Here is a 56,741-nt window from a genome sequence, read left to right as displayed (position 1 = left end):
AATACAGTTATCCTGCGACGATAGGGAGAGCTTTCTCGCATCCGGCCCGCTTGAGGCTGATGCTCTTTTCGCGACTATTGAGAGGTGGGATTTTTCATGCGCAAGATAGTTTTCGCCGCCATATTCCTGGCATCCGCTGTCGGAGCTGCTTCGGCCGCCGACGGCAAGCTCGTGCTCTACACCAGCCAGCCCAACACAGACGCCCAGCAGACCGTCGACGCCTTCATGGCGAAGAATCCCGGCATAAAGGTCGAGTGGGTCCGCGACGGTACGCCGAAGATCCTGGCCAAGCTGCGCGCCGAGATCGAAGCCGGCCAGCAGCAGGCGGACGTGCTCCTGATCGCCGATGTCGTCACCATGGAAGGGCTGAAGAAGGAAGGGCGCCTGCTCGCCTATCCACAGGCCGATGTCTCCGGCATCGACGCCGCCCTTTACGACAAGGACAAGACCTATTTCTCGACCAAGCTGATCACCACCGGCATCGTCTACAACACCAAGGCGCCCTTCGTCCCGGCGAGTTGGGAAGACCTGACGAAGCCGGAGGCGAAGGGCCTGGTGGCGATGCCGAGCCCGCTGACCTCGGGCGCGGCGATGATCCATACCGTGACCCTGACCGGCAATCTGCCCGAGGGCTGGGACTATTACGGTGCGCTGGCCAAGAACGGCGCCCAGGCAAGCGGCGGCAATGGCGACGTACTGAAGGCTGTCAGCGGCGGCGACAAGCTGTTCGGCATGATCGTCGATTACATGCCCATTCGCGAGAAGGCCAAGGGCGCTCCGGTCGAGTTCGTGTTCCCGAAGGAAGGCGTTTCGGCGGTCACCGAGCCGGTTGCCATTCTGTCGACCGCCAAGGACACCGCAGCCGCGAAGGCCTTCGTCGATTTCCTCCTGTCCAAGGACGGGCAGGAAGTGGCCGCCAGGATGGGCTATATTCCGGCGCGCGCCGACATTGCCTTGCCCGCCGGCTATCCCGATCGTTCGTCGATCAAGGTGCTCGGCTATGATGCCGCCGCCGCACTCGCCAACGACGTCGCGAACAAGGAAAAATTCAGCGCCGTGATGGCTCAGTAATCACCGGTGTCCGCACACGATAGCCTCCCAAGGCAGCGTATGTCCGTGCCCCCATGGCACGGACATACGACGGGGATGCGGGCCACGCCGGGAATGCGTGCGTCTGCCCTTGCCGTCTTGCTGGTCATCGCGCTGCTCAGCCTGCTGCCGATGGCTCGCCTCGTCGTCGCGGCCATCGCGCCCGGCGGCGAACTCGACTTCGGCGCATTCGCCGAGCGCCTCGCCAAGCCTGCGGCCTTGCGTGCGATGTGGCACACGCTGGACACGGCCTTCTTCGGCGCCGTTCTGGCGGTCTGCCTCGGCGGTCCGTTCGCCATCGCGGTCACCATGACCGACCTGCCGGGGCGAAAAACCCTGGGCTTCCTGCTGTTGCTGCCGCTGATGATCGCGCCGCAGGTCACCGCCCTGTCATGGCTGCATCTGTTCGGACCGTCGTCAACGCTTCTCGGCATGATCGGCATGGCGCCGCCGCCTGGTACGCCCAATCCGATGCTTGGCCGCAACGGCATCATCCTGCTCTACGCGGTTCAGCACGCGCCGATCGTGTTCATCACGCTGCGGGCCGGGCTTGCCCGGGTGCCGCGCGATCTCGTCGAGGCCGCAAGGGCGTCCGGGGCGAGGCCGCTTGCGGTGCTGTGGACCATCGTGCTGCCGGTCATCCGGCCCTACATCGTGGCGGCGGCCGCCCTCGCCTTCGTTTCCGGCGTCGGCAATTTCGGCATCCCCGCTCTGCTCGGAATGCCCGTCAATTACCTGACCCTGCCGACGCTGATCTATCAGGACCTGTCGAGCTTCGGGCCCGGCGTCCTGCCGCAGATCGCGGCACTGTCGGTGCTGGTCGGCGTGCTCGCACTGGCCGGCGTCGCCTGCCAGTCGCTGGCCCTGCGTGGTGCTGCCCATCGTTTCACCGTCGGTACGCCGGCGCGGTTTGAGCTCGGCCGCTCCCGCCTGCCGCTCGCTGTCCTCGGCTGGCTGGTGATCGGGCTCATCCTCGTGCTTCCGGCTTGCGCGCTGCTGGCGACCTCGCTGGTGCCGTCCTTCGGGGTGCCGCTTGGCTGGGCGACGCTGACCGCGTCCAACTATGCCGAGGTGCTGGTCCAGCAGGCGTCGACCGTGCGCGCCTTCCGCAACTCCATTCTGTTTGCCGGCGGCGCGGCGCTGATCCTTGCCATCGGCGTCATCCCGGTCACCGTGGTGCTCGAACGGTTCGGCCAGCGCTGGCGCCATGTCATCAACGGTATTGTCGACCTGCCCTATGCGGTTCCAGGCGTCGTCCTGGCCATCTCCTGCATTCTCCTGTTCCTGCGCCCGCTGCCGCTGATCGGCAGCCTCTATGCGACTGCATCTATCATCCTGGTCGCTTATACGATGCGATTCTTCACCCTCGCCCTGAAGCCGGTGACGACGGCGGTCGGACAGATTTCGCGCGACCTTGACGAGGCGGCGGCGGTGTCGGGTGCCCGCCCGCTTCGCCGGCTTGCCACGATCACCGCGCCGCTTGCCGCGCCGGCGGCGGTGGCGGGCGGACTGCTGGTCTTCATGAGCGCCTTCAATGAACTCACCGTCTCGGCCCTGCTCTGGTCGAGCGGCAACGAGACGCTGGGCGTGGTGCTGTTCAGCCTCGAGGAGGCCGGGCTGGGAACGCAGGCAGCGGCGATCGCCGTCTCAACGATTGTCGTCGTTGTTGTCCTGCTGCTTGTGCTCGACCGTTTCGGGCGGCGGCTACCGGCGGGCGTGCTGCCCTGGAGGTAGGGCTCTCAGCTTCCAGGGATGATCCAGCCATCAGACACGGCCACCCGCACCTTCTGCCCCACCGCCAACGCCTCGGCGCTGTCGATCAGTAATTCCTGTCCCGCCTCCGGCAAGGCCAGCCGCGCCTCATAGACCGGGCCGCGATAGATGCTGTCGAGCACCGTTGCCGGCAGCCCCTCGGATGAAAGCCGCAAGGCTTCCGGCCGCAGCAGGACCTTGACCGGTCCCTCCTGCCCCTCGGCGCTTCGCGCCGTGACACGATGCCCGGCGATCTCGACTGTCGTGACGCCATTGCCATGGCCGATCGCTCTGCCCGAAACGATGGAGCCTCTGCCGATGAAGCCCGCGACAGTCGCATCGGCCGGCGCGCGATAGACCTCCCGCGGCGGCGCCGCCTGCAGCAACCGGCCCTGGCTCAGCACCGCGACACGGTCGGCCAGCGCCAGCGCCTCGGCCTGGTCGTGGGTGACATAGACGATGGTGGCGCCGGTGCGGCGGTGGACATCGCGGAATGCATCGACCATCGACGCACGTAAATGCATGTCGAGATTGGCAAGCGGTTCGTCGAACAGGATGATCCCAGCGTCGGCGACCAGACAGCGCGCCAGCGCTACACGCTGGCGCTGGCCGCCCGACAGTTCCTCGATGCGACGCTTTTCGAAGCCGTCGAGGCCGACGATCTCGAGGACAGCGCCGACACGGGCAGCGATCTCGCCCTGCTTCACATGCCGGGCCTTCAGCGGATAGGCGACGTTCCCGGCCACATCCATATGCGGCCAGAGCGCGTAGGACTGGAAGACGACGCCGACGCCGCGCGCTTCCGGCGGCACCTGCCGCTGGGGATCGGCCATCAACCGGTCGCCGAACAGCACGCGGCCCTCGCTCGGCGCCTCGAAGCCGGCAATCAGCCGCAGCATCGTGGTCTTGCCGCAACCGGACGGCCCGAGCAGCGCGGTAAAGGACCCCTTGGGGAAATCGAGCGAAACGGCGTTGAGCGCCGCCGTCTCGTTGAACCGCTTGCTAAGGCGTTCCACCTTGATGTCGCTCATGCCTTGTTCATCCGCACAGTCCTGCCTGAAATGGTTGCTTGCACAGCCGCTGGATGTGGCCGGCAATACGTTGGAAATCCTGTCGTGACAACGGCGGCGCCGTATCCGATGAAGTGGCCGCGGACGACCCGGCGGGATGCAGCCGCACCGTCACCGGAACGACGAAAGCGGTCGGTGGCTATGGAGCCACCGACCGGAGCGAAAACGACAGGCTATCCGGAGAATGAAATTCCCTGGTGGCGTTACTGCGCCGTCCAGCCGCCATCCATCGGCAAGGTCGTGCCGGTGATCTGCTTGGCAGCGTCCGAGCACAGGAACAGCGCCAGCGCGGCGAGTTCATCAACGGTGACGAACTCCTTGGTCGGTTGCGCCGCCAGCAGCACATCGTGCTTGACCTGCTCCTCGGTCATGCCGCGCGCTTTCATCGTGTCGGGAATCTGCTTTTCGACCAGAGGCGTCCAGACATAGCCGGGCGCGATCGCATTGACGGTGACGCCGTCAAGTGCCGCCTCCAGCGCCACCGTTTTGGTCAGGCCGGAAATGCCGTGCTTGGCCGACACATAGGCCGACTTGAAGGGCGAGGCGACCAGCGCGTGCGCGGAAGCCGTGTTGATGATGCGGCCCCATTTGCGCGCTTTCATGCCGGGCAGCGCCGCCTTGATCGCATAGAACGCCGCCAGCAGGTTGATGCGGATGATGGCTTCCCATTTGTCGTCGGGAAAATCCTCGATCGGTGCGACATGCTGGATGCCGGCATTGTTGACCAGGATGTCGAGGCTGCCGAAGGCCGCCTCCGCCTCGTGGACCATGGCTGTTACCGCGGCGCCATCCATCATGTTGGCGTCCGAATAGCGGCACTTGACGCCGAAGTCCTTCTCGATGCCGGCGCGTTCCTGCTCGATGGCCGCCGCATCGCCGAGCCCATTGATGGTGATGTTGGCCCCCGCGGCTGCAAAGGCGCGGGCGATGGCCAGGCCGATGCCGCTGGTCGAACCGGTAACGAGGGCACTCTTCGAAGAAAGGGAAGCCATGATGATCTCGCAAGAGGTGGGAGGAACTTGAAGGGCACACCTTTGTGCGCCGCAGCATGACAATGCCACAGCCATATGTCGGCTCGATTACAGGAGAACGACGGTCATCCAATGGGCGCTCGGGGCTGACACGGCACTGTCATGGTGCCGTGCAACATAGAACCGTGCGCACTCGCGCAGTCGTTCCTCAAGCGATGGGGCTACAGCCTTGAAGATCGCCGATGTCGTGAAGCGCGCTTATGCGATGCCGCTGACCAACCCTTCCTTTCCGCCCGGGCCATATCGTTTCTTCAACCGCGAATACGTCATCATCACCTACCGCACGACGCGCGAAGCCCTCGAGGCCGTGGTGCCGGAGCCGCTGGAAATAGACGAGCCGCTGGTCAAGTACGAGTTCATCCGCATGCCGGACTCGACCGGCTTCGGCGACTACACCGAAACCGGCCAGGTGATCCCCGTGCGCTACAAGGGCCAGCACGGCGGCTACGTTCATTCGATGTATCTCGATGACGATGCGCCGATCGCCGGCGGCCGCGAACTCTGGGGTTTTCCCAAGAAGCTCGCCAGCCCCAAGATCGTCCACGAAGGCGAGGTGATCGTCGGAACGCTGCACTATGGCAGCCTGCTCTGCGCCACCGGCACGATGGGTTACAAACACCGCGAAGCAGACCATGACAGCGTGCTTGCCTCGCTGGCAGCCCCCAATTTCCTGATCAAGATCATCCCGCATGTCGACGGCAGCCCACGCATTTGCGAGCTGGTGCGCTATTACCTGACAGACGTCACGCTGAAGGAAGCCTGGACAGCGCCCGCCGCGCTCGACCTGCGGCCCCATGTCATGGCCGACGTGGCAAAACTGCCGGTGCTCGACATCGTGTCCGCCGTCCACTTCACCGCCGATCTGACGCTCGGGCTGGGCGAGGTGATGCACGACTATCTTGCCGATCACGGCCGGTCCTCGGCCAGCACGAACCAGCTGGAGAAAGCCCGTGCTTGAACGCAACCGAAACAAGCAGGCCGCCACCATCGAGGAAATCTCGGCGCAGTATGACCGTGTCGCGCTGGTGTTCCAGGGCGGTGGCGCGCTCGGCGCCTATCAGGCCGGCGTCTATCAGGCGCTCGCCGACGCCGGCTGCGAACCGACCTGGCTGTCCGGCGTGTCGATCGGCGCCATCAATGCCTCGATCATCGCCGGCAATGAGCCCAGCCGCCGCCTGCAGCGGCTCGAGCAGTTCTGGCAGACGATTTCGGGGCGCAAGATCTGGGCTTATACGCCGGAAGGCGACTTTTACCGCGACATCCGCAACCGCGCCAGTTCGTGGATGACGATGACCATGGGGCAGCCCGGCTTCTTCAAGCCGCGCAATCCCAATCCCTGGTTCGAGCCACAAGGTGCCGAAGGCGCCACCAGCTTCTACGACACGGCCGAGTTGAAGGACACGCTGCAAAGCCTGATCGACTTCGACATTCTCAATGACGGCAAGAAGCGGCTGAGCGTCGGCGCGGTCAACGTCAGGACCGGCAACTTCGTTTACTTCGACACCGACAAGGTGCGCATCGAGCCGGAGCACATCATGGCCAGCGGCGCGTTGCCGCCCGCTTTCCCCTCGATCCGCATCGAAGGCGAATATTACTGGGACGGCGGCATCGTCTCCAACACGCCACTGCAATATCTGCTCGACCAGGAAGAAGATCGCTCGTCGCTGGTGTTCCAGGTCGACCTGTTCAGCGCGCGCGGTGTCCTGCCGCGCAGCATGCCGGACGTCCTGTCGCGTCACAAGGACATCATGTATTCCAGCCGCACCAGGCAGAATACCGACAACTTCCAGCGCATTCACGGGCTGAAGATGAAGCTGCTCGATGCCTTGAAGCGCGTCCCCGCGGAATTGCTGGCGGAAGGCGAGAAGGAGCTGATCGAGGACTATTCGAATGCCGGCGTCGTCAACATCGTCCACCTCATCTACCAGCACAAAGGTTATGAGGGCCACGCCAAGGATTACGAGTTCTCGGGCACCTCGATGCGCGAGCATTGGGACACCGGGCTGGAAGACACGCAACGCACCTTGCGTCATCGCCAGTGGCTGACATTGCCGACCACCGTCGACGGCGTCGCCATCCACGACCTGCATCGCGAAGACCCGACATAGTGTCCCGACGTCGTCATCCTTGGGCGTAGCGACGCGAAGCGGAGCGAAGACCCAAGTATCCATGCCGCGACCTCAGCCGAAGGTGCAGCCAAGCAGAATTCTGTTCCGCAGCAACGCTCAGGAGTCGCGGCATGGATCCCATGGTCTGCGCCGCGTCGCTTCACTCCTTGCTCCGCCATAGGATGACGAAGCGATAGGCGTTTCGGCCAATAGGCATGTTCCACGTCAACAGAAACCAGTACGTCCTCGCCTAATTGCACGCGGTGCTCGGTCAAAGAAAAAGGCAGCGCCGGCGACCGGCGCTGCCTTTTGTTTGAGAGCCCTTGTTCCGCTCAGAAAACCTGGCGGAAGATGATGAACAGCACGAAGGCGAGCGCGATCGAGCAGGGCAGCGTCAGCACCCAGGCAAGCGCCAGGTTGCGCACCGTTGCCCATTGCAGCCCCGAGCCGTTCGCCGCCATCGTTCCGGCGACCCCCGATGACAGCACATGGGTCGTCGACACCGGCAGGCCCAGCCGATCGGCCATGCCGATGGTGACCATGGCGACGAGCTCGGCGGCGGCACCCTGGCCATAGGTCAGATGGCTCTTGCCGATCTTCTCGCCGACCGTGACGACGATGCGCTTCCAGCCAACCATCGTGCCTAGCCCAAGCGCCAGCGCGACCGCAACCTTCACCCAGATCGGGATGAACTTCGTCGCGTTGTCGACGGCCTTGTGGTAGTCGGTCACCGCTTTCAGATCGGCCGGCTGCATCGGCAGCAACTGCTTCTTGTCGATCAGCTTGAGCGCCTCGCCAATCAGATAGATGTCGTTGCGGGCATTGCTCACCAGATCGGTCGGCACCTTTTCGACCGTGGCGTAGGGCTGCAGCTCAGCGGTCGTGTTGTGGATGTATGTCTGCAACGCGAGCGTCGTCTGGTCGCTCCAGGTCCTGGTGCGCACGGCATCCTGGACGGCCGCCTTGGCATCAGTGACGGTGACGCCCGGCTTGACATATTTGCCCAGCGCCTGCTCGACGCTGGCGGAAGCCGATTTGTAGGCTTCGAGATAATTGATGTCCGGGGTGCGGTTGAGCGCGTAGGCGGTCGGCACCACGCCGATCAGGATCAGCATGATCAGGCCCATGCCCTTCTGTCCGTCATTAGAGCCATGCGCGAAGCTGACACCGGTGCAGGTGAAGATCAGCAGCGCACGGATCCACAGGGGCGGCGGCGCGTTGCCCTTGGGGGACTCGTAGAGCGCCGGATTGCGAATGAGGAACTTCATCGCATAGAGCAGGGCCGCTGCGGCGAAGAAGCCGACGATCGGCGAAACCAGCAAGGTCACCCCGACATTGGTCGCTTGTGACCAGTCGACACCGCTGGTCGCGCTGCCGACGGGCGCCATGAACTGGTTGGCGAGACCGACGCCGATGATCGAGCCGACCATGGTGTGCGAACTGGACGCCGGCAGGCCAAGGAACCAAGTGCCGAGATTCCAAAGGATGGCGGCGATGAGCAGAGCGAAAACCATGGCGAAGCCGGAAGATGACCCGACCTGCAGGATCAGCTCGACCGGCAGCAGCGACAGGATGCCGAACGCCACGGCGCCGCTCGATGTGAGAACCCCGAGGAAGTTGAAGGCGCCCGACCACATGACCGCGAATTCCGCCGGCAGCGAACGCGTATAGATAACCGTCGCCACCGCATTGGCCGTGTCGTGGAAGCCGTTGACGAATTCGAAGCCAAGCGCAATGAGCAAGGCGATTCCAAGCAGGATCCATGGCACCGTCTTGGCCACGGCAAGGTCCTGGCTAAGCGCGTAGCCGACATAGACGATGCCAACCAGCACGAGCACGCCGAAGGCCGGCAAGAACCACTTTGCGCTGCCCGACCGCTCCAGCGGATGCTCCGGTCTCGGAATACCCGCTTCACTAGAAACTATATCCACCATGTCCCACTCCTTTTGCATCGCAGCAAAGAACCGGGGGAACGCTATGTCCGTACAATGAACCTTGTGTGACGCCGCGTAACTTCGCGCGAACGCATGGCCGCGCTTGATCGATGGCGCCCTCAGAAACCGTCGGATCTCGTTTTCAGGATCGCCGAGAACAGCGGGTCGAAAGCCCGGCTGATCGGCGCCGCCGCCGCGCCGATCGCGATCGACCAGGGATCCGTGGTGCCAAGCTGCAGGCGCGGCAGGTTTCGCCCGGGCCGGTCGGCGATCGACGGCAGCAGCGGATGCATGCCTTCGACGAGGCGTCGGGCCAGCGCCTCCGGCGCGCCACTGGTCAGGATGACGGTCTGCGGATCGAAGATTGTCTCGATGAGATGCACGCTCCAGCGCAAATCATGCGCCGCGCCCTCTATCCAGGCCATGATCCTGGGATCTTCGGCCGCGGTCATCATGCCGATCCGGTTGTAGAGCCCGTCATCGGCGGGATCGAGGCCAAGGTGCTGATAGAGCGACGCGAGTGACGCCCGATGTTCGAGCGGCGTCGAACCCGGGCCGGCCGGTGACAGCAGCGCCATGCCGATCTCGCCCGCATTGCCATGGCCGCCGCTGTAGAGCTCACCGTTCAGGATCAGCCCGGCGCCGATACCGTAGCCGACATAAAGACAGACCGCGTGATCGACCCCATGCGCGGCGCCGACCATGCGTTCCGCCGTCGCGCAGGCGGCGGAGTCGTTCTGCAAGCCGACATTCAAGCCTGTGCCGGCGGCAAGCGTCTCCAGCAGTGGAAATTTCTGCCAGGCAGGCATCATCCATTTGTCGTCCGAGTTCTTCAGCCCGAAGGGGCCTGGCATGGCGACGCCGAGACCGACGAGGCGTCCTTCCGATTGGGCGGAAATGCCAGCCAGTTGACGCCGGACACCATCGACGAGGCCGAGGATGACCTCGACGCCTTTCGACGGCTCGTCAAACGGCAGGTTCGCTTCCGCCCGCGCCAGCACGCTGCCGACCAGGTCGACGGCGACGGCCCGCGTCAGGTGGCGGTCGATTTGCAGGCCGATCGCAAAGGCCCCTTCGGGAACCAGCCTGTAGGGGGTCGAGGGCTGGCCCCTGCCCTTTCGAACCGTATCGAGCCCGACGACGAGGCCATCTCGTTCGAGATCCTCGATGATGTTGGAAACGGCCTGCTTGGTCAGCTGCGTCGCCCGCGCCAGATCGGCTCGCGAAAGCGCGCCATTGAGGCGCAGCGCCTCGATCATGACACGGCGGTTGTGCGCGCTCGTGCCTTCCTGGTTGGTGCCGCTTTTGGCGCGGATCGGACTGACATCGTTCACCGGTGTTTCCCCTCTTGACTCCATTAGAATATTGATCGACTAATTAAGTCAAGCGGGTTGACTTAATGGCGAAACCAACCGCGGAAACAATACGGCGAGGGGCATTTCCCGTCACCGCCAACCGGTTGGGAAACATAGGTCACGCGACATCAACCCGGGAAGGCAACATGGACAGCCGACCCGTCAACATCGGAAATGGGAGAAGAAGATGCTGAAATCGATCGGTAAGACCCTGTTGGGTGCAGTCTTTGTCGGGGGGCTGTTGGTTCCCCACGCTTTCGCCGAAACGTCGCTCAACGCGCTTTTCATGGCCCAGGCCGCCTATAGCGAGGCCGACGTTCGCGCCATGACGGATGCCTTCACCAAGGCCAATCCGGACATCAAGGTCAATCTCGAATTCGTCCCCTATGAAGGCCTGCACGACAAGACCGTGCTCGCGCAGGGCTCGGGCGGCGGCTATGACGTCGTGCTGTTCGACGTCATCTGGCCAGCCGAATACGCGACCAACAAGGTGCTGGTCGACGTCTCCTCGCGCATCACCGACGACATGAAGAAGGGCGTCCTGCCCGGCGCATGGACCACCGTCCAGTATGACGGCAAATCCTATGGCATGCCCTGGATCCTCGATACCAAATACCTCTTCTACAACAAGGAAATGTTGGAAAAGGCCGGCATCAAGACGCCGCCGAAGACCTGGGAAGAGCTGACCGAACAGGCCAAGATCATCAAGGACAAGGGCATCGTCGCCACGCCCATCGCCTGGAGCTGGTCGCAGGCCGAAGCCGCGGTGTGCGACTACACCACGCTGGTCAGCGCCTATGGCGGCGACTTCCTCAAGGGCGGCAAGCCCGACTTCCAGAACGGCGGCGGTCTCGACGCCCTGAAATACATGGTGGCAAGCTACAAGTCGGGCCTCACCAACCCGAATTCCAAGGAATTCCTGGAAGAGGATGTGCGCAAGGTGTTCGAGAACGGCGACGCCGCCTTCGCGCTGAACTGGACCTACATGTACAACATGGCCAACGATCCCAAGGACAGCAAGGTCGCGGGCAAGGTTGGCGTCGTGCCGGCGCCCGGCGTTGCCGGCAAGAGCGAGGTTTCCGCGGTCAACGGCTCGATGGGCCTTGGCGTCACTGCGGTCAGCAAGCACCAGGACGAAGCCTGGAAATACATCACCTTCATGACCTCGCAGGCGACGCAGAACCAGTACGCCAAGCTCTCGCTGCCGATCTGGGCGTCTTCGTATGACGATCCGGCAGTCACCAAGGGTCAGGAAGAGCTGATCGCCGCGGCCAAGCTTGGACTGGCCGCGATGTATCCGCGCCCGACCACGCCAAAGTATCAGGAACTGTCGACCGCCCTACAGCAGGCGATCCAGGAATCGCTTCTCGGCCAGTCCTCACCCGAGGACGCCTTGAACACCGCCGCCAAGAACAGCGGCCTCTGAGCTGATATCCTCGATGCGGGCGGCGCTATGGTGCCGCCCGTGCTATGTCCAGATCCAGACGAATGAGAAGAGGCGCCTCCCATGTCGGGCACATGGATGACAACCCGTGCGTGGCTGCTGATGCTGCCGCTTCTCGTGGTCATGGTCGCCGTCATCGGCTGGCCGCTGATCGACATGGTCGGCCTTTCCTTTACCGATGCCAAGCTCATCGGCACGGGCGGCAATTTCGTCGGCTTCGGCAATTATACCAACATGCTGTCCAGCTCGAACTTCCAGCGCACGCTGGTCACCACCACCCTGTTCGCCGTCATCTCGGTGGCAGCGGAAATGGTGATCGGCGTTCTCGCCGCACTTCTGCTCAATCAGCAGTTTTACGGCCGCGCCGTGTTGCGGGCACTGATGATCCTGCCCTGGGCGCTGCCGACGGTGGTCAACGCCACGCTGTGGCGGCTCATCTACAATCCTGAATATGGCGCGCTGAACGCGGCACTCACGCAACTGCATCTCATCGATGCCTATCGCTCCTGGCTGGGTGAACCGGGAACCGCGCTGGCGGCGCTGATCGTCGCCGATTGCTGGAAGAATTTTCCGTTGGTGGCGCTGATTGCGCTGGCGGCCCTGCAGGCGGTTCCGCGTGATATCACGGCTGCCTCGCTGGTCGACGGCGCCGGGGCTTTCAACCGCTTCCGCTTTGTCATCCTGCCCTATCTCGCGGGGCCGCTGATGGTGGCGCTGGTGCTGCGCACCATCGAGGCCTTCAAGGTCTTCGACATCATCTGGGTGATGACCCGTGGTGGCCCGGCCAACAGCACGCGCACCCTGTCGATCCTCGTCTACCAGGAGGCCTTTTCCTTCCAGCGTGCCGGCTCCGGTGCGTCACTGGCGCTGATCGTCACATTGCTCGTGACCGTTCTGGCTGTCGCCTACGCCGCGTTGGTCCGCAAGAGCGCCGGGAGTGCCACCTGATGGAACGCAAAAGCCCCGCCTTCAGCATCTTCATCCATGCCTGCGCGCTGCTGCTCGCCGTCATCATCCTGGCGCCCATTGCCTGGCTGTTCATCATGAGCATATCGCCAGCCGCCGACCTCGCCGCCAAGCCGCTGCGCTGGTGGCCGCAGAGCGTCGACTTCTCCCGCTACCAGCAGCTGCTGTCGACGGCGGAAAACAGCGCTGGCGCCGCCTTCACCTCGTCACTGCGCAACAGCCTCGAAATCGCCGGCATGGCGACGCTTGCCGGCCTGCTCCTGGCCATTCCCGCCGGATGGGCGGTCTCGCGCACGCCGTCGATCGGCTGGTCGCTGTCGATGGTCATCGCCACCTACATGCTGCCGCCGGTAGCGTTGGCCGTGCCGCTCTATATGGGGCTGTCGCATCTCGGCTTGCTCAACAACGTCTTCGGTCTGGCGCTGGTCTATCTGACGATCCTGGCGCCCTTCACCACGTGGCTGATGAAGTCAGGCTTCGATTCGATCCCGCGCGAAATCGAGGCCGCCGCGATGATCGACGGCGCCGGCCTGTTCCAGACGCTGCGCATCATCACGCTGCCGCTGGCCGCCCCGGTGATGGCGACCTCCGCATTGTTCGCCCTGCTGCTCGCCTGGGACGAATTCTTCTACGCGTTGCTGTTCACTTCGGACCAGCGCGCCAAGACCCTGACCGTCGCCATCGCCGATCTGGCTGGGGGACGTGTCTCCGACTACGGATTGATCGCGACAGCCGGCGTGCTGGCCGCCTTGCCGCCGGTTCTGATCGGCCTCGTCATGCAGCGTGCGCTGATCTCCGGCCTGACCAGTGGTGGCGTGAAAGGATAGTGATGACTGCAGCAAAAAACCGACCGGCCGGGCTCGTCGCGATTGATCGTGAAATGGCGCGCCAGCATGCGGACGCGACTGCCTCGTTCCGACAGAACGTTGACATGGCCGCAAGGGTCGCCACCTCGATCCGGCAGACCGGGCGTCTGCTCCTGCTTGGCATGGGCGGCTCGCATGCCGTGGCGCGCGCCGTCGAACCGCTTTACCGCGCGGCCGGCATCGACGCCATTGCCCTGCCGCTTTCCGAGCAGCTCGGCCAGCCGCTGCCGCTGGCGGGCAGGACCGTGCTGGTGACGTCACAATCCGGCGAAAGCGCCGAAGTCGTCAGGTGGTTCTCGGAGGCCAGCGTCGCTTCCGACACATTCGGCCTGACGCTTGAGGAGGCCTCGTTCCTGGCTCGCACGGTTCCCTGCCTCGTCGGCGCCGGCGGCACCGAACTGGCCTTCGCCGCCACCCGCAGCCTGACCGTCACTTTCGCGCTGCATCTCGCAATCCTGTCGGCGCTCGGCCAGGACCCGGCTGCCGCACTCGCTGTACTTGAAGGCCCCGACGCCGGCGACATCGAGGGGGCGCTTGCCGCGCTGAGCGACGTGACCAGTATCGTCACGTCGGGCCGCCAATTGCAGGGCCTCGCCGAAGCCATCGCGCTTGGCCTCACCGAACTGTCGCGGCTGCCCTGCTTTTCGCTGGAAGGCGGCCAGCTCCGCCATGGCCCGATGGAAATGCTCGGCGCCAAGGTCGGCGTCATTCTGTTTCGTGGCAACGACCAGACCTCGGACCTCGTCGCCGGCATGGCCGCCTCCGTGGTCGAGGCCGGCTCGCCGCTGGTCATCTTCGATTCATCCGGGCAAGCGCCGGCCGCCGGCGCCGTCACGCTTGCATTCAAGCCTCAATCCGGCATGGCCGCGATCCTGGCCATGCTGCCGGTGGCGCAACGCCTGATGGTCGCCTTTGCCGACGCCCGCGTCGACAATGCCGGCAAGCCGGTTCGTTCCAGCAAGATCACCAGGAGCGAATGATGCGACCGCTCGCAGTGATCGGCAACGTCAATGTTGACCTGATCGTCGGCCCGGTCGCACCGTGGCCGAAGGCCGGAACGGAAATCATCGTCGACCACGACGAATTGCGCGTCGGCGGCCAGGCGGGAAACAGCGCGCTCGCTTGGGAGGCGCTGGGCATCGACTTCGAGATCGCCGCCAATGTCGGTGACGACCAGTTCGGCCGCTGGCTTCGCGAAGCCTTTGGCCGCCGTGCCGACAGATGGCCGGTGCGTCCCGAAGGCACGACGCTTTCCGTCGGCATGACCCATCCGGACGGCGAACGGACCTTCTTCACCACGCGCGGACACTTGCCACGCTTCAGCCTGGCCGATGTGTTTTCGGTCCTCGACGGCAAGCGCTTGTCCGGCGGCCACGCATTGTTGTGCGGGTCCTTCCTGACCGACGACCTCACCGCCGACTATGATGCGTTCTTCGACTGGGCCGACAGCCACGGCATCGCCGTCGCGCTCGACACCGGCTGGCCGATCGACGGCTGGACGCCAGCCAATTGCGACGCCGCGCGCGCCTGGCTGTCGCGCTGCGAACTGGCGCTTTTCAACGAGGTCGAGACCGTCACCCTGGCACGGCTGGAAAGCCCGATGGACGCCGCGCAAGCAATCAGGTCCGGAATGAAGAAGGGCGCCACTGTCATCGTCAAGCGCGGACCTGAGGGCGCGATCGCCATCGGTCCCGACGGCATTCCGGTGGAGGCCACGGCGCCCGGCGTGAAGGTCGTCGACACGATCGGCGCCGGCGATGTCTTCAACGCGGCATTCCTCGCGGCCCTTGCACAGGACCAGACGCTGACCGCTTGCCTGTCCGCCGCCACCCGCGTGGCGTCGCGTGCGATCTCCACCTTGCCCCGCAACTATGGCGGGCCGATGCATTTCGAGGAAGCCATGCATGAGCGCGCTTGAAATCCGCAACATCCGCAAGAGCTACGGCAGTGTCGAAACACTGAAAGGCATCGACATCGCGCTGGAGAGCGGCGAGTTCCTGGTGCTGCTCGGCTCGTCGGGCTGCGGGAAGTCCACGCTTCTCAACATCATTGCCGGCCTCGCCGAGGCGACCAGCGGCGACGTGCTGATCGGCGGCCGTTCGATCCTTGGCGTTCATCCCAAGAACCGCGACATCGCCATGGTGTTCCAGTCCTATGCGCTCTATCCGAACCTGACGGTCCATCGCAACATCGGCTTTGGCCTGGAGATGCGCGGGGTTGCGGCCGCCGAGCGCGACAAGGCCGTGCGCGAAGCGGCAAAACTGCTGCAGATCGAGAACCTGCTCGACCGCAAGCCGAGCCAGCTTTCCGGCGGCCAGCGCCAGCGCGTCGCCATTGGCCGGGCGCTTGTGCGCAAGCCGCAAGTGTTCCTGTTCGATGAGCCGCTGTCCAACCTCGATGCAAAGCTGCGCCTGGAAATGCGCACCGAACTCAAGCGCCTGCACCAGCTGCTGCAGACCACCGTCGTCTATGTCACCCACGACCAGATCGAGGCGATGACGCTGGCGACGCGGATCGCCGTGATGCGCGACGGCAGGATCGAGCAACTCGGCACGCCCGAGGAGATCTACAACCATCCGGCAACGCTCTACGTCGCTGGTTTTGTCGGCGCGCCGTCGATGAACATGCTGCAGGCCGTTCTCGAAGGCGGAAAACTGGCTATTGCCGATTCCAGTGTGAAACTGTCCCTGCCCGCGCGCTATCGGAACGCGGCCAGCGACGGCTCTCCGGTCGTCGTCGGTATCAGGCCCGAGGCACTCCGGGTGGCGACCGGAGCCGCGACGGACTTCTCCTTGCCGGTTGGGATCGAAGTCGTCGAACTGACCGGCCCTGAACTTGTCACCACCGCCAGGATCGGCACACAGCGGCTGACGGCATGCCTGCCGCCACGCACCGGCATCGCCAAGGGCCAGAACTGCGTGTTCACTTTCGAGGAGGATGCGCTGCGTCTCTTCGATCCATCGACAGGCAAGGCGTTCAGGCCGGGCTGAGACAACGGCCTGCGCAGGTGTAAGACGCGCGCAGGCCGCTATGGCCCCGCCAATATTCGACCCTCAGCGAGCCGGCGGTGCGTACATGATGCCGCCGGCGTTCCACAGTGCGTTGAGCCCCCGCGCGATCTTCAGCTCGCTGGACTTGCCGAGATTGCGCTCGAAAACCTCGCCATAGTTACCGACCTTCGCTACGATGTTGTAGGCAAAGGCGGCATCGAGCCCGAGCTGCTTGCCATTGTCGCCTTCGACGCCGAGGAACCGGCGCACCACCGGATTCTGCGTTTTCAGCGAGGCTTCGGCATTGGCCTGGGTGATGCCTTCCTCCTCGGCCTCGACCAGCGAGAACAACGTCCAGCGCACGATGTTGAACCATTTGTCGTCGCCCTGGCGCACGGCAGGCCCGAGCGGCTCCTTCGAAATGATCTCGGGCAGTACAGTGTAGGCGCCGGGATCGGTGAGTTTCAGGCGTTGCGCATAGAGCGCAGAAGCGTCCGTGGTGTAGACATCGCAGCGGCCGGTATCGAACGCCTTGATGATGCCGTCAGCGGAATCGATGACGACGGGCTCGTATTTCAGCTTGTTGGCGGTGAAATAGTCGGCGACGTTCTGCTCCGTCGTCGTGCCCTGTTCGGCGCAGATCGTGGCGCCGGAGAGTTTAAGCGCGCTGTCGACGCCGAGGTTCTTGCGCACCATGAAACCCTGGCCGTCATAATAGGTGGTACCGACGAAATGGATGCCGAGGCCGCTGTCGCGCGACAGCGTCCAGGTCGACTGGCGTGACAGCAGGTCGACGGCTCCCGACTGCAGGGCGGTGAAACGCTCCTTGGTAGAAAGCGGAACGTAGTTGACCTTATCGGCGTCGCCAAACACGGCCGCCGACACCGCGCGGCAGAAATCGATGTCGAAGCCGGTCCATTTCCCCTGGTTGTCCGGAGACGAGAAGCCCGCGACGCCCTGGCTGACGCCACAATTTATAGCACCCCGCTGTTTGATGATGTCGAGCGTATCCGCTTTCGCCGGCGCGGCCATGGCCGCCGAGCCGAGCAGGAATGCAGTGATCAATGCTTTCATGGTTTCCTCCCTCTATGAGTCAAAGCCTCTCCTCCCGCCGGCGCGCAGGCGCCGGAAGTTCACAAACTTGCTGTCTTCATGTTCTGTCCGCATGCCCGGGGCATGCGGGCTTGTGCTACGCCCTTTCCGCCAGGACCGAGGCGAAGGTTTCATCGAGAACGTCGACCAGATGATCCGCATTGGTCCGGCTGAAGATCATCGGCGGCCGCATCTTCAGCACATTGTCATGCGGACCTTCGGTGCCGATCAGCACGCCGCGCGCCCTGACCCCGTCATTGATGCGGCGCGCAAGCGCGGTCGCCGGCGCCTTGCCCTTGCGGTCCTCGACCAGTTCGATGCCGAGGAAGAGCCCCTGGCCCCGCACATCGCCGATGATCTCGTAGCACGCCTTCAACTGCCTGAACCGCGCGAGCAGATAGTCGCCGATCTCGGCCGCGTTCCGCCGCAGGCCGTCGCGTTCGATGACATCGAGCACGGCAAGCCCCGCCGCGCAGGACACCGGATTGCCGCCGAACGTGTTGAAGTACTCCATGCCGTTGTTGAACGAGGCGGCGATCTCCGAGGTCGTCACCAGCGCCGCCATCGGGTGGCCGTTGCCGATCGGCTTGCCCATGGTGACGATGTCGGGCGTGACGCCCTGCGTCTCGAAGGCCCACCAATGGCTGCCGACCCGCCCGAAGCCAACCTGTACTTCGTCGGCGACGCAGATGCCGCCGGCGGCGCGCACCATCTCGTAGACTTGCTTCAGATAGCCGTCGGGAAGGAACACCTGGCCGGCGACGCTCGGGATCGATTCGGCGAGGAAAAGACCAGGTGCCCTGCCCTGCTTCGCCATATCGGCGATCTGTTCGGCGACGCTTTCGGCGAAACGTTCCGCGTGCTCCGCCAGCGGCCAGTCGTCCGGGGCGCGATAGCTGTCGGGAATGACCGCCTCGAACACATGCGGCGGGCGGCCCTTGCCGCCCTTGCGCTTGTACTTGTAGGGGCTGAGGTCGATCAGCTCCTGCGTGGTGCCGTGATAGGCCCAGTCGAGCACGATCGCCTCGTTGCGGCCGGTGTGGTTGCGCGCCATGCGCAGCATCAGGCTGTTGGCCTCGCTGCCGGAGCAGGCGAAGGAGGCAACCGACAGGCCGGCCGGCAATGTCGCCGTCAGCCGTTCCGCGTAGGTGACGATGGCGTCGTGCAGATAGCGCGTGTTGGTGTTGAGCTTCGCCGCCTGTCTGGCGATCGCCTCGACCACGTCGGGATGGGCATGGCCGAGGTGGCAGACATTGTTGAAGCAGTCGAGGTAGGCGCGGCCGCGATCGTCGATCAGCCACGCGCCTTCGCCGCGCACGAACTTGATCGGCTCTGAATAGGAGATGGAGAGATTGGACAGCAGCGACGCCTTGCGCGCGGCGACAATCTCCGGGCGGGTCCGGCCGGTTTGGTGGAAGGTTTCCGGCGGTATGCCGGCGAGTTCCGCGGCATCCGGAAACAGCTCCTTCCACACGTCGAGATAACGCGCCTCGCCAACGCCGAGGATGTCGCGCGCCGGGAGGCTTGCGTCGGTCGATATCTGGAAATGCAGATGCGGCGCCCAGCCGCCATTTTCCGCCGCCACGCCCATTTCGCCGACAACAGCGCCCGCTTCGAGACGGTCGCCGGCCTTCAGCCGCCTGGCCACCTCATGCGCGAGATGCCCCCAAAGGGTGATGAAGGCCGGACAGCCCTCGGGCTCGTGGAGCAGCGCAACGAGGCAGCCATAGCCGAGCGGGTCTTCCTCGATCTCGACGCTTTTCACCGTCGCCGCGAGCGGCGTATAAAGCCTCGTGCCCGCCGGCATGAACAGGTCGAGGCCAAGATGGTGGGCGCGGCGGCCGCCTTCGACGAAACGGGACCGGAAGATGTCGCTGGTGTAGACCGTGCGCTCCTCGCCCCACGGGCCGATGCCCAATGCGATGCGATTCTCGGCGCAATAATTGTCCCACCACGCGGTCGCCTTGTCCGGCTGCCTTGCGGCCGATGTCACCGTCATCGGATGATGGGGATCGCCGTAAGGCACGATCGCCTTGGCAAGCGTCGCTGGATGCCGGTCGAGTATACCAGCCAGGTGCTTGCGGTTGGCGCCGATCCAGCTTGTCACGGCGGCGGCTCCCGCAGTGGCCTCGAAGCCGCAGGCGTGGCGCAGGATCGCCGTGGCGAAACGCCGGTTCATCAGCCCCATGCGCCGCAGCAGCCGCCAGGCCGGCGCCTCGCTGATGGCGAGGTATGGATTGTCGGCGGTCCGATCCTTGCGGGCGGCCGAGAGCGTCACCGAGGTCACGAGCCGCATGGCGATAAGATCGAAGAGAAGCTCCACCTCCTCCTCGCGCAACGGATATTCGGCGTGGAACCCGGCAACCAGCCGGGCCGCGTCACCGATCGGATCCTCGGCTTCGAGGATGGCATAGGCGCAGGCGACGGCGACCTCGGCGATCAGCACACTGTACAGGGCGTCGCCGAAGTCGATCAATCCGGCGACGCGCTCCGGCTCTGCCGGATCGACAAGCACGTTCCAGTCATTGGCGTCGTTGTGGATCACCTGTGCCCGCAAAGCCGGCAACCGTGGCGCCACCTTGGCATCGAAGTGATCGATGAACCCGGTCAGCAGGGCGCGATCCCTGTCGTCGGCGATATGGTGCAGGCGCGCGCGCGCGGCACCTGCCCGGCGGATGTCCCAGTCGAACGACCGCAGCGCGCCGGGGTGGATGAACCCTTGCAAGGCACGGTCGAGCCGGCCAAGCGCGCCGCCGAGGCTGGCAAGGAGGCCCGGCGTGGACCGGCATTGGGCAAGCGGCTGGCCGGGAAGCCATGACACCAGGCGCACGGCGTGTCTTTCGCGACCAGCGCCGGCGACATGGGCAAGCGGTGTGCCAAGCACCGTCTTCCTGAGGCGTGGCGCGGCCAGGCCAGGCGCGTTGCGTTCGAGATGGTCGAGCAGTGCTGTCTGGAATTCGCTCTCGCCATCCGGCTCGCTGGCGTTGACGATCTTCAGGATCCAGAACGATCCGTCCGGGGCAGTCAGCTTGAAATTCTGGTCGCGCTCGCTTTCGAGCGGCGCGACGACGCCTGCAACGCCGAAATGCCCCCCGACAAATTCGACGGCTTCGTTGGGTGAGAATTGCGGGGCTGGGTGGGAGACGTCGGTCATGCGGAATCCGGATTTGCTTTCGCCGAAGCTTGGCATGGGTCAAAAAATCGGGCATCCGGCAAAGCGTCGGTTGTGCCGTCACAATGACTGCATCGACCGGCAGTTTAACGGAACCACTGGGAGCGGGGGCGATGAGGGAACTGGACGCCAAGGACCGGGACATTCTCGGCATCCTGTCGAAGGAAGCCCGTATCCCGCTGAAGACGCTTGCCGGGCGCATAGGCCTGTCGCGCAGCGCAACCAGCGAGCGGGTCGCCGCGCTTGAGAAGAGCGGCGTCATTCGCGGCTACCGGGCCGATATCGGCCAGATGGACAAGGGAATGGTCGTCGCCTTTCTGTTCGTCACGCTGGTGCGCACGCCATCGATCGGCATCCTCGACCAATTGGCGCGCTATCCGGAGGTGCGGCGGGTGTCATCGGTCAGCGGCCAGCTCGACCTGATCGTCGAAGTCGAAGTGCCGTCGATCGATCGGCTGAACACGCTGCGCGATGCCGTCGCCAGCCATGGCGGTGTCGAGGATCTCACAACCGCGATCGTTCTGCGCCGGGATATCGAGCGGACCGCCGGATGAATGTCTCCCGGCGCATCGCGCGCCGGGCAACGACGTCTATTTGGCAATCTCCAGCAGCGACGAAACGAGCAACTCGCGTTCGTTCTGCGACAGGATATCTGAATCGAAGAGGTTCATGCTGCGCAACCCCTCGATGGCGAGAAAGCAGATCAGCAACGCCTTGAGGCTCGGCGTCTCGCCCTTCAGCCTTTGGAAAAGCTGCTGCTTGAACGATTTTATCGGCGCCAGGAAGTCGGGATCCTCGGCGATCGCGGAAAATATCCAGGATGCCGAGGGCTGCGTATCCTCGCAATCATTGGCCGAGAGACGGATATACGCGGCAAGCGGGCTCTCGCCGCTGACGTCGCTTGTCCGGGCGGCGGATTCCAGTGCCTGTTCGAACTCGTGCAGATAGTCCTCGACGAGACCTTGCATCAATTTCGCCTTGGTGGGGAAATTATACAACAGTCCGCCCTTCGACACTCCTGCGCGGCTGGCGACCGCGTCCAGCGACAGGCTTCCGGGCCCGGTTTCCCGCGCGACATCGGCTGCCGCCGCGAGAATTTTTTCGCGCGAATTCGGTCTCTGAGCTTTCATGGCGCCTCTCATCGCAAGCTTAGGCCCAATTGACAAGACCGTCCAGACGGTACAGTAAGGCCGCCACCATTTGAAATCGGGACCATTCACGAATATGTGTCCCGCCACCCGTGCTTTTTGCCGGGATCGACTGAGGGGTCTTTCTTGTTCAAATATGTAATCCGCACACTCGTCATCGGCTTGGTTTTGCTCGTGCTCGTTGTGGTGGTCGGCGGCATCGTCGGCTTTAACTTCTTCCGCGACGGAGCCATCAAGCAGTACTTCGCGACGATGAAGCCGCCGGCGGCGACCGTGTCGACCACCATCGTCAAGCCATCGACCTGGACGCCAGGCGTTGAGGCGATCGGCACGGCCAATGCCGTGCGCGGCGTCGAGCTCACCGTCGAGACCACCGGCATCGTCAAGGAAATCCTTTTCCACGCCAACCAGAAAGTTGCCGCGGACGCCGTGCTGCTCCAGCTCGATGACGCCGTCGAGCGCGCCGATCTCAACGCCACGAAGGCGCAGGCCGCTCTCGACCAGACCTCCCTTGCCCGCGCCTTCGAATTGCAGAAGCGCGGTGTGGGCTCTGATGTGACGCTCGACACGGCGCGGGCGACGGCCTCGGCTTCCGCCTCGCAGGTAAACAAGCTGCAGGCAGTGCTCGATCAGAAGCAGCTGACAGCGCCTTTCGCGGGCACGGTCGGTATTCCGAAGATCGATCTCGGCCAGTATCTCGCGCCCGGCACCTCGGTCGTGACGCTGCAGGATCTCGACACGATGCGGGTCGATTTCTCCGTTCCCGAACAGGACCTTCCGCTGCTCAAGATCGGGCAGACGGTCAAACTGGGCATCGGTGGCTCCGACATGCCCTATGCCGGCACCATCCGCGGCATCAACCCGAAGATCGATCCGTCAAGCCGCCTGGTGACGGTCAGGGCGGAAGTGGCCAACACCGAAGGCAAGCTGACGCCCGGCCAGTTCGTGCAGGTGCGCGTGATACTGCCGGAGGAAAACAACGTGCTGGCACTGCCGCAGACGGCGCTGACGTCAAGCCTCTATGGCGACTACATATTCGTGGTGCATCCGGCCAAGGCGGCGGAAGCCGCGCCCGCGGCCAAGCCTGACGAAAAGGCTGCGGCCTCGTCGACGGACAAGCCTGCCGATACCGCCAAGCCGGCGGACACAGCGTCTGCCGACCCGGCCAAGCCCGCCGATGCCACCAAGCCGTCAGGCGACGCATCAGCGGCCAAGCCGGCCGCCGATGCCGCGAAGCCCGCGCTGGTTCTGTCACAGGTGTTCGTGAAGCCCGGCCGTCGCAACGAGGGCATGGTGGAAATCCTGCAAGGTCTTTCGGCCGGCGACGAAGTCGTCACCGCCGGTCAGAACCGCCTCTTCAACGGCATGTCCGTTGCCGTCGACAACACGATCGATCCGACCAAGTCGGCGAATAAGCAGGCTACCGACCAATGAGTTTTTCCGACATCTTCATCCGCCGCCCGGTCTTGTCGACCGTGCTTGCCTGCATGATTCTGCTGCTCGGTTTCCAGGGCATCTTCAACCTGTCGATCCGGCAGTATCCCAAGGTCGACGAAACCGCGATCACCATCACCACGGCCTATCCCGGCGCCAGCGCCGACCTGATCCAGGGCTTCATCTCCGCCCCGATCGCGCGCGCCGTCGCCTCGACCGAGAACATCGACTACGTCACATCGTCCAGCCGTCCGTCCTCCAGCACCGTGACGGTGCAGATGAAGCTCGGCTCCAATCCGGACGTCGCGTTGACCGAAGTGCTGTCCAAGGTCCAGGGCGTGCGCGGCACCTTGCCGGATGCGGCCAAGGACCCGGTCATCGTCAAGGGCACCGGTCAGCAGTTCGCGATGATGTACATCTCGATGCAGAATCCGAACATGACGAAGGAGCAGCTGACCGAATATATCGAGCGCGTCATCCGGCCACGCATGTCGACCGTCGAAGGTGTCGCCGACGTGCAGATCTTCGGCGCCCAGGAATATTCGATGCGGGTCTGGATCGATCCGATCAAGCTTGCCGCGCGCGGCGTAACGGCGTCGGAAGTGCTGGTCGCGATCAACAACTCGAACTTCCTCTCGGCGCCCGGCAACACCCAGAACGAGTATGTCGTGTCGTCGATCACGGTGCGCTCGACGCTGCAGACGCCGGAAGCCTTCGCGGCACTTCCGCTGCGTTCGGCGGACGGCAATGTGGTGCGCCTGCGCGATGTGGCGCGGGTGGAGCTTGCCGCCGCGAACACCGACACAAGGGTGAGCTTCAACGGCAAGCCCGGCACCTTCCTCGCTATCTTCCCGACACCGGCCGCCAACCCGCTGACGACGGCGGCGGCGCTCACCAAGCTCGTGCCGCAGATTCAGGAGACGCTGCCCAAGGGCATGACGATCGAGGTCGTCTACGACGCGACCGGCCAGATCAGCGCCTCGATCGACGAGGTGTTCAAGACCATCGCCGAGGCCGTTGCCATCGTCGTCGTCGTCATCCTTCTCTTCCTCGGCTCTTTCCGTTCGGTGATGATGCCGATCGTGACCATCCCATTGTCGCTGATCGGCGTCTGTTTCCTTTTGTTCGCGGTGGGCTATTCGATCAACCTGTTGTCATTGCTGGCCATGGTGCTGGCGATCGGCCTGGTTGTCGACGACGCCATCGTGGTGGTGGAGAACATCCACCGCCACATGGAGGAAGACCACATGTCGCCGATGCAGGCGGCCTTCAGCGGCATGCGTGAGATCGCCTCGGCCATCGTCGCAATGACCATGACGCTGGCCGCCGTGTTCGCGCCGCTCGCCTTTACCGGCGGCCTGACCGGCGCACTGTTCCGTGAATTCGCGGTCACGCTCGCCGGTTCGGTGGTGCTGTCGGGCATCATCGCCATCACCATCACCCCGATGATGGCGGCCCGCCTGCTCAAGGCAGGGCAACCCGGCAGGTTCCAGCGCATCGTCGACGGCGTGTTCTCGCGGGTCGAACATGTCTATGAGAGGGCGGTCACCGGCTCCCTGAACTATCGCCCGGTGACGCTGATCATCGTACTGGCGCTTGTCGGCGTGACCGGCTTCATGTTCACCAAGACATCGAGCGAACTGGCGCCGGAAGAGGATCAGGGCTTCCTGCTCTCGCTGGTGACGGCACCGACCTACGCAACGTCCGACTATACGGAAACCTATGTGAACCAGATGCTCGGCCTGGTGAAGGATATTCCAGAAACGCGGGCGCAATTCTCGGCGGTCGCCTTCGGCGGCACCACCAACAGTGCCTTCGTCGGCTTTGCCTTCAAGGACTGGGCGGAACGCAAGCGCAGTTCGAAGGAGTTGCAGGCCGACATCAGCGCTCGTATCGCCAAGGTGGCCGGTGTCCAGGCTTTCGTCTTCGCACCGCCGACGCTGCCGGGCTCCGGGGGCGGACTGCCAATCGCCATGGTTGTGCGCTCGACCGGCGATTCCGCCGAAGTCTACGAAGCTGCCGAGCGGATCAAGAACAAGGCACAGGCTTCCGGCCGCTTCATCGTCGTGCAGAACTCGATGTCGTATGACTCACCGCAAGTGACAGTGACCATCGACCGAGACCGCGCCGCGGCCCTCAACCTCCCGATCGCCGATATCGGCCGCACGCTGACGCTCCTGGTCGGCGGCGCGGAAGTGGCGCAATTCGATCGCGACTCCAACAGCTACGACATCATCCCACAGGTGCCGCAGGAGTTCCGCGACAATCCAGAGAAGCTCGGCCAATACTTCGTGCGCAGCGTGACCGGCGAAATGGTGCCGCTGTCGGCGGTGGTCAAGATCTCGAACAATGCGTCGCCAGCCGCCATCGAACAGTTCAACCAGCTGAACTCGTCGACAATATCGGCGCTGCCGCTGCCCGGTGTCACCACCGGCGACGGATTGAAAGTCCTCGAGGACATCGCCAGGGAAAGCCTGCCCGACACGTTCTTCATCGACTATTCCGGCCAGTCTCGCCAGGAGAAGGAACAGGGCAACACGATCCTGATCGCCTTCGCCGCGGCCGTCGTCGTCATCTACCTTGTTCTGGCGGCGCAGTTCGAAAGCTTCCGCGACCCGTTGATCATCATGATGTCGGTGCCGCTGTCGATCTTCGGCGCGATCGTGCCGCTGAACCTGGGCCTGGGGACGCTCAACATTTACACGCAGGTCGGACTGATCACGCTGATAGGCCTGATCACCAAGCACGGCATCCTGCTGGTGGAGTTCGCCAACCAGCAGCGTGAGGCGCACGGCATGCGCAGGCGCGACGCCATTATCGCATCGGCCAAGGTCCGCCTGCGGCCGATCCTGATGACGACGGCGGCCATGGCACTGGGCGTTGTACCGCTGATCGTCTCCAGTGGTGCGGGTGCCGCGGCGCGCTATTCGATGGGCCTGGTCATCTTCACCGGCATTCTGGTGGGAACCATGTTCACCCTGTTCGTGGTGCCGATGTTCTACACCTTCATCGCCAGCAAGGACCTGCCGCACCATGCGGAGAAGCCGGACCCGAAGCTCATGCCGGTGGCGGCAGACTGATAGTGACAACAAAAAGGCCGGAAATTCCGGTCTTTTTCTTGTCTGGAACCTGTTTGCCCCGGCGCGCTGGTGCCTGCACTTGACGATCAGGATACGCGTGTTGGCCGGTCCGAGCGTCTGGACGAGTTCGTGAAATCAGCGGCATTGTCCGGATGCAGCCGGACGCAACCATGCGAAGCCGGCCGGCCAAGATGCATGACCGCATAGGTCGCGTGCACCGCGTAGCCACCGTTGAAGAAGACGGAATGCGGCATGGGCGCATTGTCGTACTTCTTCGAGTACCACATTTCGTGCATGCTGGTTTGCTTGAACGAACCGGTCGGCGTGGCTTGCGCCCTGTCGCCCGTCGAGACCTTCCAGGCGAAGGTGGGCGCCCGTCGACCGAAACCTCCATCATCTGCCGTCAAAGCTAGACGACGGCTACAACCCTGTTGGCGGCGCGGGCGGCGCCACACCTGTGCCGATGAGAAGAGCAGCACCCGTCAGGCGGTTGCGATGCCGATCGGTTTGGCGACAAAGGTCTTCTGCAAGATGTCCCCTATCGCCGGAACGACCGGCTTCGTTTACCGCCGGTCTATCATAACCTGACGTTTCAAAATTATTTCGTATGACAAGTTTTTCTGTTTCGAATTTGTTTCATACAACTCAAAAAGAAAACAAGTGAAATAGGCCAAACACTCCAGCCATTGTCCGTCTTCTTTGCCACCGACCACAACCGCAAATATGCTTTTCTCTAAACGAAAGCGCGATTTTGCTTGATATGAAAGAAATTTGCCAACTCACGAAACCGACAGGCAACAAAGCGATGATCCGGCGGCATGATACGGATACACGCGCGCCGCAAATTTGGACCAACGAAACAAATGGCTCCAAACCCAATGAAATCGAACGAGATGTTTTGGCTTGCAGGGACAAGCATCATAGTCGCGGTCGTTGGCTGTGTCGGCATTGTCGGCGGCCACCCGGCGGAGCTGACGCAAAGCGAAGTTTCGACACTCCATGCCATTTTCTACATCGCCACGGTCTGGATCATATCCAGCCTGCGCATAGACCGGCTCAAGGCCCTCTGGCGGGTCGGCCTTGAGCTGACGGGAATGCGCGGCCCCTCCGGCAACTTGCTGCCGAGAGGACCGAAGGCCCGCGCCGCGGCGGGGGGCTCCCTCAGCGGCGCGGGCGCTTCGGGGGTTTGCCTGAAGCAGGCTTCGGCGGCGGCCGGAGGGTCGGAGTCGGTGTTCGACAAGCAGGATGTGTAGTCGCAACGGATGCCCGTGCATCCATGGGCGCCGCTCCTGGAGCATGATCCGTTTCGACATTTGAATTTGAGGAGCGAGCGTCATGAGAAGAAGATTTGCCGCGTCGGTGCTTTCAGCTCTGCTCTACGCACAGGGTCTGCTGGGCTTTGCCGGCCTCGCCACCTTGCTCCTCAGGGATCATGCCCATGCAGGTCAACTCACGATGGACAGCGACCCGCCAGCGGGCCCTTCGCTTCTCGTGGTGCGCTGAGGCACTCGGGTGCGTGCCCTGCCGTCAGTCGGTGAACTGTATCGGCGGATCGAACCGGTAACCGGCGCCGCGTATCGTCGTGATGGTTTCGGTGTCGAGCTTTCGGCGCAGCCTCACAATGCGGGAATCGATCGAGCGGTCGAAGGCGTCGGCATTCTCCGCCGGCGCGGCTGCGATGATGTCGTCGCGTGTCAACACCTTGCGCGGACTGGCGAGGAAGAGCCTGAGCAAGGCCACTTGCCCAGGCGAAAGCTGCTCTTCCGCGCCGGAACGATGCATGACCATGGCCGACCTGAGGTCGACGGTGGCATTCTCAAGCACGATCAGTTCCCCTGCGCCCCTGCCGCGTCGGCTGAGCAGGCCGCCAATGCGAGCGGCCAGTTCCCTGACATTGATCGGGCTCTCGACGACGTCGGCGGCACCGAGTTCGAGCGCCAGCACCTTGTCGACAAGATCGGCCGGACGGCAGATCAGGATGAAATCCGGTCCGCCCTCGCCGCCATGGCGCCTGAGCAGGTCTCGTCCCTCTGCCTGGCTGAGGCTGTCGCCGACAATCGCGATATCGATGGCCTTCCCCGAAAGCAGGGATTCCGCCTCCCAAGGCTGCCGCGCCTCGCGCACATCATGACCGCGCCGTTCAAGATGATCGGCAAGGTCGGCCGCGACCACATCGGCAACGCAGACAAGGGCGATGACGGAACGAGCAGCCATTTTCCTATCGTCTCCTTCGGCAACCGGATATGAGCGCTGGACATAATGTTTATACCCAATCTACTTTCTGCTGACAGCAGGGGCGAGAACATAGTGCGGGCGAGAATTATCATCGTCGAGGACGAGCCCGATCTGCGGGATGCGGTTGCTGAATACCTTGAAGCAAACGGCTACGAGGTTGCCACGGCGGAGAGCGCATCCGCCGCGCGGGCCATGTTTGAGAAGCAATCCTTTCACCTTGCCGTCCTCGACATCGCGATGCCCGGTGAGGACGGCCTGTCGCTCGGCCGCTGGCTGCGCTCGAAACTGCCTATAGGCATCATCTATGCGACTGCCGCTGGCACGGCGCTTGACCGCATTGTCGGGCTGGAACTCGGCGCAGACGACTACATCGTCAAACCCTATGAATTGCGTGAAGTGCTGGCGAGGGTGCGTAGCGTGCTGCGGCGCGTTCCCCAGCCGGCCGCGCCGCGAGCCGACAAGATCGAAGCTGCCGCCAGCCGTCGTTTCGTGACGTTCGGGTCCTTTCAGGCCGATCTCGACGGCAGGCTGGTCACTGGCACCAACGGCGCTGTCGTCGACATGGCCAAGAGCGAGTTCGACGTGTTGGAGGTTTTCCTGACGCGGGCCAACCGGCTGTTGACGCGCGCGGCCATTTCCGAGGCGATCGGCTTCATGGAGGATCCGGAATCCTCCCGCGCCGTGGACATCCGCATCATGCGGCTCAGGAAAAAGATCGAGACTGATCCGGCCAATCCGAAATTCCTGCGTACGGTGCGCGGCGAAGGCTACATCTTCTCCCTGCCGACCGCCGAAGGCAATTAGACGACGATCCCGCTATGGGGCCGCTTCCAAGAGGATTATGTTCGCACAAGGGTAGATCGGCACGAGACAACCAGGGCGGCAATGACGGCAGACCATGACCGCTGAATTTACACGCACGGACACGCACGGCCCACGGCAGGGCGCGGCGATGGCCGCTGTTCGCGTCGTCCGCCGGCTTCGCGAGGCCGGTGATTGGCAGCGCGAGATTGACTCGATACTTGCCACGCTTTGCACCACCCTGGATTGCCAACGCGGCATCCTTTTCCGCCTGCGCGAACTGCCCGGACAGGGATTCGCCCAGTCAGTCGCAGCCTATTGGGTCGATTCCCGCTTTGATGGCGAACTGGCGTCGCCAACAGTGATCATGCAGTCGATCATCAACTCGGACCCTCTGCTCGAACGGTTGGCGGAGGATGAGCGCCAAGGCAAGATCTTCGCCGGCCATACGCGCAATCTCGACGGCTTCCTCCGACGCGACTTCGAGAAGCAGAGCATCAAATCGTTCCTATCGGTATCGGTCTTTTCCCACGGTCATCTGTGGGGCACACTCGCGGTCAACGACTGTGTCAACGAGCGCGAATGGACCGACGAGGAAGAGGCCACGCTGCATATCATCGCGTTGGCCATCGGCGACGCCATCGAACGATCGCCCTCGGATGCCCATGCCAGCGAAGTCATCCGCCGCACCATGCTGCAGGCCTCGCTGGACGCCATCATCGTCATCGACGAGACGGGCTCGATCATCGAATTCAATCCGGCCGCAGAGAAGATGTTCGGCTACCAGCGCAGCGACATACTGGGCAAGGACCTGCTCGACACCGTCGTTCCCGTTTACTATCGCAAGGGTTACGTGTCGGGCGCCGAATACATGTCCGGCCGCGGTGCGCCCATGGTCGGCCAGCGGCTGGAGACCGTCACCCAGAATGCGGCCGGCGAGGTCTTCCCGATCGAGCTGACGGCGACCGAGATGCGTGTCGCCGACCGCCGCCTGATCTTTGGCTCCATCCGCGACCTGCGCGACAAGCTGCGCGCCGAGGAAGAGATCAATCGCCAGCGCGAGAAGCTGCATCAGAACGAAAAGATGGCGGCGATGGGCTCGCTGCTCGCCGGCGTGTCGCACGAACTGAACAACCCGCTGGCGGTCGTGGTCGCCCAATCGACATTGCTGCACGAATTCGCCGCCGATCCGCAGACCAAGGTACGCGCCGAGAAGGTGCGCGCCGCCGCCGAGCGTTGCGGCCGTATCGTCAAGAGCTTCCTGTCGATGGTCCGCCTTCATCCCACCGCGCAAGCCGAGACCGATCTGAACCAGGTGATCCGCGCTGCTCTCGAAGTCACCGCTTATGGCGCGCGATCAACCGGTATCGTCATCGACACCGATTTCGCGCCCGGTCCGCTGCTGGCCATGGCCGATGCCGACCACGTCACCCAGGTGGCCGCGAACTTCCTGATCAACAGCCAGCACGCCCTGGCAGGCATTGCCGGTGACCGGTTGATCAAGGTCCGAACATTCCGCGGCGACAAGGGCGACCCTGGTTTCTCGGTCGAGGACAATGGTCCTGGCGTGCCCGAAGCCATACGCCCCCGTATCTTCGAATCCTATTTCACCACGAAGCCGGTTGGCGTCGGCACCGGCATCGGCCTGTCGATCTCGAAATCCATCATCGAACGCCACAATGGCAATGTCTGGTTCGAGGAGGTGCTGCCGAGAGGCGCGCGTTTCGTCGTGCAGTTGCCGGCGATTTCCGCCGGCACCGTCATTATCGGCGACAGCCCGGCCCGATCCAGCGGATTGCGTCATGCGCTGATCATCGATGACGAACCGGATGTCGCCGGCTCGCTGTCCGACATACTGGAACTGATGGGCATCAAATCGCGGATCGTCCCTCTCTGGGCCTCGATCGCGGCGACCCTGAACGGCAACATGCCGCCGGACATCGTCTTTTCCGACCTGCGCATGCCCGGCACCAGCGGCATCGCCATCTATCGCGAGCTGATGACGGAAAGACCCTTGCTGGCACGCCGTTTCGTCCTGGTCACGGGCGATCTGATCGGTGCCAAGGCGGAGATCGAGGCATTGCCGGCGAGCCAGCGGCCACAGATCCTGGAAAAGCCTTTCAGCACACTGGATGTGCGCAGCGTGCTATCGGCCATTGCCGAGCAGGCGGCCCAAGGCTGACAGCCCTTCAAAAAAAGGGCTCCCAACCGACGATGCGGTGGGAGCCGAATGGAGCGCCGGAGGGTAGCGCTCGGGGGAGTTCAGGGCGCGATCGCTAGCCAGGTTAGCGTATCACGTCGATCAGTCAGAAAATGTTGGGCGTATTGGCAAGCGGCGCGGCGTTGGCGATCATGCGAACGGCGCTTGCCCTATGCTTGCCGGACTGCTCGGCAATGACGCGCAGGCAGTCGGCCGTCTCGGCGCCCCAGGCCTGTCCTCTGCAAGCGAACTCGATTTCCGGCATCGGCAGACGCGCGGTCTTGGTCGTCGTCATCTCGCCCTCGACGACGTTCGCGGGCGGATTCCATGAGGCGAAGGTAGGCCCCACCGTCGGCACGAACACCATGCCGGCGAAGGTGGATCCGGCCAGTACCATGAACATCGCCATCGGATGGTCGCTGGCGCGCTGGCGAAGCGCCAGCTTCGGACGCCGGTCGTTGCGCTCTGGGGCCTGAAAGCGGATATCGCTGCTGCCCGTGGTGTTGATCTTCATCCGCATCGCCGTACCTTCGTATTCTTTCTTATCTTCTACGAAACGAACTTAATCGCACTTGGTAACGGGCAAATGATACGCGATGCTTGCCCGTGTAACAGCACCGAAACAACGAACATAGGCATATTCGGGCAAAACCGGTCAGTACCCGGCACATTGGTTTGTTGGCGAAACTGTTTCATGGGCGCGACCGGCCTATTGCTTGGATACCGATGGCGCACAGCAAAGCCCGAACTCTCGGAGCCGGACTATGAGCAACCTCACATTGCGGACAGGCGAGGCAGTCTTTTCCGCGGGAAAGCCGCGATTTTTTCTGGCGTCGAGCGTCGTGCCTCACGCGAGACGCTCGTCCGGAAGCCATGTTAAGGCTCGGAATTTCCGGGATTTTCTTCGGCCTAGCGGATTGAAAAACGGCTTCCGCGCGGGGCGCGAAAAGTTTGATTTTTCTACAAGCCATTGCATTTCAATGAAAAATATGATTTTATTGAACAAGCATTCAATAAAAGAAGAGCCGCTTATGAACCCGCACCTCCGCGACGTGGCGATCCCCAACGATTGGGACAGGCGGGGCCTGCCAGGTTGGAGCTATCACTCCGACGCCCTTCTCGAACTCGAGAAAGAGCATGTGTTCCGCAATCACTGGCAGATCGTGGGCCACGTCTCCGACCTGCCGAATGCCGGCGACTATCTGACCATGGATGTGGTCGGCGAGCGCGCGCTGATCGTGCGCGGCAAGGATGGCGTCGTGCGCGGTTTCAACAACATGTGCCGCCACCGCGGCAGCCGCGTCGTCGCCGACAGCCAGGGCAATTGCAAGAATGCCCTGGTCTGCCCGTTCCATGGCTGGGTCTACAATCTCGACGGCACGCTGCGAGGCGCGGCGCGCCCGCTCTCATTCCCCGATCTAGACAAGACCGAGTTCGGCCTGATGCAGCTCGATCTCGAAATCTGGATGGGCTTCATCTTCATCCGCTTCCGCAACGGCGGCCCGCAGCCATCGGTTGCCGAACTCCTTAAGCCGATCGAGGCCGAGCTTGCGCATTACAAGGTCGCCGACATGGTGCCATCCTGGGGCATCTGGACCCAGAAGACCCCGGTCAATTGGAAGTCGGTGCGCGACGTCGACAATGAGGGCTACCATGTCGCCATGGCACATCCCGCTTTGCAGGATCTCTACGGCGCCACCTATTTCGATGAACCCTTCATCAATGGCGTCTCGCGCTCCTTTGCCACCTACAACCCGCATGCCGGCCGCCGCTGGAGCGTCAGGAACTACGTCAAGATCGCGCCCGAACCGACCCATCTGCCCGATCATCTGAAAAAGGCTTGGGTCTACTACGGTATCTTTCCCAATGCGGTCATTTCGGTGATGCCGGAATCGGTGCAGTTCTATCAGGAGTTCCCGCTGTCGACCGGCGAGACGCTGCTGCGCGGCGCCATCTACCGTTACCGCGACGAGAGCCGCGAGCAGGCGGCCGCCCGCTATCTGTCGTTCCGCATCGACCGGGACACCATGTCGGAAGACGTGCAGCTTTCGGTATGGTCGAACGAATCCATGCTGTCCGAAGCCTTCGAGGGCTTCTACCTGTCCGACCTCGAATACGGCGTCCGCACCCACCACGATCACCTGCGCAAGATGCTGCCGGTGCTTGGCCTGGAAACGGCGCCCGAGGAAAAGGACATGGGGAACCTCAACGACGCGCTCAAGTCGCGATCGTAAAGACCCTTCCTTCTCCCCGTTTCACGGGGAGAAGGTGCCCGAAGAGCGGATGATGGGCGACGCCAACGCCTCGCGATGGGCTCGCCCGCAAACCGCGGAAGATGACCGCCCGACTTAATCTTGTGAGCCGGCGCCGCGCCTGCCGTTGAGATTATCGCCTCAGACGGATGATGTTCTCATACGCGGCCCATGGCCAACGTCGGGGCAGCCCCTCATCCGCCTGCCGGCACCTTCTCCCCGTAGGACGGGGAGAAGGAAGCTAAATTATCCCCGCCAAACACCTTCCTTGCGCAGATCATCCATCGTGCGTGAAATGCCTTCGCGCAGGATGCCGACCATGTCGTCGATCTGCTCGCGGGTGATGATCAGCGGCGGCGACATCACGCACATGTTGATCAGCGGCCGCACCAGCAGGCCGAGCTCATGGCAGTGCGCGTCGATGCGTTTTCCCACATCCTTGTCAAGCTGCAGCGGATCCTTGCTCTCGCGATCGGCGACGCATTCCACGCAGCCCATCAATCCCACCCCGCGCACCTCGCCGACCAGCGGCAGTTCTTCCAGTGTCTTCAGCCGCGCCTGGAAATAGGGCGCGACCTCCCGCGTATGCGCAAGCACGCTCTCTTCCAGGATGTCGAGGTTCCTGAGCGCCACCGCGCAGCCCACCGGATGGCTGGTATAGGTAAGGCCGTGACCGAACATCGCGTCCGGATGGTTCGACCGGCGCAATTCCTCCAGCAGCCTCTCGGAGATGATGACGCCGCCCAGCGGAAAGTAGCCTGACGTCACGCCCTTGGCGAAGGTGATCATGTCGGGATCGATGCCGAACACGTCACCCGACGCGAAGACATGGCCGAGCCGGCCGAAAGCGGTGACCACCTCGTCGGAGACGTAGAGGATGTCGTTCTCGCGGCAGATCTCGCGGATGCGCTTGAGATAGCCGTCCGGCGGCACGACGACACCGCCCGAGGCCTGCACCGGCTCGCCGACGAACGCGCCGATCTTGTCGGCGCCGACGCGCTCGACCATGTCGCGGAACTGGTCGACGAGGAAATCGGTGAAGGCGGAAAGGCTCATTCCCGCCAGGCGGCGGAACGGATCGGGCGAGGACAGCTTGACGACCAGATCGTCGGCGCCGTCCATCCAGTCGCGGTCGCGCGGCCTGCCGTTGAGCGAGGCCGACAGATAGGTCGAGCCGTGATAGGCGCCGCCCCGGCTCAGGATCAGCTTCTTCTCCGGCCGTCCCCGCACATTGTTGTAGAACTGCATGAAGCGCAGCGCGGTCTCGACGGCCGAGGAGCCGCCCGTGGTGTAGAAGACGTGGCTGAGGTCGCCAGGCGCATGGCCGGCGATGCGCATGGCCAGTTCCGCCGACGGCGCGTTCATCGTGTACCACGGCGTGTTGTAGGACAGCGTCATCGCCTGGTCGTACATCACCTTGGCGAGTTCCTCGCGGCGGTGGCCGATATTGACGCACCACATGCCGGCCGGCCCGTCGATGAGCCGCTTGCCCGTGTTGTCGGTGATGTAGATGCCGTCGCCTTCGCCAATCAGCGCCCGCGCCTCGGCGCCGACCGAGCCGGCGTAAGGCCAGGGCTGGATAAGATGTCGCTTGGCCAGTTCGATCGCATCGTCACCGCCATCGCCAGCCATCTCGGTCGCTCTCAGGTCTCTTGCAGCCGCCATCATCGCCTCACATGCGTTTGACAAATTCCCATCCATAAGAAGCTCAGTGCCAAGCTTGGAAATGTCGGCTTCATTCACTTCATTTTGAATGGTCGTTCAATCAATATCGCAGAATTAGCGCTTGATTTCAATCGGCGGATGCGCGCATGATGAAAGAAAGCCGGCAAGCAAGGGGAACAAGCTGCCGGCGCAGCCAATGGGATGCCGCATGGCGGGACAGACCGAGCCAGCAACCGAGATCACACCCGGAGCCCTGCAATGACGGTGGCCGCGGAAGGGTCGCCTGCATTGCTGAGATCGCGGGCCAGACGAAAAGCTCTTCTGCAATCCGAATCCGTCCAGGGCTTTGCCCTGATCAGCCCGACATTCCTCTACGCCCTGATCCTTCTGGTCCTGCCGATCCTGGTGGTCGTCGCCCATTCGTTCTGGACGCAACACTATCTGACGATCGACCGCACCTTCACCCTTGAGAATTACCGCATCGCTCTGACCGAGCCGATCTATCGCGACCTGCTCTGGCGCTCGCTTTACATCTCGCTGACGGTCAGCTTCTTGACCGTGATCCTCGCCTACCCGATCGCCTTCTTCATCTCGTTCCATGGCGGCCGCCACAAGGGCCTGTGGCTCTTCCTGATCACCATTCCGTTCTGGACCAGCTATCTGCTCAGGGTCATGTCGTGGAAGGTCATCCTCGGCTACAATGGCGTCCTGAATTCCGGACTGATGGGCCTTGGCATCATCGGCGAGCCGTCGACGGCCCTGCTCTACAACACCTCGGCCGTCATCATCACGCTGACCCACGCCTGGGCGGCCTTCGCCATCCTGCCGATCTTCGTGTCGCTGGAAAAGGTCGACCGTACCCTCATCGAGGCGGCCAAGGATCTCGGCGACGGGCCGCTGCGCTCCTTCCTGCGCGTCACCCTGCCGCTGTCGGCGCCGGGCGTCATATCGGCGATCCTGATCGTCATGATCCCGACGGTTGGAGACTACGTCACGCCGCGCCTTGTCGGCGGCAAGGACGGCGTCATGATCGCCAACGCCATCCAGGCGCAGTTCGGCAAGGCCGCCAACTGGCCTCTGGGCGCCGCCCTGTCGGTCACCACCATGTTCATCGTCACTTTGATGGCGGGCGCCACCGTCTTCATCATCCGTTCCGCGGCGAGGCTCGCCCGATGAAGGGATTGCGGCGTTTCCTGCCCGGCAACAGCTGGCTGGCGGTCTATGCCTTGCTCTATGTTGCCTTCCTCTACCTGCCGATCGTCTTCCTGCCGATCTTCTCGATCAACACCTCGGCGACGCCCAAATTTCCGCTCTCGGGCTACACGCTGCAATGGTACGAGGACCTGCCCAACACGCCGGCCCTGCTCGACGCCGCCTGGAACAGCCTGGTCGTCGGCATCTCGGCCGCCGTGCTCTCGACGACCCTCGGCATACTCGCCGCGCGCGCCATCACCCGCTACCGCTTCCCCGGCCGGCGCCCGATCAACGCGCTGATCATGGCGCCGCTGGTGCTGCCGGAAGTGATCGTTGCCATTTCCATGCTGCTGGTCATGCTGCAGCTGGGTCTCAGCCTGTCGCTGTTCACCGTCGTGCTCGGCCACATACTGGTCTGCATTCCCTATTCGATGACCGTACTCATCTCCGGCTTCGAGGGGTTCGACCGCAGCCTTGAGGAAGCATCGGCCGATCTCGGCGAAAGCGCCTTCGGCACCTTTCGGCGAGTGACTTTGCCCATGGTGGCGCCAGCGATCATTTCCAGCCTGCTGGTCTCCTTCACCATTTCGCTCGACGAGTTCATCATCGCCTTCTTCCTCACCGGAACCGAGGCGACGCTGCCCGTCTACATCTGGGGCCAGTTGCGGTTCGCCGCCAAGCTGCCCGGTGTGCTGGCCTTGGGAACGCTGCTGCTGATCGCCTCATTCCTGCTGATGACCATTGCCGAAGTCCTGCGCCGCCGTGCGGCCAGGCGCACCCAGAACGAGGGAGGCCTTTATGTCTGAGCGGTCCCAGGCCGAACGATCCCGGCAGACCGACCGGTCGATGATCGAGATCCGCAACGTCACCCGCAGCTACGGGGCGTTCAAGGCGCTGGATGACGCCTCGCTGACCATCCGGGAGGGCGAGTTCTTCTCGCTGCTCGGTCCGTCGGGCTGCGGCAAGACCACGCTCTTGCGCATGATCGCCGGCTTTGACAATCCCACCAGCGGCTCCATCGCCGTTGACGGACAGCCTATGGAAGGCATCCCGGCCAACCGGCGCCCCTCCAACATGGTGTTCCAGAGCTACGCTATCTTTCCGCATCTCAATGTCGAGCAGAATGTCGCCTATGGGCTGAAGCGGCTGCGCCTGGGCGACACGGAAGAAAAGCGGCGTGTCGCGGAAGCGCTCGCGCAGGTCTCGCTGGTCGGGCTCGGCAAGCGCCGCGCCACCGAGCTTTCCGGCGGCCAGCGGCAGCGCGTGGCGCTGGCGCGCGCGCTGGTCATGCGGCCGAAAGTGCTGCTGCTCGACGAGCCGCTGTCGGCGCTGGACAAGAAGCTGCGCGAGCAGATGCAGATCGAATTGCGCCGCCTGCAGCAGGCGGTAGGCATAACCTTCATCCTGGTCACCCATGATCAGTATGAGGCACTCGCCATGTCCGACCGCATCGCCGTCATGTTCGGCGGCAAGATCGCCCAGGTCGCCTCGCCCAAGGAGATCTACCAGCGGCCGGTCAACCGCCAGGTGGCTGACTTCCTCGGCGGTATGAATTTCGTCAAGGCCGAGATCGTCGAGGAGAACGGCGCATCGATCGTCGTCGACACGCTTGGCTTCGGCCGCGTGAAGACCGACAAGCCCAAGGCGTTCGTGCGCAACGGCAGCGCTGCCACACTCGGCATACGCCCCGAGCGGCTGCGCGTGCTGTGGGACAATGCGACAGCCAAATTCGAGGTTGCCGGCAAGGTGGTCGAGCGCCACTATTTCGGCGAGATCACCCACCTGATCGTCGAGATTCCCGGCCTGGAAAAGCCGCTGTCGGTGACCGAGACCAATGATTTCGGCGCCGACGACATTCCCGTCGGCACCTCGATCCGGCTTGCTTACGACCCGGAAGCACTGGTGGCGATGGCCGACTGAGGGCCCGGGATGATCTTTCGCGCCGCGATGCGCCCCGCCACGATCGCGCCCTCGATATAGCCGGGATAGGACGGCGACAGTTCGGACGCGGAGAAATAGACCGGCGGCGCGCCGTGCAGAATGTCCCGTTCGGCGTTGGTGGCCGTTACATCGGCGATGAGATCGCCATAGGCGCCGCCGCTCCAGCGATCATCCGTCCAGTCACGCCAGCTGATGTCGAGCACGGCGGCGGCCTCGGCGCCGAGTGCCGCCTCCAGCCTCGCCGTCAACTCGCCACGCAATGCCGCATCGCTAAACTCACGCCAGCGCAGGGCAAGTGGGCCGCCGATGAAAACGACCAGCGCCGCATGATCGTCATCCTTGCTGACGTCGCAGGCAAACAGCCCCGGCAGGTCGCGCCACATCACCATGCCGCTCAAGCCGCGATCGCGCCAGAAAGCCGTGGCGTAGCGCACCAGCACCTTGATCACCGTGCCGCTTTGCCAGGCGCCCAGCGCTCTCGCCAGTCCGACCGGCAGCGGCGGCGAGTGCTCGATCCGCGACGCCATCACCGGCGGCACGGCGACAAGCACCGCGCGCGCCTCGATCGAGCCCGTTGCGGTGACGACCCGTACCCCATCTTGCTGGCGTTCGATGCGCGTGACGGGCATGCCGAGTAGCAACCGGTCGCCGAGATCGTCGGCCAGATCCTGGGCCAGCGCATGCATGGTTTCGCGCACGAAGTACTGAAGCTCAGACACCTCATTGGTGATGCGGCGATCATTGTCGATGAGGTGCCAAAGCGGCATCTTTTCCAGCGCCTGGCACCAGAGGCCCTCGATCATGGACCGGAAGGCCGCCTTGACGTCCAGTGGATCGCTCTGGCGTTGAAGCCAGTCGGCGACTGTCAGGCCGGCGACGGCCGGATCGTCCGGGGAAATCCGGTTCATGCGCTCGCGCACGGCCATCGACGCGGCATAGGTTCGTTCGGCTTCCGCCTCACTCATTGGCGGCTGGGCGAGGAATTCCCCGTTGACATAGGTCTCGACCAGCGTTTTGCCCCGCGCACTCACGAGCGCCATCAATTCGGGCATATCCTGACAAAGAAATTGGCCGCCGCTGTCGACTCGTTCGCCGAGGCCATTGTGCTTGGCTTCGACCCGCCCGCCGACGCGGTCGCGCGCCTCGAGCAGGACAAAATCGATGCCGGCCTTCTTCAGTTCATGTGCGGCCGACAGCCCGGTGAAGCCCGCGCCGACGATGACGACTTCCGTTCGCTTGTTGCTCAATAGCCGGCCTTGATCTTCTCGAACTCGTCGACCATTCGCTTTTTCAGTTCCGGTGCCACCGGCTGCTGGAACAACGTCTTGTCGAGGAACTTGCCAAGGTCGTCATAGCCACGATCGGCCAGCACCTTTTGGTCGATGGCAGCCATGCCGGCGCCGTTGCCATGGCCGTAGCCGAATGTCGTGACCATGTATTTCGACACGTCGGGAGCATTGACGGCATTCAGGAAATCATAGGCCTGATCGAGATTGCCGGGCGCGTCCTTCAACAGAACGTAACCGCATACCCAGGTCGACATTCCCTCCTTGGTGTCGCGATTCATGGCGATGGGAACGCCTTGCTGGGTCATCGCGATCAGCGTTTGACCCCACCCCCAGGCGAGGTCGACCTCATTGCCGGAAAAGGCCTGGTCGATATCGGTCGAGTCGGTCCAGTAGAGGCGGATGTTCTTATGCACCTGGCGCAGGAAATCGGATGCATCCTTGAATTGCTGATCGGTCATTTTGGTCCAGTCCTTGAGACCGATGACCAGGCTTGCCAGCGCATAGGCGTCATCGACATTGTCGCCAATGGTGACGCGGCCCTTGAATTTCGGGTCCGCGAAGATGCGCAGCGACTGTGCTTCCTGCGGCGTCACATTGTCGGTCCTGTAGAGCAGCGCGGTGTTGCCCCAGTCGAAAGGCATGAACCACGCCTTGCCGTCCTGGGTCGTGGCGAGATTCTTCATCGCCATGATACCGGGATTGAGATCTTTCCACCCGGATATCCTCGACGTGTCCAGCGGTTGAAGCATGCCCGCGTCGCGCCACTTGCCCACGCTTTGCGAACAGGGGTGGGCGACATCCGCCTTGAACCCGGCCCGCATCTTCTCGAAGGCTTCGTCCTCGTCACCGAAGAAGGCGAAGGTGGGCTCGGCGCCGTTCTTGGCGGTGTAGGCGGCATGGAGAAGCGGATCCTCGTATCCCGACCAGTCGAAAACGACGAGATCGCCGCCACCTTTGGCGAATGCCAGGACGGCGCCGGCGCCGATCGTGCAGGCGGCGGCAAGGACAAGGCGGCGAAATATGGAATTCATGGCGCGAAACTCCCCCTTCGCGAGAACATCATGGCGAGGTTAGGAGAATTCCGCAACTTTGGCGAGCCTGCCCGCCGGCCGTTTCCGGCTGGCGGGCGAGACTTGCGGGAGGTTCAATAGCCGGCTTTGATCTTTTCGAACTCGGCGATCATCTTGAGCTTCAGGTCGGACGGCAGCGGCTGCTGGAACAGCGTCTTGTCGACGAACTTCTCCACGTCGTCATAGCCCTTGCCCTTCAGCACGGCCGGATCGACGCCAGCCATGCCCTTTGCATTGGCCTGGCCGTAGCCCCAGTCCTTGACCAGCACGTTGGCCACCGCCGGATCGTTGACCGCGTTCAGATAGTCATAGGCCTTGTCGGTGTTGCCCGGCGCGTTCTTGAACAGAACATAGCCGCAAACCCAGGTCGAAATGCCTTCATTGGTGTCGCGCTTGGCCTTGATCGGCGAGCCGGCGAGCGCCGACTGCACGGCGGCATCGTTCCAGGCCCAGGCAAGGTCGACCTCGCCGCCGGTGAAGGCCTGCACGATCTCCGTATTGTCGGTCCAGTAGAGCCGGACGTTCTTGTGCACCTGGCGCAGGAAATCCGACGCCTGCTTGAACTGGTCGTCCGTCATCTTGGTCCAGTCCTTCAGGCCGATGGCAAGGCTGGCCAGCGCATAGGCATCGTCGACATTGTCGCCGATGGACACCCTGCCCTTGAACTTCGGATCGGCAAACGCCTTCAGCGACTGGATGTCCTTTTCATCGACCTTTTCGGAATTGTAGGTGACCAGCGTGTTGCCCCAGTCCCACGGCATGAACCAGGCCTTGCCGTCATCGGTCGTGGCGAGATTCTTCATCGCCATGATGCCGGGATTGAGGTCTTTCCAGCCTGTGATCTTCGACGTGTCGAGCGGCTGCAGCAGGCCGGCTTCGCGCCATTTCACAACGCTTTGCGAGCAGGGATGGCCGAGATCCGCCTTGAAGCCTGAACGCATCTTTTCGAAGGCTTCATCCTCGTCACCGAAGAAAGCGAAGGTGGGCGAGTCGCCGTGCTTCTTGACGTAATCGGGATGGAAACCAGGAGCCTCGTAGCCCGACCAATCGAACACGATCAGATCCTTGTCGGCGGCAATCGCCAGCGCCGCCGCTGAAGCCGCCAGTGTTGCCGCAAGGCCCAGTGTGAGTGCCAGGCGCCGAGTCATTGTCTTCATTGCTGTTCCATCCTCTTGATTTTTTTGGGTTATGTTACGTCGTTCCGCTCCCGGAGACGGTCGTTGGGCCAAAATGCTTTGGAAACGCCGCCGCCAGGAACTCGTTTGCCGCCTGCAGGGCGGTCTCTCGGGTCGTGTCCTCGGTGCCCATCATCAACCGCAGCCACAGCCCCTCGAGCATGGCGCTGAGCGCCAGCGCCATGACCTGCGGCTCGAAGGCGTAGCCGCCGCTCCGTTTCAGCGTCGCGCAAAGGTCGATGTAGATGTTCTGGTAGACGGCATCGCGCGCGCTGCTCAGCGCCTGATAGGTCGGCCGTGATTTCGCTTCGCCCCAGAACGCACACCAGGCGGCCAGCTTGCGCTTGTTGCAGATCGAGCGGTCGAAATCGGCCGCGACCAATGCATGAAGCTGCCGCGCGGGGTCATCACCCGCCTTCTGCAGCGCGTTGCGCCAATGTGCCGAATACTCGTCATACATATGCTGCAAGGTGGCGACGAGCAGCTTCTCCTTGCTCTCGAAGTGGAAATTGACAATGCCGCGCGACAGGCCGGCGCCGTCGGCGACGTCGGCCATCGTCGTTTCGGCATAGCCTCGCTTGGCCAGGGAATCGATGGTCGCCTCGATCAACTGAAGCTGCCTGACTTCCTTCGATGCCTTGCGGCCACGTTTTTCATGTTCGTTATTCCTGGCCGCGTCCAGGGAACGCTCTTCGCGCGTTGCAGCTTTCATTGATGCCGTCATGCTCCACATCGCCGGCTATCCCACCGGCTTCCATGCGCGAAGATGAGTGGGACGGTGCTCACCACTGTCAAGAACCTTCTGCATCGCTTCCCAGGTTCGTATGTTCTTGTCGACGTAAGCGGCGCCGACTGCCGAAGTGACCGTCGCATAAAGCGGCCCCTTGAGACGGTTCAACTCCTCCCGGGCGACCTCGCGGTACCAGGGGTTGCGATCCCGGATGATGACATCCTCGAAGCCTGCCCGGCGCATCGCCTCCGCGTAACGCTGGGGCGACGCCATGGCAAAGGAGAGGCCCTCGGCCGCGACATAGGCCTTCATGTCCGGCGATGGATCGCCGTCATGCGAGATCATCCAGTTCGAGGCCGCGAAGGCACCGCCTGGTCGAAGCACGCGGAATATCTCGGCGAACAGGGCGTCCTTGTCGGATACATGCAGCAACGCATCCTTGGAGAAAACGACATCGAACACACCGTCGGCGAAAGGCAGCGGCCCAGGCGCCGCGTGGACAAACCGCACGCGCCCGCCCAATGCGCGCCCTGCCGCCCGCTGGGTGGCCGCCTCTATCACAGGTCGTTCCACGTCGAAGCCGATGGCATGTGCCGCGCCATGGCGCTCGACCATGTGCAGGACGATGCCGCCCGAGCCGCAGCCTATGTCGAGGATCGTCTTGTCCCGGAGCGAAAGGCCATCGAGCACCCTGTCGACCTCGTCGGGCCCGCCGGGTGACAGATATCCCTCGCCCCACAGCGCCTCCAGGAAGCGGATGGCGGTGTCGTCATACTCAGGCGCGGCTTCGGCCGTTTCGATCATCAGACCTTGGTCCCAAGTGTCGAATGCCTAGTGTCGAGTGCTGGCAAAGCCTAGCGCATGAACGGGAAAACGCAATACCATTTGTTGAACATTCATTCAAAATGGCTAGACAGAATATCCATCGTCGTGCCAGATTTCGCGAATTCGGGGAACGGATCACGCGAGAAAGCGTCGGTCACAAATCAAGACTGGGCCAGCATGAAAGCTTGGGATGCGATCATCATCGGCGGCGGACATAACGGGCTTGTCAACGCCTGCTATCTCCAACGCGCGGGCCTAGACGTGCTGGTCGTCGAGAGGAACGACTGGGTCGGCGGCGCGGCCACCAGCCGCGAACTGACGCCCGGCTTCCTTTATTCCAACTGCTCCTATGTCTGTTCGCTGTTCCGGCCGGAGATCATGCGCGATCTCGAATTGCCGCGCTTCGGCCTGCAGGTAATCTCCTATGAGGGTGGCGCGGTGTTCACGCGCGACGGCGACTATCTCGCCAACTACCGCGACCACGACGCGCACCGGCGCGAATTCGCCCGGTTCTCGAAACGCGACGCCGAAGCCTACGACCGATACGCCCGCGACGTGACGCGGCAGTGCCGCTTCATCCAGCCGCTGCTGATGCGCACTGCCCCGGACCCGACCAGCCTCAAGCCGCGTGACCTTGGCGAGCTTCTCTATCTGGGCAAGAAATTCGCGGGCCTGTCGGCGGAAGAAATGGCGCTGACGCTGCGCTTCTGGACCATGTCGATCTCGGAATTCCTCGACGAATATTTCGAGACGGATGTCATCAAGGCCAACTTCGCCTTGTCAGGCATCATCGGCACCGCGCTCGGGCCGATGTCGCCGGGCACGGCTTACGTGCTGCTGCATCACTATATGGGCGAGGTCGACGGTTCGGTCGGCGCTTGGGGCTATGCACGCGGCGGCATGGGCGCGGTCACCAAGGCATTGGCCTCGTCCTTCAAGGCCTCTGGTGGAACCATCCGTACCGGCGCAGAGGTCGACCATGTGCTGGTGAGCCGAGGCAAGGCCAAGGGCGTGGTGCTGGCGGGCGGCGAGGAAATTTACGGCAAGCTCGTCGTCTCCAATGCCGACGTGAAGCGCACCTTCCTGAAGCTGGTCGAAGAAAAGGAACTGCCCGACATCTTTCTGCGAAGGGTGAAGAACTTCAAGATCCGCGGCTCCTCCGGCAAGGTCAACATAGCGCTCGATTCCCTGCCCGAATTTCCGGCGCTGCCGAACGATTCGCCAGTCTATCGCGGCGACATGCATTTCACCGATTCCATGGAGCGCATGGAGCGCGCCTATGACGACTGGAAGGCCGGTCGCTGGTCGTCCGACCCGTTCCTCGACATGGTCATCCCGACCACGCTCGACCCGACCATGGCGCCGCCAGGCAAGCACTTCATGAGTTGTTTCGTGCAGTACGCGCCGCCAAAGGTGAACGGCCGCGAGTGGACCGATGCCGACCGCGACGGCTTTGCCGAGAGCGTCATTTCTCAGATCGCGGAGTATTCGCCTGGCTTCCGTGATCGCATCGTCCACATGGAGGTGCGCACGCCCCGCGAGATCGAGGCCGAGGTCGGCCTCACCGAAGGCAACATCTTTCAGGGCGAACTGACTTTCGACCAGTTGCTCTTCAACCGCCCGGTGCCGGGCTACGCGCAATACCGCTCGCCGGTTGGCGGGCTCTATATGTGCGGCTCCTCGACACACCCGGGCGGCGGCGTCATGGGGGCGCCCGGCCGCAATGCCGCCGCTGAAATCCTGCGCGACCTCGCCAAGTCCACCTCGCATATGAGCCCGGCCCATGACGTCATTTGATGCCATCATCATTGGCGGCGGCCACAACGGCCTCGTCGCCGCCGCAACACTGGCGAAAGCCGGCCGCAAGGTGCTGGTGCTGGAGGCTGCCGCTGAAGTCGGTGGCGCCGCCCGCACCGAGGAGTTCGCGCCGGGCTTTCGAGTGTCATCCATCGCCCATGTGCTGAACCGGCTGCACCCGGATGTGGTGAAATCGCTTGAACTGGAAAAGCACGGGTTGACCGTCACGCGCGGCGACTTCGTGCCTTCCGTGGCCCTGTCGAAGGACGGCCCGCCGCTGATCCTGCACGGCGCCTACGGAGAAGTGCTGACCGGCGGCAGTGCGTCAGAGCAGACAGCCTGGAAAGAGCTTCGTGCACAGCTGCTGCGGTATGCCGGTATCCTGAAACCATTCCTGGCGCGGCGGCCGCCCGATCTTGGCGGCATGTCGCTGCTTGAAACGGCAGCACTCGGCCAGAACGCGCTGGCGCTGAAGAGGCTCGGCAAGGAGGACATGCGCGATTTCCTGCGCGTGCTGCTGATGAATGTCGCCGACCTGCTCGACGAACAGCTCGAGGATGACCGGCTGAAGGGCCTGCTTGCCTTCGACGCCACGCTCGGCAGCCATCTCGGCCCGAGATCGCCGACCTCGCTGCTCGGCCTCTACTACCGGCTGGCGGGAGAGACGGCAGGTGCTGTCGGCGCACAGATCGTGCCGACAGGCGGCATGGGTGCTGTCGTCGCGGCTATTCGCGCGGCGGCTGGAAAGGCCGGCGTGACGATCCGCACGGCGACGCAGGTGGCCAGGATCATCGTCGAGAACGGCCGCGCCGTGGGCGTCGCGCTCGACAGTGGCGAAGAGCTGCGCGGCAGGACGATCGTTTCCGCCATCAATCCGGCAACCACCTTCCTCGACCTTGTCGGTCCGCGTGAAGTCGACACCGGCTTTGTAAGGAAGGTCAGGAATATCCGCATGAAGGGTGATGCGGCGAAGCTCAATCTGGCGCTCGACCGGCCGCCGCAATTCACCGGGGCCGACGCTGTCAGCCACAACGGCCGTCTGGTCATCGCACCCTCGCCCGACCATGTCGAGCGTGCCTTCAACCCGTCCAAATACGGCGAATTCTCCACCGAGCCGGTGATGGAAATCACGTTGCCCAGTCTGGCAGACCCGTCGCTGGCGCCGAGCGGCGCGTGCGTGCTGTCGGCGGTGGTGCAATATGCCCCCTATGCACTCAAGGAGGGTTGGGATTCCGGCAAGCCGAAATTCCTCGAGGCGATCATGGCGCAGCTCGAGTCTTACGCGCCTGGCATCGGCAAGAGCGTCGTCCATGCCGAACTGCTGACGCCGGCCGATATCGAGACGCGCTATCGCATGCCGGGCGGCCATTGGCACCACGGCGAACTGCAGGCCGACCAGATGCTGATGTCGCGGCCCGTATCCGGCTGGTCGGGTTATGACACGCCGGTCGACGGACTGTTCCTGGCTTGCGCCGGCTCACATCCCGGCGGCGGCGTCTCCGGCGCACCCGGCCTGAACGCAGCGCGGCGCATCATCGCGATGAAGGGCTAAGAAAATGGCGAGGACAATCACAAACAACCGCGCCGCCGAGACCGCTGCCTCGGATGTCTCCGCCCGCACCATCGCCCAGGGCCATTTCCGCACGCTGCGCCAGGGCACCCCTTTCCAGCCACGCATCGACGCGCTGGCCAGGACCCAGGACTGGTACAACTGGGGCGGCTATCGCGCGCCGCATTCGCTTTGGGACGAGGAACTCGAGTATTTCGCCATCCGCAGCCAGGCGGCGCTGTTCGACATCTCGCCGATGACGAAATACCGTATCGAAGGCCCGGAAGCCGAAGCCTACCTGAACAGGGTCACGTTGCGCGACGTGGCAAAACTCAAGCCCGGCCGCGTCCACTACACCGCATGGTGCGACGACGCCGGTTTTGTCCTCGACGATGGTACTCTTTTCCGCCTGTCGCCGACGCGCTTCCGCCTGTGTTCGCAGGAGCGGCATCTTCCCTGGCTCCTCGACAGCGCCATCGGCTTCGCCGTGACGGTCCAGGAAGAGACCGAGGCCATCGCTGGCCTCGCCTTGCAGGGCCCGACCTCCTTCGCCGTGCTGCGCGACGCCGGTTTTGCCGGCGTCGACAAACTCAGGGTGTTCGACCTGGCCGATTTCCCGCATGAGGGCGGTGCGGTCTCAATCTCGCGCACCGGCTTCACCGGCGATCTCGGCTACGAACTGTTCGTGCCGGCCGACAAGGCTCTGGGCCTGTGGGATCGGCTCATGCAAGCCGGCGAACCGCGCGGCATCCGCGCCATCGGCTATACGGCGCTGAACCGCGCCCGGCTCGAAGCCGGGTTGATCGTCGCCAATGGGGACTTCACCACCGCCGAGCATGCCGTCCGCGCCGACCGCCTGCGCATGCCCGACGAGATCGGGCTTGGCTTCATGATCGACCCTGAGAAGGGCCATTTCAACGGCCGCCGAGCCATCCTCGAGGCTCGCGCCAAACGCAAGGTGCGCCATGTGCTGGTCGGGCTGGAGATAGAAGGCAACATCCCGGCCGAACACGCCATCGTCTACCACAAGAAGAGCCAGGAGGTCGGGCTGGTCAGCGCCGCCATGTGGTCGCCGATGGCCAAGCGCAACGTCGCCATTGCCTCGCTGGAGCGGCCGTTTGGTGATACGATGCTGGAAGACCTCTGGGTCGAGATCTATGCGATGCGCGAGCTGCAATATCAGAAGCTGATGAAACGGGCCAAGGTGGTGGCCCGGCCGTTCATCAAGCTCGACCGCAGAACCGCCAACCCGCCGGCGGATTTCTGACCATGGTCGACGAGGCCGACAAGCCGCCGGAAGACGGGCTGCAGGAAGATGGGCAGCAAGAAGATGGCGAAGCCGCCGAACAGTGGGAGCTGGTCAACACGCCGCTTGGCGAAAGATGGTCGGGCCGCACGCGCTACGCCGCCGCGATGTTCTTCTTCAAGCGCGATGAGATGAGCGCCGAGACGCTGGAGGTTTACCGCATCTGCGCCCGGCTGGATTCGGAAGACCCGCTGCCGATCATCCGCGATCGCGGCGTCGGCAAGGACTGGCTCAAGCGAATAGGCTTCGAATAGGTCGCGCTAGCCGATGGTCTTTTCCAGCATGGCCAGCCAGTTGCGATAGGCGATCTTTTCGATCAGAGCGCGTCCAAAACCACGCGCCGCGAATGCATCGAGCAGTTTCGGCAGGCCGGCGACATCGCCGATGACCGCCGGGATCATGGCGCCGTCGAAATCCGAGCCCAGGCCGACGCCATCTTCACCCAAGGCCTGCAGCAGGGAATCGACATGTCGCACCATGATGTCGAGGCTGGTGTCTGAATTCATCCTGCCGTCCTCGCGCAGGAAGCCGGTGGCGAAGTTCAGCCCGACCATGCCGCCGGACTCGCGGATGGCGCCAAGCTGCCATTCGGTCAGGTTGCGCGAATGGCCGCAGATCGCATGCACGTTGGAATGGGTGGCGACCAGCGGCGCGTCGCTGAGAGCGGTGACATCGCGAAACCCCTTCTCGTTGAGATGCGAGAGGTCGATCATGATCTTCAGCTCGTTGCAGGCCTTGACCAGCGCCTTGCCGGCATCGGTCAGGCCAGGGCCAGTGTCGGGCGAAGACGGAAAGCGGAACGGTACGCCGTGGCCGAAAGCGTTCGGCCGGCTCCAGACGATGCCGAGCGAGCGCAGCCCCGCGGCATGCAGCACGTCGAGCATGGTGAGTTCGGGATCGATTGCCTCGACACCTTCGATATGGAACACCGCCGCGATCGAGTCGTGAGTCATGGCATTGCGCACATCGGCTGCACTTCGGCAGACGGTGAGCGCCCCGGCCCGCTCCAGCCGGAACAGGATCGACGCCATGGCAATGGTCGAATTGAGCGCATCGGCGCGCGGAACTTCCGGCGGCAAAGGCTCGGCATCGCTTGGCGCCAGCGACACGGCGCGCCTGGCCTTCTCTACCGGCGGCGGAAAGATCGCGAACATGCCGCCGGCAAATCCACCCTTCTTCGCGCGCGGCAGGTCGATATGGCCGCCCTGCGTTCCCTCGATGAACAGCCCTTCGACGTTCGGGTCCTTCGAATTGTAGAGCCGCAGCAGCGTGTCGTTGTGGCCGTCGAAGACGGGAACGAGGTCGGGTTCGGTCATGAAGGGATCATTCGGTTCGATTTTGTCGGCGCACGGCCCGCAATAGATCATACCTACTTAGGCAAGATGGACGGCCCGTGCAAATGCCAGATCCCTCTTGCTGTTATGACCAGCCGCTTGGCCGACAATTTTTCCGCCGACAGTTATAAGCGACTTCACTGTTTCAGCACGTCCGCCCATTCCGCATGACGGCGAAACTGGGCATTGGCGAACGGGCAAAGCGGGATGATCTTCTTGCCCGCCGCCCGCGCATCCTCGACGGCGCGGGTGACAAGACGAAGCCCGGCCCCCTGGCCGCGAAACGCATCAGGCACTTCGGTGTGGTCGATGATGATCTGATGCTCGCCGATCTTGGTGAAGGTCATCTCGGCCTCGGCGCCATCCGGCCCGCGCAATACATAACGCCCCTTGGAGCCGCGATCCTCGAGTTCTATTTCCGGCAATTGATCGGGCATGGCTCAGGCTCCTTCAACCGGCGCGCCGGCAAGGAACCGCCGTGCCGCTTCGATTTCGTTTGGGCGCACCTCATGCCCGCCCTCGTGCCACGCCACTGTGACATCGGCGCCGTCGGCACGCAAATAGGCCTCAAGCCGGCTCGTCAGGCTTGGCGGACAGATCGGGTCGCGCTTGCCCGCGGTCAGCAGGACGCGACGTCCGGCGAGGCTGCCTTTCACGTCCGGCTCGAACGGGATCAGCGGATGCATCAGCACCGTGGCATCGAACCGCGCCGGCGCCGCGAACACGACCGAGGCCAATATGTTGGCACCGTTGGAGTAGCCGAGGCCCAGAACGGAAGATGGCTTCGCCGCTTCGACATGAGCCCCAACGAAACCGGCCATCTTGTCTGTCGCCCGCGCCAGGTCAGCCATGTCGTAGACCCCCTCGCCGGTCCGGCGGAAGAAGCGCGCGGCACCTTGTTCGGACACATCGCCGCGCGGCGAGATGATGGTTGCCTGGGGCGCGAGATCGCGCCCCAGAGACAAAAGCTGGCTCTCGTCGGCTCCCGTGCCATGGAAGACGAAGAGCAGCGGACCGCCCGGCGAACCGGGCAGCACCTTGTGGATGTAAGCGTCCTTGCTCATGGCTTGATCCTCAGCCTTCCAGCTTCTGCAGATGCTGTTCCAGATAGGGACGCAGGTGTTGATGCTGCGACGGCAGTTTCAACGCTTCGCCGAGGTGAGCGGTGTCTTCGTCGCGGTCGAAACCCGGTTCGTTGGTGGCGACTTCGAAAAGCACGCCGCCCGGCGTGCGGAAGTAGATCGCCCAGAAATAATCGCGGTCGATCACCGGCGTCACCTGGTATCCGGTGTCCATCAGCGCCTTGCGCACCTCAAGCTGCTTGGCGCGGTTCTCGACGGCGAAGGCGACGTGGTGGACGGAGCCCGCGCCAAGATTGGCGAAGCCCGCACCGGGAAGCGATTCGATATCGACGACATCGGCGCCATTACCGTTCCTGACCGCCAGACGCTTGACGTTGCCGGACGCGTCGACCTCCTCATAGCCCATGAACTTCAAGAGTTCCTCGGTGGCTCCGCCGTCCTTCAACCGCAGCGACACGGAATGAAAGCCGCGGATCGCTTCGTCGGCGGGCACGCTGCCTTTCAGCCATGGCGCTCGCCGGTCGCTCTTTTCCTCGACCAGAGCGAAGCCATCGCCATCCGGCCCGGCAAACGCAAGGCGCTTCTCGCCGAAGGTCTCCTCGCGGGAGAGGCCCGCAACGCCTCCGTCGGCAAAACGCTTTTCCCAATAGGCAAGCGTGCCCTCGGGCACTGAATAGACGGTGGTGCCGACCTCGCCGACGCCGTGACGGCCCTTGCCGATGTTGGGGAACGGAAAATAGGTCATCACCGAACCCGGTGTGCCCACTTCGTCGCCATAGTAGAGGTGATAAACGTCGGGCGCGTCGAAATTGACGGTTTTCTTGACCCGGCGCAGGCCGAGCGTGCCGGTGAAGAATGCATTGTTCTGGCGCGCATCGCTGGCCATAGAGGTAACGTGATGCAGGCCCTTGATCTGATCGAGCATTGTCTTGCTCCTTCCCTTGGTGCTTTCGCGGCCCTTGCCGCTGTCCACGCCAATATGAGGGGCGGCCCGTCCTGGGCAAAGGCGGCAAACACAGGATGGACTGTGCTGTAAAAGTGAACGATGAAGTTCATTTTGTTCACAATTGGCATGCAACAAGGGCTTGTCCCTTGGCGTTCTGAGGCTTGCCTCCGTGCCGGATTTCGGTTCCATGGGCACACCCAAACAAATCAGGATGGTGCGATTGGCCAGAGAAAGCAGGCGCCCGAATGTTCTCTTGATCACCTGCGACCAGTGGCGCGGCGATTGCCTGTCAGCGGCGGGCCATCCGGTGGTAAGGACACCCAATGCCGACGCGCTGGCAGCCGAAGGCGTGCTGTTCAAAAGGCATTATGGCGGGGCAGCGCCTTGCTCGCCCGCGCGCGCCTGCCTCTACACCGGCCTCTACCAGATGAACAACCGCGTCTGCCGAAACGGCACGCCGCTCGACGCGCGCCATGGCAACATCGCGTTGCACGCACGCGGCCTGGGCTATGATCCGACATTGTTCGGCTACACCGACGTATCGCTCGATCCGCGCACGCTGTCCCCGGGAGATCCGAGGTTGAGAAGCTACGAAGGGATCCTGCCCGGCTTCACCGTCAGGCAGCCTTTACCGGAACACCAGAAACCATGGTTATCCTGGCTCAAGGCGCGCCGCGTCGACACAACAGCGGGTTCCCCCCACATTCATCGCCCGGTCGATGAATGCGATGGGAACAGGAACGGCGCGGTCAGCAACGCGGCGCCGGTCTATTCGAAGGACGAAACGCCGGCTGCGTTCATTGCCGGCGAGTTCATCCGCTGGCTTGGTGAACAGGAAGATGGCGCTCCATGGTTCGCGCATCTCTCCTTCATCAGCCCGCACCCACCCTTCAGCGCGCCGGCGCCTTACAACACCATGTATGATCCTGCCGACGGGCCGGCCTTTCGCCGCAAGGACAGCTGGCGGGCCGAGGCGGAAAGCCATGCCTATCTCGCCTATGATTTCGACGGTCAGACGCGTGGCAAGTTCCTGCCGGGCGCCGCCGGCAAGGTCCATGATTGGACCGAGGACGATTTCCGCCGCATCCGCGCGATCTATTACGGCATGATCTCCGAGGTCGACGCGCAGCTTGGCCGGATCTGGCAAGCACTCAAGGCAGCCGGTGCATGGCACGACACGATCATCGTACTGACCTCCGACCATGCAGAGATGATGGGCGACCACTACATGCTCGGCAAGGGCGGCTTCTTCGACGGCAGCTATCACATCCCGCTGATCATCCGCGACCCGCGTCACGGCAAGTCAGGCGGCGCCAAGGTCGACCGCTTTACCGAGGCTGTCGACATCGTGCCCACGCTGCTCGACTTGCTCGACGGGGACCCGCCACCACATCTCGATGGCTGCTCGCTGAAACCGTTCCTGGAAGCCAGACAACCTGCGGCGTGGCGTGACGCGGCGCATTGGGAGTTCGATTTCCGCTCCATCGCCAACGGCCGAGCCGAGGACCATTTCGGCATCACCTCGCGCCAGTGCAACCTCGCCGTGATTCGCACCGACAAATTCAAATATGTGCATTTCGGCGGCGGTCTGCCGCCGCTTTTGTTCGACCTGGAGACGGACCCGGGCGAGTTGGACAATATCGCTAGCGATCCGTCCTATCTGTCGGTGCGGCTGGAATTCGCCGAGCGGCTGCTCGCCTGGCGCTCAGAGCATCTCGATCAGTCACTGGCGCTTGCCGAACTGACAAGCAACGGCGTTGTGGGCCATTTCAGCAATGGGATGAGGGAGTAGGGCAACAAGGCAATATGTGAAACGCCCGGGAGCGTCTCACCTACTGCCCTACTGCCCTACTGCCCTACTGCCCTACTGCCCTACTGCCCTACTGCCCTACTGCCCTACTGCCCTACTGCACGATCAGGCGCTGCTTGTCGCGGTTCTGCGTATAGCTGCTCTTGTTATACGCGGTCTGCGCTTCGAGCTGCTCCTTGGTGAAGGTGGTGTAGAGATACTTCTTGCCATTCTTGTCGGTCATGAACTTCAGATTATTCATGCCCACGGCCACTTCCTTGGCGCCAATTCCGAGGAAGCCGCCGACGTCGATGACAACCGCATCCGGCTTGCTATCGGGGGTGAGCACGACATCGCCGATTTCGCCGACCTTGGCATCGTTGGCGCCATAGACGGTCGTGCCCTTCATATCCTCGCCACGAATCTGACCGATCGGCATTTCCGTCAGCGCGGACTTGTCGATCGCGGCGGTCTGCGTCTGGTCGGGTGCCGTGGCGTCAGGCGTGGCAGCCACCGGGGCCGGGGCGGTGACATCGTTGGAAGCGGTCTTCGCCGGGGCCGGATCATAAGCCTTGCGATCGAAGTCGGCCTGCGCCTGGAGCTGTTCCTTGGTGGTCTGCGCGACCAGCCAACGCTCACCGTTCTTCTCCGCCCATTGGGCCTTGCCGAAATCATAGGCGACGTTCTTCGCTCCCAGGCCAAGGAAGCCGCCTACGCCGATGACCAGGGATTCGGCCTTGCCGTCCTTGCCCAGCACGATGTCGTTGACGCTGCCGATATTCTGGGCATCGTCACTGGTGCCGTTGTAGACCTTCTGCCCGACGATGTTGGTGGCCAGATTGCCGTCGGCACGCTTCACCGGCTCGGCAGGCACGGCGGCGGGAGCTTGCGCGGTATCCGTGCCCGAGGCCGGCGCCGTTGCAGGAGCTGCCGGCGCGGCGGCGGGGGCATAAGGCTTGGCATCGAACTCGGCCTGTGCCGTCAACTGCTCCTTGGTGGTTGGGGCGACCAGCCAGCGTTCGCCGTTTTTCTCGGCCCATTGCAGCTTGCTGTAGTCGAAGGCAACATTCTTGGTGCCTACGCCCAGGAAACCGCCGACGCCTATGATAACGGACTGCGCCTTGCCGTCCTTGTCGAACACGACATCGCTGACCTTGCCGATGTTCTCGGCATTGTCCGCCGTTCCATTATAGACGCTTTCGCCGATGATGTTGGTGACGAGGCTGCCATCGGCCCGCTGCACTGATGTGGCGGGAGCCTGGACTGCCGGCGTCTCGGCGGGTGCGGGGGTTGTAGCCGTCTGCGCATATGCGCCTGTCGCGATGAGCGTGGCGAGCGCGGTCGTGGCCAAAAGGGTGCGGATCATGATAATATCTCCTCGTGCGTGATTTCATGCGCGCCGCGTCCGGTTGAACCGTCGCTGGGAAGACCGGACGCGGCATCTTCTACGTGTTCACAACGTCGTGACCACGCCCTTGTTCCGACAAAAAACCGCCAACCGACCGCGAAATCCACGGCTGAGCGGCAAGGCAGTTAGCCTGCGAATTCGCCAAGGAAAAAGGCCGCCCGTGGAACCTTTTTCCATGACATCCGTTTCAGCCATTGGCTGGGCTGGCTCCGGCCGGGTTAGTCATGAAAGCATGCGGAGCAGGTTATGCGGTTTGCAGCGGTGCTGAACCAGGACGGTGGCACCTTGCGCACGACCGACCTGGACGATTTTTCCCAGCGCATGCGCCAAACTCTTGAAGCGGCCGGTCATTCGGTCGACCTCCATGTGGTCTCTGGCAAGGACATCGCCGCGGCGCTGGACAGCGCGGCTTCGCGACGCGGGATCGATGTCGTGCTGGCAGGCGGCGGCGACGGAACGATTTCGGCGGCGGCGGCCCGCCTCATGGGAAAAAACAAGGCATTGGCGATTTTGCCGGCAGGCACCATGAACCTGTTCGCGCGCGGGCTCGGCATTCCTCAAACCCTCAACGCCGCCCTGGAATCCTTTGTGGACGGCGATGTGGCGGCGGTCGATATCGCCACTGCCAACGGTCGTCCGTTCGTGCATCAATTCTCGATCGGCATGCATGCCAGAATGGTTCAGCATCGCGAGAACATGGCATTCGCCTCACGCCTCGGAAAAATAAGAGCCTCCGCGCAGGCTGCCTGGGCAACGATCAACAATCCGCAGGCGATTAAAGTGACGCTGACCATCGGCGAAGCCGAGATCATCACCCGAACCACCGCCATCGGCGTTACCAACAATCTGTTTGGCGAAGGCCACCTGCCCTATGCCGACGACCCTGCGGGCGGCGTGCTTGGCATCTATGTCACCGTGGCCGAGCAGCGCCGCCACATTCTCAAGTTCTTTTTCAACGTGGCGCGCGGCAGATGGCGCGACAACGAACATGTCGACATTCACCAGGCCGAGCGGGTGGTGGTGAAAATCCACGCGCCAGCCAGGAAGTATCGTGCCGTGATCGATGGCGAACTGGTCAAGCTTGACCAGGAAACGACGATTAGAACTCACCCTGGAGCACTGAAAGTGCTGGTGCCCGCGCGCAACGCGAAAGCCGAGGCCGCGTGATGCGACGCATGTCCGCGGCCATGGAAACTCTAGCCTTGCGGGACGCTGCCTTGCTGGGTAGTCGGCGACTTGATCACTTCGCCATAGATTTCGGCCGCGCCCCAGGCGATGACTGCCAGAACCAGCGCCGCGATGAGTATGCGAAAGCCATGCCAACCCCAGCGTCCGCCGCGGGCTTTTTCTTCAGTGATGATTTTGGTCATGTTCGGCCTCCATACTCCTTGGCGCCGGAAGGCGTGTTCGAAAAAACATATTCGGGTAACGACTCGTCGTTACGAAGGTTCCAGGCTTGGGTAACGTCCCCTCGACGACAAGCAGGGGCAACGAGGAATGACTGCGGGACGAGGCATCGGGGATCTGGTGGACAATAGGATTGAGGGCACGCCGGGCCTGCCGGCCGAGGTCTTGCGCGCGGTAAGCGACACGGATCGGCTGGCCGTGCTGCACGGGCTGCA

The 56,741-nt window shown here is 63.3% G+C and carries 49 protein-coding genes and 1 pseudogene (1 of these 50 only partly in view); 28 read left to right on the top strand and 22 right to left on the bottom strand.

Going from position 1 to position 56,741, the window contains the following annotated elements; genetic code table 11:
- Positions 1 to 96: 96 nt before the first annotated feature.
- Together ACO07C_RS20790 and ACO07C_RS20785 are read left to right on the top strand one after the other, a co-directional pair.
- On the top strand, positions 97 to 1,071 hold the full coding sequence (locus ACO07C_RS20790; RefSeq protein ID WP_421916028.1) for an ABC transporter substrate-binding protein: 975 nt from the start codon (positions 97 to 99) through the stop codon (positions 1,069 to 1,071).
- 93 nt (positions 1,072 to 1,164) lie between these two features.
- Positions 1,165 to 2,823, top strand: coding sequence for an ABC transporter permease (locus ACO07C_RS20785; RefSeq protein WP_421916027.1), 1,659 nt, complete (start codon positions 1,165 to 1,167; stop codon positions 2,821 to 2,823).
- Positions 2,824 to 2,828: 5 nt separating this feature from the next.
- Here ACO07C_RS20785 and ACO07C_RS20780 read toward each other — a convergent pair whose 3' ends face one another.
- Complete coding sequence (locus ACO07C_RS20780) at positions 2,829 to 3,872, bottom strand: ABC transporter ATP-binding protein (RefSeq protein ID WP_421916026.1); 1,044 nt, start codon at positions 3,870 to 3,872, stop codon at positions 2,829 to 2,831.
- A gap of 242 nt (positions 3,873 to 4,114) precedes the next feature.
- Positions 4,115 to 4,903 carry a 3-hydroxybutyrate dehydrogenase gene (locus ACO07C_RS20775; protein WP_421916025.1) on the bottom strand — a complete coding sequence of 263 codons (789 nt, stop codon included), beginning with the start codon at positions 4,901 to 4,903 and terminating at the stop codon, positions 4,115 to 4,117.
- A 208-nt stretch (positions 4,904 to 5,111) separates the two neighbouring features.
- Here ACO07C_RS20775 and ACO07C_RS20770 point away from each other — a divergent pair, with 208 nt between their 5' ends.
- Together ACO07C_RS20770 and ACO07C_RS20765 are read left to right on the top strand one after the other, a co-directional pair.
- Positions 5,112 to 5,900 (top strand): acetoacetate decarboxylase, encoded by a 789-nt coding sequence (locus tag ACO07C_RS20770; protein ID WP_421916024.1) that lies wholly within the window; start codon positions 5,112 to 5,114, stop codon positions 5,898 to 5,900.
- Positions 5,893 to 7,050, top strand: coding sequence for a patatin-like phospholipase family protein (locus ACO07C_RS20765; RefSeq protein WP_421916023.1), 1,158 nt, complete (start codon positions 5,893 to 5,895; stop codon positions 7,048 to 7,050). Before ACO07C_RS20770 ends, ACO07C_RS20765 begins: the two co-directional genes overlap by 8 nt.
- A 332-nt stretch (positions 7,051 to 7,382) precedes the next feature.
- Here ACO07C_RS20765 and ACO07C_RS20760 read toward each other — a convergent pair whose 3' ends face one another.
- A complete protein-coding gene (locus tag ACO07C_RS20760) occupies positions 7,383 to 8,984 on the bottom strand; it encodes an inorganic phosphate transporter (protein WP_421916022.1) in 1,602 nt (533 codons plus the stop codon).
- A 119-nt stretch (positions 8,985 to 9,103) separates the two neighbouring features.
- The gene (locus ACO07C_RS20755) at positions 9,104 to 10,318 is read right to left on the bottom strand and encodes an ROK family protein (protein WP_421916021.1); all 1,215 of its coding nucleotides are present in this window, start codon (positions 10,316 to 10,318) and stop codon (positions 9,104 to 9,106) included.
- A 208-nt stretch (positions 10,319 to 10,526) separates the two neighbouring features.
- On the opposite strand from ACO07C_RS20755, the gene ACO07C_RS20750 reads away from it, so the two are divergent.
- The 6 genes from ACO07C_RS20750 to ACO07C_RS20725 all read left to right on the top strand — a co-directional run bounded on the left by ACO07C_RS20750 (position 10,527) and on the right by ACO07C_RS20725 (position 16,605).
- On the top strand, positions 10,527 to 11,765 hold the full coding sequence (locus tag ACO07C_RS20750) for an extracellular solute-binding protein (protein WP_421916020.1): 1,239 nt from the start codon (positions 10,527 to 10,529) through the stop codon (positions 11,763 to 11,765).
- Between the two features lie 81 nt (positions 11,766 to 11,846).
- Positions 11,847 to 12,731 (top strand): carbohydrate ABC transporter permease, encoded by an 885-nt coding sequence (locus tag ACO07C_RS20745; RefSeq protein ID WP_421916019.1) that lies wholly within the window; start codon positions 11,847 to 11,849, stop codon positions 12,729 to 12,731.
- Positions 12,731 to 13,576: a carbohydrate ABC transporter permease gene (locus ACO07C_RS20740; RefSeq protein WP_354463829.1), complete on the top strand. Its 846-nt coding sequence runs from the start codon at positions 12,731 to 12,733 to the stop codon at positions 13,574 to 13,576. Before ACO07C_RS20745 ends, ACO07C_RS20740 begins: the two co-directional genes overlap by 1 nt.
- The gene (locus tag ACO07C_RS20735; RefSeq protein ID WP_421917578.1) at positions 13,573 to 14,595 is read left to right on the top strand and encodes an SIS domain-containing protein; all 1,023 of its coding nucleotides are present in this window, start codon (positions 13,573 to 13,575) and stop codon (positions 14,593 to 14,595) included. The genes ACO07C_RS20740 and ACO07C_RS20735 overlap by 4 nt, the downstream gene beginning before the upstream one ends.
- Entirely contained in the window at positions 14,595 to 15,533 is a 939-nt protein-coding gene (locus ACO07C_RS20730; protein WP_421916018.1) for a PfkB family carbohydrate kinase, read from the top strand. Before ACO07C_RS20735 ends, ACO07C_RS20730 begins: the two co-directional genes overlap by 1 nt.
- Positions 15,520 to 16,605 carry an ABC transporter ATP-binding protein gene (locus ACO07C_RS20725; RefSeq protein ID WP_421916017.1) on the top strand — a complete coding sequence of 362 codons (1,086 nt, stop codon included), beginning with the start codon at positions 15,520 to 15,522 and terminating at the stop codon, positions 16,603 to 16,605. The genes ACO07C_RS20730 and ACO07C_RS20725 overlap by 14 nt, the downstream gene beginning before the upstream one ends.
- A gap of 63 nt (positions 16,606 to 16,668) precedes the next feature.
- Here ACO07C_RS20725 and ACO07C_RS20720 read toward each other — a convergent pair whose 3' ends face one another.
- Together ACO07C_RS20720 and ACO07C_RS20715 are read right to left on the bottom strand one after the other, a co-directional pair.
- On the bottom strand, positions 16,669 to 17,679 hold the full coding sequence (locus ACO07C_RS20720; protein ID WP_421916016.1) for an amino acid ABC transporter substrate-binding protein: 1,011 nt from the start codon (positions 17,677 to 17,679) through the stop codon (positions 16,669 to 16,671).
- Positions 17,680 to 17,794: 115 nt separating this feature from the next.
- Positions 17,795 to 20,851: an aminotransferase class III-fold pyridoxal phosphate-dependent enzyme gene (locus tag ACO07C_RS20715; protein ID WP_421916015.1), complete on the bottom strand. Its 3,057-nt coding sequence runs from the start codon at positions 20,849 to 20,851 to the stop codon at positions 17,795 to 17,797.
- A 131-nt stretch (positions 20,852 to 20,982) separates the two neighbouring features.
- Here ACO07C_RS20715 and ACO07C_RS20710 point away from each other — a divergent pair, with 131 nt between their 5' ends.
- Positions 20,983 to 21,423 (top strand): Lrp/AsnC family transcriptional regulator, encoded by a 441-nt coding sequence (locus tag ACO07C_RS20710; RefSeq protein WP_421916014.1) that lies wholly within the window; start codon positions 20,983 to 20,985, stop codon positions 21,421 to 21,423.
- A gap of 36 nt (positions 21,424 to 21,459) precedes the next feature.
- Here ACO07C_RS20710 and ACO07C_RS20705 read toward each other — a convergent pair whose 3' ends face one another.
- Positions 21,460 to 21,999, bottom strand: coding sequence for a TetR family transcriptional regulator (locus tag ACO07C_RS20705; RefSeq protein ID WP_421916013.1), 540 nt, complete (start codon positions 21,997 to 21,999; stop codon positions 21,460 to 21,462).
- A 144-nt stretch (positions 22,000 to 22,143) separates the two neighbouring features.
- Here ACO07C_RS20705 and ACO07C_RS20700 point away from each other — a divergent pair, with 144 nt between their 5' ends.
- Positions 22,144 to 23,451: an efflux RND transporter periplasmic adaptor subunit gene (locus ACO07C_RS20700; RefSeq protein WP_421916012.1), complete on the top strand. Its 1,308-nt coding sequence runs from the start codon at positions 22,144 to 22,146 to the stop codon at positions 23,449 to 23,451.
- Positions 23,448 to 26,531, top strand: a complete 3,084-nt coding sequence (locus ACO07C_RS20695) for an efflux RND transporter permease subunit (protein ID WP_421916011.1) — start codon at positions 23,448 to 23,450, stop codon at positions 26,529 to 26,531. The genes ACO07C_RS20700 and ACO07C_RS20695 overlap by 4 nt, the downstream gene beginning before the upstream one ends.
- Positions 26,532 to 26,609: 78 nt before the next feature.
- Here ACO07C_RS20695 and ACO07C_RS20690 read toward each other — a convergent pair.
- A pseudogene (locus ACO07C_RS20690) lies at positions 26,610 to 27,017 on the bottom strand (L,D-transpeptidase); the annotation flags it as partial.
- Between the two features lie 407 nt (positions 27,018 to 27,424).
- Between ACO07C_RS20690 and ACO07C_RS20685 the strand changes: the two are divergent.
- Positions 27,425 to 27,784, top strand: coding sequence for a hypothetical protein (locus tag ACO07C_RS20685; RefSeq protein WP_421916010.1), 360 nt, complete (start codon positions 27,425 to 27,427; stop codon positions 27,782 to 27,784).
- A gap of 82 nt (positions 27,785 to 27,866) precedes the next feature.
- On the top strand, positions 27,867 to 28,034 hold the full coding sequence (locus ACO07C_RS20680; protein ID WP_421916009.1) for a hypothetical protein: 168 nt from the start codon (positions 27,867 to 27,869) through the stop codon (positions 28,032 to 28,034).
- A gap of 24 nt (positions 28,035 to 28,058) precedes the next feature.
- On the opposite strand, the gene ACO07C_RS20675 is transcribed toward ACO07C_RS20680, so the two are convergent.
- A complete protein-coding gene (locus ACO07C_RS20675) occupies positions 28,059 to 28,745 on the bottom strand; it encodes a winged helix-turn-helix domain-containing protein (RefSeq protein WP_421916008.1) in 687 nt (228 codons plus the stop codon).
- A gap of 45 nt (positions 28,746 to 28,790) precedes the next feature.
- On the opposite strand from ACO07C_RS20675, the gene ACO07C_RS20670 reads away from it, so the two are divergent.
- Together ACO07C_RS20670 and ACO07C_RS20665 are read left to right on the top strand one after the other, a co-directional pair.
- Positions 28,791 to 29,570, top strand: a complete 780-nt coding sequence (locus ACO07C_RS20670; RefSeq protein ID WP_421916007.1) for a response regulator — start codon at positions 28,791 to 28,793, stop codon at positions 29,568 to 29,570.
- A gap of 94 nt (positions 29,571 to 29,664) precedes the next feature.
- Positions 29,665 to 31,749 carry a PAS domain S-box protein gene (locus ACO07C_RS20665; RefSeq protein ID WP_421916005.1) on the top strand — a complete coding sequence of 695 codons (2,085 nt, stop codon included), beginning with the start codon at positions 29,665 to 29,667 and terminating at the stop codon, positions 31,747 to 31,749.
- Positions 31,750 to 31,873: 124 nt separating this feature from the next.
- Here ACO07C_RS20665 and ACO07C_RS20660 read toward each other — a convergent pair whose 3' ends face one another.
- Positions 31,874 to 32,287, bottom strand: a complete 414-nt coding sequence (locus tag ACO07C_RS20660) for a hypothetical protein (RefSeq protein ID WP_421916004.1) — start codon at positions 32,285 to 32,287, stop codon at positions 31,874 to 31,876.
- 511 nt (positions 32,288 to 32,798) lie between these two features.
- Between ACO07C_RS20660 and ACO07C_RS20655 the strand changes: the two genes are divergently transcribed.
- Entirely contained in the window at positions 32,799 to 34,001 is a 1,203-nt protein-coding gene (locus tag ACO07C_RS20655; protein ID WP_421916003.1) for an aromatic ring-hydroxylating oxygenase subunit alpha, read from the top strand.
- A gap of 264 nt (positions 34,002 to 34,265) precedes the next feature.
- Here ACO07C_RS20655 and ACO07C_RS20650 read toward each other — a convergent pair whose 3' ends face one another.
- Entirely contained in the window at positions 34,266 to 35,684 is a 1,419-nt protein-coding gene (locus ACO07C_RS20650; protein WP_421916002.1) for an aminotransferase, read from the bottom strand.
- Between the two features lie 258 nt (positions 35,685 to 35,942).
- Here ACO07C_RS20650 and ACO07C_RS20645 point away from each other — a divergent pair, with 258 nt between their 5' ends.
- From ACO07C_RS20645 to ACO07C_RS20635, 3 genes are read left to right on the top strand one after another with little or no spacing between them, the layout of a single operon-like run.
- Positions 35,943 to 36,860 carry an ABC transporter permease gene (locus tag ACO07C_RS20645; protein ID WP_421916001.1) on the top strand — a complete coding sequence of 306 codons (918 nt, stop codon included), beginning with the start codon at positions 35,943 to 35,945 and terminating at the stop codon, positions 36,858 to 36,860.
- Positions 36,857 to 37,684, top strand: coding sequence for an ABC transporter permease (locus ACO07C_RS20640; protein WP_421916000.1), 828 nt, complete (start codon positions 36,857 to 36,859; stop codon positions 37,682 to 37,684). The genes ACO07C_RS20645 and ACO07C_RS20640 overlap by 4 nt, the downstream gene beginning before the upstream one ends.
- Positions 37,685 to 37,724: 40 nt before the next feature.
- Entirely contained in the window at positions 37,725 to 38,798 is a 1,074-nt protein-coding gene (locus tag ACO07C_RS20635) for an ABC transporter ATP-binding protein (RefSeq protein ID WP_421917577.1), read from the top strand.
- Here the strand turns inward: ACO07C_RS20635 and ACO07C_RS20630 are convergent.
- The 5 genes from ACO07C_RS20630 to ACO07C_RS20610 all read right to left on the bottom strand — a co-directional run bounded on the left by ACO07C_RS20630 (position 38,762) and on the right by ACO07C_RS20610 (position 43,887).
- On the bottom strand, positions 38,762 to 40,066 hold the full coding sequence (locus ACO07C_RS20630; RefSeq protein WP_421915999.1) for a flavin monoamine oxidase family protein: 1,305 nt from the start codon (positions 40,064 to 40,066) through the stop codon (positions 38,762 to 38,764). The two genes, ACO07C_RS20635 and ACO07C_RS20630, sit on opposite strands and share 37 nt — an antisense overlap.
- Positions 40,063 to 41,139, bottom strand: coding sequence for an extracellular solute-binding protein (locus tag ACO07C_RS20625; RefSeq protein WP_421915998.1), 1,077 nt, complete (start codon positions 41,137 to 41,139; stop codon positions 40,063 to 40,065). Before ACO07C_RS20625 ends, ACO07C_RS20630 begins: the two co-directional genes overlap by 4 nt.
- A 113-nt stretch (positions 41,140 to 41,252) precedes the next feature.
- A complete protein-coding gene (locus tag ACO07C_RS20620; protein WP_421915997.1) occupies positions 41,253 to 42,335 on the bottom strand; it encodes an ABC transporter substrate-binding protein in 1,083 nt (360 codons plus the stop codon).
- 34 nt (positions 42,336 to 42,369) lie between these two features.
- Positions 42,370 to 43,065 (bottom strand): transcriptional regulator BetI, encoded by a 696-nt coding sequence (betI, locus tag ACO07C_RS20615; RefSeq protein ID WP_421915995.1) that lies wholly within the window; start codon positions 43,063 to 43,065, stop codon positions 42,370 to 42,372.
- Between the two features lie 27 nt (positions 43,066 to 43,092).
- A complete protein-coding gene (locus ACO07C_RS20610; protein WP_421915994.1) occupies positions 43,093 to 43,887 on the bottom strand; it encodes a methyltransferase domain-containing protein in 795 nt (264 codons plus the stop codon).
- A gap of 198 nt (positions 43,888 to 44,085) precedes the next feature.
- Between ACO07C_RS20610 and ACO07C_RS20605 the strand changes: the two genes are divergently transcribed.
- From ACO07C_RS20605 to ACO07C_RS20590, 4 genes are read left to right on the top strand one after another with little or no spacing between them, the layout of a single operon-like run.
- On the top strand, positions 44,086 to 45,705 hold the full coding sequence (locus tag ACO07C_RS20605; RefSeq protein ID WP_421915993.1) for a phytoene desaturase family protein: 1,620 nt from the start codon (positions 44,086 to 44,088) through the stop codon (positions 45,703 to 45,705).
- Entirely contained in the window at positions 45,692 to 47,257 is a 1,566-nt protein-coding gene (locus tag ACO07C_RS20600; protein WP_421915992.1) for a phytoene desaturase family protein, read from the top strand. The genes ACO07C_RS20605 and ACO07C_RS20600 overlap by 14 nt, the downstream gene beginning before the upstream one ends.
- A gap of 4 nt (positions 47,258 to 47,261) precedes the next feature.
- A complete protein-coding gene (locus ACO07C_RS20595) occupies positions 47,262 to 48,521 on the top strand; it encodes an aminomethyltransferase family protein (RefSeq protein WP_421915991.1) in 1,260 nt (419 codons plus the stop codon).
- Between the two features lie 2 nt (positions 48,522 to 48,523).
- Positions 48,524 to 48,814 (top strand): hypothetical protein, encoded by a 291-nt coding sequence (locus ACO07C_RS20590; protein WP_421915990.1) that lies wholly within the window; start codon positions 48,524 to 48,526, stop codon positions 48,812 to 48,814.
- Between the two features lie 6 nt (positions 48,815 to 48,820).
- On the opposite strand, the gene ACO07C_RS20585 is transcribed toward ACO07C_RS20590, so the two are convergent.
- From ACO07C_RS20585 to ACO07C_RS20570, 4 genes are all read right to left on the bottom strand, one after another.
- Positions 48,821 to 49,876, bottom strand: a complete 1,056-nt coding sequence (locus tag ACO07C_RS20585) for a dipeptidase (protein ID WP_421915989.1) — start codon at positions 49,874 to 49,876, stop codon at positions 48,821 to 48,823.
- 155 nt (positions 49,877 to 50,031) lie between these two features.
- Positions 50,032 to 50,331, bottom strand: a complete 300-nt coding sequence (locus ACO07C_RS20580; protein WP_421915988.1) for a GNAT family N-acetyltransferase — start codon at positions 50,329 to 50,331, stop codon at positions 50,032 to 50,034.
- Positions 50,332 to 50,334: 3 nt separating this feature from the next.
- On the bottom strand, positions 50,335 to 50,958 hold the full coding sequence (locus tag ACO07C_RS20575) for an alpha/beta hydrolase (protein ID WP_421915987.1): 624 nt from the start codon (positions 50,956 to 50,958) through the stop codon (positions 50,335 to 50,337).
- Positions 50,959 to 50,968: 10 nt separating this feature from the next.
- Positions 50,969 to 51,901, bottom strand: a complete 933-nt coding sequence (locus ACO07C_RS20570; protein ID WP_421915986.1) for a VOC family protein — start codon at positions 51,899 to 51,901, stop codon at positions 50,969 to 50,971.
- Positions 51,902 to 52,133: 232 nt separating this feature from the next.
- Here ACO07C_RS20570 and ACO07C_RS20565 point away from each other — a divergent pair, with 232 nt between their 5' ends.
- The gene (locus ACO07C_RS20565; protein WP_421917576.1) at positions 52,134 to 53,714 is read left to right on the top strand and encodes an alkaline phosphatase family protein; all 1,581 of its coding nucleotides are present in this window, start codon (positions 52,134 to 52,136) and stop codon (positions 53,712 to 53,714) included.
- Between the two features lie 112 nt (positions 53,715 to 53,826).
- Here the strand turns inward: ACO07C_RS20565 and ACO07C_RS20560 are convergent, their stop codons facing one another.
- Positions 53,827 to 55,077, bottom strand: a complete 1,251-nt coding sequence (locus ACO07C_RS20560; RefSeq protein ID WP_421915985.1) for a PRC-barrel domain-containing protein — start codon at positions 55,075 to 55,077, stop codon at positions 53,827 to 53,829.
- A gap of 288 nt (positions 55,078 to 55,365) precedes the next feature.
- On the opposite strand from ACO07C_RS20560, the gene ACO07C_RS20555 reads away from it, so the two are divergent.
- Positions 55,366 to 56,286 carry a diacylglycerol/lipid kinase family protein gene (locus tag ACO07C_RS20555; RefSeq protein ID WP_421915984.1) on the top strand — a complete coding sequence of 307 codons (921 nt, stop codon included), beginning with the start codon at positions 55,366 to 55,368 and terminating at the stop codon, positions 56,284 to 56,286.
- Between the two features lie 29 nt (positions 56,287 to 56,315).
- Here the strand turns inward: ACO07C_RS20555 and ACO07C_RS20550 are convergent, their stop codons facing one another.
- On the bottom strand, positions 56,316 to 56,489 hold the full coding sequence (locus ACO07C_RS20550) for a hypothetical protein (RefSeq protein WP_421915983.1): 174 nt from the start codon (positions 56,487 to 56,489) through the stop codon (positions 56,316 to 56,318).
- Positions 56,490 to 56,646: 157 nt separating this feature from the next.
- Between ACO07C_RS20550 and ACO07C_RS20545 the strand changes: the two genes are divergently transcribed.
- Positions 56,647 to 56,741, top strand: the 5' portion of a protein-coding gene (locus ACO07C_RS20545; protein WP_421915982.1) for a sensor histidine kinase. The gene runs 1,438 nt beyond the window's last position; the window shows 95 of its 1,533 coding nt (coding positions 1-95); it begins with the start codon at positions 56,647 to 56,649; the stop codon falls past the right edge of the window.

It is taken from the genome of Mesorhizobium sp., from assembly GCF_965229135.1.
In the GTDB taxonomy this organism is placed as follows: Bacteria; Pseudomonadota; Alphaproteobacteria; order Rhizobiales; family Rhizobiaceae; genus Mesorhizobium.
This window is presented reverse-complemented; position numbering and strand designations above follow the sequence as displayed.

What these genes read in the sequence shown, in the direction of transcription:
- ACO07C_RS20790 (WP_421916028.1), top strand. Translation starts at nt 97, where the DNA reads ATGCGCAAGATAGTTTTCGCCGCCATATTCCTGGCATCCGCTGTCGGA.
- ACO07C_RS20785 (WP_421916027.1), top strand. Translation starts at nt 1,165, where the DNA reads ATGCGTGCGTCTGCCCTTGCCGTCTTGCTGGTCATCGCGCTGCTCAGC.
- ACO07C_RS20780 (WP_421916026.1), bottom strand. Translation starts at nt 3,872, where the DNA reads ATGAGCGACATCAAGGTGGAACGCCTTAGCAAGCGGTTCAACGAGACG.
- ACO07C_RS20775 (WP_421916025.1), bottom strand. Translation starts at nt 4,903, where the DNA reads ATGGCTTCCCTTTCTTCGAAGAGTGCCCTCGTTACCGGTTCGACCAGC.
- ACO07C_RS20760 (WP_421916022.1), bottom strand. Translation starts at nt 8,984, where the DNA reads ATGGTGGATATAGTTTCTAGTGAAGCGGGTATTCCGAGACCGGAGCAT.
- ACO07C_RS20750 (WP_421916020.1), top strand. Translation starts at nt 10,527, where the DNA reads ATGCTGAAATCGATCGGTAAGACCCTGTTGGGTGCAGTCTTTGTCGGG.
- ACO07C_RS20745 (WP_421916019.1), top strand. Translation starts at nt 11,847, where the DNA reads ATGTCGGGCACATGGATGACAACCCGTGCGTGGCTGCTGATGCTGCCG.
- ACO07C_RS20740 (WP_354463829.1), top strand. Translation starts at nt 12,731, where the DNA reads ATGGAACGCAAAAGCCCCGCCTTCAGCATCTTCATCCATGCCTGCGCG.
- ACO07C_RS20730 (WP_421916018.1), top strand. Translation starts at nt 14,595, where the DNA reads ATGCGACCGCTCGCAGTGATCGGCAACGTCAATGTTGACCTGATCGTC.
- ACO07C_RS20725 (WP_421916017.1), top strand. Translation starts at nt 15,520, where the DNA reads ATGAGCGCGCTTGAAATCCGCAACATCCGCAAGAGCTACGGCAGTGTC.
- ACO07C_RS20720 (WP_421916016.1), bottom strand. Translation starts at nt 17,679, where the DNA reads ATGAAAGCATTGATCACTGCATTCCTGCTCGGCTCGGCGGCCATGGCC.
- ACO07C_RS20715 (WP_421916015.1), bottom strand. Translation starts at nt 20,851, where the DNA reads ATGACCGACGTCTCCCACCCAGCCCCGCAATTCTCACCCAACGAAGCC.
- ACO07C_RS20710 (WP_421916014.1), top strand. Translation starts at nt 20,983, where the DNA reads ATGAGGGAACTGGACGCCAAGGACCGGGACATTCTCGGCATCCTGTCG.
- ACO07C_RS20705 (WP_421916013.1), bottom strand. Translation starts at nt 21,999, where the DNA reads ATGAAAGCTCAGAGACCGAATTCGCGCGAAAAAATTCTCGCGGCGGCA.
- ACO07C_RS20695 (WP_421916011.1), top strand. Translation starts at nt 23,448, where the DNA reads ATGAGTTTTTCCGACATCTTCATCCGCCGCCCGGTCTTGTCGACCGTG.
- ACO07C_RS20685 (WP_421916010.1), top strand. Translation starts at nt 27,425, where the DNA reads ATGTTTTGGCTTGCAGGGACAAGCATCATAGTCGCGGTCGTTGGCTGT.
- ACO07C_RS20680 (WP_421916009.1), top strand. Translation starts at nt 27,867, where the DNA reads ATGAGAAGAAGATTTGCCGCGTCGGTGCTTTCAGCTCTGCTCTACGCA.
- ACO07C_RS20675 (WP_421916008.1), bottom strand. Translation starts at nt 28,745, where the DNA reads ATGGCTGCTCGTTCCGTCATCGCCCTTGTCTGCGTTGCCGATGTGGTC.
- ACO07C_RS20670 (WP_421916007.1), top strand. Translation starts at nt 28,791, where the DNA reads ATGTTTATACCCAATCTACTTTCTGCTGACAGCAGGGGCGAGAACATA.
- ACO07C_RS20665 (WP_421916005.1), top strand. Translation starts at nt 29,665, where the DNA reads ATGACCGCTGAATTTACACGCACGGACACGCACGGCCCACGGCAGGGC.
- ACO07C_RS20660 (WP_421916004.1), bottom strand. Translation starts at nt 32,287, where the DNA reads ATGCGGATGAAGATCAACACCACGGGCAGCAGCGATATCCGCTTTCAG.
- ACO07C_RS20655 (WP_421916003.1), top strand. Translation starts at nt 32,799, where the DNA reads ATGAACCCGCACCTCCGCGACGTGGCGATCCCCAACGATTGGGACAGG.
- ACO07C_RS20650 (WP_421916002.1), bottom strand. Translation starts at nt 35,684, where the DNA reads ATGGCGGCTGCAAGAGACCTGAGAGCGACCGAGATGGCTGGCGATGGC.
- ACO07C_RS20645 (WP_421916001.1), top strand. Translation starts at nt 35,943, where the DNA reads ATGACGGTGGCCGCGGAAGGGTCGCCTGCATTGCTGAGATCGCGGGCC.
- ACO07C_RS20640 (WP_421916000.1), top strand. Translation starts at nt 36,857, where the DNA reads ATGAAGGGATTGCGGCGTTTCCTGCCCGGCAACAGCTGGCTGGCGGTC.
- ACO07C_RS20635 (WP_421917577.1), top strand. Translation starts at nt 37,725, where the DNA reads ATGATCGAGATCCGCAACGTCACCCGCAGCTACGGGGCGTTCAAGGCG.
- ACO07C_RS20625 (WP_421915998.1), bottom strand. Translation starts at nt 41,139, where the DNA reads ATGAATTCCATATTTCGCCGCCTTGTCCTTGCCGCCGCCTGCACGATC.
- ACO07C_RS20620 (WP_421915997.1), bottom strand. Translation starts at nt 42,335, where the DNA reads ATGAAGACAATGACTCGGCGCCTGGCACTCACACTGGGCCTTGCGGCA.
- betI (WP_421915995.1), bottom strand. Translation starts at nt 43,065, where the DNA reads ATGAAAGCTGCAACGCGCGAAGAGCGTTCCCTGGACGCGGCCAGGAAT.
- ACO07C_RS20610 (WP_421915994.1), bottom strand. Translation starts at nt 43,887, where the DNA reads ATGATCGAAACGGCCGAAGCCGCGCCTGAGTATGACGACACCGCCATC.
- ACO07C_RS20605 (WP_421915993.1), top strand. Translation starts at nt 44,086, where the DNA reads ATGAAAGCTTGGGATGCGATCATCATCGGCGGCGGACATAACGGGCTT.
- ACO07C_RS20600 (WP_421915992.1), top strand. Translation starts at nt 45,692, where the DNA reads ATGACGTCATTTGATGCCATCATCATTGGCGGCGGCCACAACGGCCTC.
- ACO07C_RS20595 (WP_421915991.1), top strand. Translation starts at nt 47,262, where the DNA reads ATGGCGAGGACAATCACAAACAACCGCGCCGCCGAGACCGCTGCCTCG.
- ACO07C_RS20590 (WP_421915990.1), top strand. Translation starts at nt 48,524, where the DNA reads ATGGTCGACGAGGCCGACAAGCCGCCGGAAGACGGGCTGCAGGAAGAT.
- ACO07C_RS20585 (WP_421915989.1), bottom strand. Translation starts at nt 49,876, where the DNA reads ATGACCGAACCCGACCTCGTTCCCGTCTTCGACGGCCACAACGACACG.
- ACO07C_RS20580 (WP_421915988.1), bottom strand. Translation starts at nt 50,331, where the DNA reads ATGCCCGATCAATTGCCGGAAATAGAACTCGAGGATCGCGGCTCCAAG.
- ACO07C_RS20575 (WP_421915987.1), bottom strand. Translation starts at nt 50,958, where the DNA reads ATGAGCAAGGACGCTTACATCCACAAGGTGCTGCCCGGTTCGCCGGGC.
- ACO07C_RS20570 (WP_421915986.1), bottom strand. Translation starts at nt 51,901, where the DNA reads ATGCTCGATCAGATCAAGGGCCTGCATCACGTTACCTCTATGGCCAGC.
- ACO07C_RS20565 (WP_421917576.1), top strand. Translation starts at nt 52,134, where the DNA reads ATGGTGCGATTGGCCAGAGAAAGCAGGCGCCCGAATGTTCTCTTGATC.
- ACO07C_RS20560 (WP_421915985.1), bottom strand. Translation starts at nt 55,077, where the DNA reads ATGATCCGCACCCTTTTGGCCACGACCGCGCTCGCCACGCTCATCGCG.
- ACO07C_RS20555 (WP_421915984.1), top strand. Translation starts at nt 55,366, where the DNA reads ATGCGGTTTGCAGCGGTGCTGAACCAGGACGGTGGCACCTTGCGCACG.
- ACO07C_RS20550 (WP_421915983.1), bottom strand. Translation starts at nt 56,489, where the DNA reads ATGACCAAAATCATCACTGAAGAAAAAGCCCGCGGCGGACGCTGGGGT.